The organism is Bacteroidota bacterium (assembly GCA_016194975.1).
Lineage (GTDB): Bacteria > Bacteroidota > Bacteroidia > Palsa-965 > Palsa-965.
On the sequence record JACQAM010000012.1, the window covers coordinates 115,344 to 158,348 of the forward strand.

Annotated in this window: 38 protein-coding genes (1 of these 38 cut by a window edge); 24 read left to right on the plus strand and 14 right to left on the minus strand. The window is 42.6% G+C overall.

Annotation, left to right across the window (positions count from 1 at the left end):
- The 6 genes from HY064_09190 to HY064_09215 form a co-directional block, all read right to left on the minus strand.
- A protein-coding gene (locus HY064_09190) for a copper homeostasis protein CutC (GenBank protein MBI3510828.1) crosses the window boundary here: on the minus strand, window positions 1-114 show its 5' end (the start). It extends 588 nt beyond the left edge of the window; 114 of the gene's 702 nt are visible here — the first part of the coding sequence; it begins with the start codon at window positions 112-114; its stop codon lies beyond the left edge, outside the window.
- Window positions 111-2,459, minus strand: a complete 2,349-nt coding sequence (locus HY064_09195) for a beta-N-acetylhexosaminidase (GenBank protein MBI3510829.1) — start codon at window positions 2,457-2,459, stop codon at window positions 111-113. Before HY064_09195 ends, HY064_09190 begins: the two co-directional genes overlap by 4 nt.
- Before the next feature lie 203 nt (window positions 2,460-2,662).
- Window positions 2,663-3,130 (minus strand): hypothetical protein, encoded by a 468-nt coding sequence (locus HY064_09200; protein ID MBI3510830.1) that lies wholly within the window; start codon window positions 3,128-3,130, stop codon window positions 2,663-2,665.
- 104 nt (window positions 3,131-3,234) lie between these two features.
- On the minus strand, window positions 3,235-4,410 hold the full coding sequence (locus tag HY064_09205) for an aminopeptidase (protein MBI3510831.1): 1,176 nt from the start codon (window positions 4,408-4,410) through the stop codon (window positions 3,235-3,237).
- Between the two features lie 162 nt (window positions 4,411-4,572).
- A complete protein-coding gene (locus HY064_09210; protein MBI3510832.1) occupies window positions 4,573-7,662 on the minus strand; it encodes a WG repeat-containing protein in 3,090 nt (1,029 codons plus the stop codon).
- Between the two features lie 242 nt (window positions 7,663-7,904).
- The gene (locus HY064_09215; protein ID MBI3510833.1) at window positions 7,905-9,167 is read right to left on the minus strand and encodes an asparagine synthetase B; all 1,263 of its coding nucleotides are present in this window, start codon (window positions 9,165-9,167) and stop codon (window positions 7,905-7,907) included.
- 493 nt (window positions 9,168-9,660) lie between these two features.
- Between HY064_09215 and HY064_09220 the strand changes: the two genes are divergently transcribed.
- The 5 genes from HY064_09220 (at window position 9,661) to HY064_09240 (ending at window position 14,190) form a co-directional block, all read left to right on the plus strand.
- Complete coding sequence (locus HY064_09220; protein ID MBI3510834.1) at window positions 9,661-9,951, plus strand: hypothetical protein; 291 nt, start codon at window positions 9,661-9,663, stop codon at window positions 9,949-9,951.
- A gap of 24 nt (window positions 9,952-9,975) precedes the next feature.
- Window positions 9,976-10,272 carry a cell division protein ZapA gene (locus HY064_09225; protein ID MBI3510835.1) on the plus strand — a complete coding sequence of 99 codons (297 nt, stop codon included), beginning with the start codon at window positions 9,976-9,978 and terminating at the stop codon, window positions 10,270-10,272.
- A 163-nt stretch (window positions 10,273-10,435) separates the two neighbouring features.
- Window positions 10,436-11,965, plus strand: a complete 1,530-nt coding sequence (gene rny, locus HY064_09230; protein ID MBI3510836.1) for a ribonuclease Y — start codon at window positions 10,436-10,438, stop codon at window positions 11,963-11,965.
- Window positions 11,966-12,073: 108 nt separating this feature from the next.
- On the plus strand, window positions 12,074-13,339 hold the full coding sequence (locus tag HY064_09235) for an oligosaccharide flippase family protein (protein ID MBI3510837.1): 1,266 nt from the start codon (window positions 12,074-12,076) through the stop codon (window positions 13,337-13,339).
- Complete coding sequence (locus HY064_09240) at window positions 13,336-14,190, plus strand: hypothetical protein (protein ID MBI3510838.1); 855 nt, start codon at window positions 13,336-13,338, stop codon at window positions 14,188-14,190. Before HY064_09235 ends, HY064_09240 begins: the two co-directional genes overlap by 4 nt.
- A gap of 22 nt (window positions 14,191-14,212) precedes the next feature.
- Here the strand turns inward: HY064_09240 and HY064_09245 are convergent, their stop codons facing one another.
- A complete protein-coding gene (locus HY064_09245) occupies window positions 14,213-15,346 on the minus strand; it encodes a glycosyltransferase family 4 protein (protein ID MBI3510839.1) in 1,134 nt (377 codons plus the stop codon).
- Window positions 15,347-15,600: 254 nt separating this feature from the next.
- Here HY064_09245 and HY064_09250 point away from each other — a divergent pair, with 254 nt between their 5' ends.
- The 4 genes from HY064_09250 to HY064_09265 are packed head-to-tail and all read left to right on the plus strand — an operon-like array spanning window position 15,601 to window position 19,808.
- A complete protein-coding gene (locus HY064_09250; protein MBI3510840.1) occupies window positions 15,601-16,776 on the plus strand; it encodes an O-antigen ligase family protein in 1,176 nt (391 codons plus the stop codon).
- Complete coding sequence (locus tag HY064_09255) at window positions 16,745-17,692, plus strand: glycosyltransferase family 2 protein (protein ID MBI3510841.1); 948 nt, start codon at window positions 16,745-16,747, stop codon at window positions 17,690-17,692. The genes HY064_09250 and HY064_09255 overlap by 32 nt, the downstream gene beginning before the upstream one ends.
- Complete coding sequence (locus HY064_09260) at window positions 17,692-18,798, plus strand: glycosyltransferase (protein ID MBI3510842.1); 1,107 nt, start codon at window positions 17,692-17,694, stop codon at window positions 18,796-18,798. Before HY064_09255 ends, HY064_09260 begins: the two co-directional genes overlap by 1 nt.
- Complete coding sequence (locus HY064_09265; protein MBI3510843.1) at window positions 18,795-19,808, plus strand: glycosyltransferase family 2 protein; 1,014 nt, start codon at window positions 18,795-18,797, stop codon at window positions 19,806-19,808. The genes HY064_09260 and HY064_09265 overlap by 4 nt, the downstream gene beginning before the upstream one ends.
- On the opposite strand, the gene HY064_09270 is transcribed toward HY064_09265, so the two are convergent.
- Window positions 19,809-20,459: a class I SAM-dependent methyltransferase gene (locus HY064_09270; protein MBI3510844.1), complete on the minus strand. Its 651-nt coding sequence runs from the start codon at window positions 20,457-20,459 to the stop codon at window positions 19,809-19,811.
- A 121-nt stretch (window positions 20,460-20,580) separates the two neighbouring features.
- On the opposite strand from HY064_09270, the gene HY064_09275 reads away from it, so the two are divergent.
- The 3 genes from HY064_09275 to HY064_09285 are packed head-to-tail and all read left to right on the plus strand — an operon-like array spanning window position 20,581 to window position 23,620.
- Window positions 20,581-21,822 carry an O-antigen ligase family protein gene (locus tag HY064_09275; protein ID MBI3510845.1) on the plus strand — a complete coding sequence of 414 codons (1,242 nt, stop codon included), beginning with the start codon at window positions 20,581-20,583 and terminating at the stop codon, window positions 21,820-21,822.
- Window positions 21,819-23,033 (plus strand): DegT/DnrJ/EryC1/StrS aminotransferase family protein, encoded by a 1,215-nt coding sequence (locus HY064_09280; protein MBI3510846.1) that lies wholly within the window; start codon window positions 21,819-21,821, stop codon window positions 23,031-23,033. Before HY064_09275 ends, HY064_09280 begins: the two co-directional genes overlap by 4 nt.
- Window positions 23,034-23,035: 2 nt before the next feature.
- On the plus strand, window positions 23,036-23,620 hold the full coding sequence (locus HY064_09285) for a sugar transferase (protein MBI3510847.1): 585 nt from the start codon (window positions 23,036-23,038) through the stop codon (window positions 23,618-23,620).
- Window positions 23,621-23,705: 85 nt separating this feature from the next.
- Here HY064_09285 and HY064_09290 read toward each other — a convergent pair whose 3' ends face one another.
- Window positions 23,706-24,575: a hypothetical protein gene (locus HY064_09290; protein MBI3510848.1), complete on the minus strand. Its 870-nt coding sequence runs from the start codon at window positions 24,573-24,575 to the stop codon at window positions 23,706-23,708.
- A 74-nt stretch (window positions 24,576-24,649) separates the two neighbouring features.
- Window positions 24,650-25,525 (minus strand): nucleoside phosphorylase, encoded by an 876-nt coding sequence (locus HY064_09295; protein ID MBI3510849.1) that lies wholly within the window; start codon window positions 25,523-25,525, stop codon window positions 24,650-24,652.
- Window positions 25,526-25,731: 206 nt separating this feature from the next.
- On the opposite strand from HY064_09295, the gene HY064_09300 reads away from it, so the two are divergent.
- Entirely contained in the window at window positions 25,732-26,619 is an 888-nt protein-coding gene (locus HY064_09300) for a universal stress protein (GenBank protein ID MBI3510850.1), read from the plus strand.
- 157 nt (window positions 26,620-26,776) lie between these two features.
- Window positions 26,777-27,673: a universal stress protein gene (locus HY064_09305; GenBank protein MBI3510851.1), complete on the plus strand. Its 897-nt coding sequence runs from the start codon at window positions 26,777-26,779 to the stop codon at window positions 27,671-27,673.
- A gap of 55 nt (window positions 27,674-27,728) precedes the next feature.
- Here the strand turns inward: HY064_09305 and HY064_09310 are convergent, their stop codons facing one another.
- A complete protein-coding gene (locus HY064_09310; GenBank protein MBI3510852.1) occupies window positions 27,729-28,475 on the minus strand; it encodes a DUF4197 domain-containing protein in 747 nt (248 codons plus the stop codon).
- 18 nt (window positions 28,476-28,493) lie between these two features.
- Here HY064_09310 and HY064_09315 point away from each other — a divergent pair, with 18 nt between their 5' ends.
- The 8 genes from HY064_09315 to HY064_09350 all read left to right on the plus strand — a co-directional run bounded on the left by HY064_09315 (window position 28,494) and on the right by HY064_09350 (window position 38,254).
- On the plus strand, window positions 28,494-29,825 hold the full coding sequence (locus tag HY064_09315; GenBank protein ID MBI3510853.1) for a competence/damage-inducible protein A: 1,332 nt from the start codon (window positions 28,494-28,496) through the stop codon (window positions 29,823-29,825).
- A gap of 40 nt (window positions 29,826-29,865) precedes the next feature.
- Complete coding sequence (ligA, locus tag HY064_09320; protein MBI3510854.1) at window positions 29,866-31,878, plus strand: NAD-dependent DNA ligase LigA; 2,013 nt, start codon at window positions 29,866-29,868, stop codon at window positions 31,876-31,878.
- Complete coding sequence (locus HY064_09325; protein MBI3510855.1) at window positions 31,879-32,433, plus strand: hypothetical protein; 555 nt, start codon at window positions 31,879-31,881, stop codon at window positions 32,431-32,433.
- A gap of 85 nt (window positions 32,434-32,518) precedes the next feature.
- Window positions 32,519-33,424, plus strand: a complete 906-nt coding sequence (locus HY064_09330) for a 4-hydroxy-tetrahydrodipicolinate synthase (protein MBI3510856.1) — start codon at window positions 32,519-32,521, stop codon at window positions 33,422-33,424.
- Between the two features lie 103 nt (window positions 33,425-33,527).
- The gene (locus HY064_09335; protein MBI3510857.1) at window positions 33,528-35,960 is read left to right on the plus strand and encodes a choice-of-anchor B family protein; all 2,433 of its coding nucleotides are present in this window, start codon (window positions 33,528-33,530) and stop codon (window positions 35,958-35,960) included.
- Window positions 35,961-36,136: 176 nt separating this feature from the next.
- The gene (locus tag HY064_09340) at window positions 36,137-36,724 is read left to right on the plus strand and encodes a dephospho-CoA kinase (protein MBI3510858.1); all 588 of its coding nucleotides are present in this window, start codon (window positions 36,137-36,139) and stop codon (window positions 36,722-36,724) included.
- A 23-nt stretch (window positions 36,725-36,747) separates the two neighbouring features.
- Window positions 36,748-37,116 (plus strand): VOC family protein, encoded by a 369-nt coding sequence (locus tag HY064_09345; GenBank protein MBI3510859.1) that lies wholly within the window; start codon window positions 36,748-36,750, stop codon window positions 37,114-37,116.
- A gap of 34 nt (window positions 37,117-37,150) precedes the next feature.
- Complete coding sequence (locus HY064_09350; protein ID MBI3510860.1) at window positions 37,151-38,254, plus strand: DNA adenine methylase; 1,104 nt, start codon at window positions 37,151-37,153, stop codon at window positions 38,252-38,254.
- A gap of 123 nt (window positions 38,255-38,377) precedes the next feature.
- Here the strand turns inward: HY064_09350 and HY064_09355 are convergent, their stop codons facing one another.
- From HY064_09355 to HY064_09365, 3 genes are all read right to left on the minus strand, one after another.
- Complete coding sequence (locus HY064_09355) at window positions 38,378-38,737, minus strand: hypothetical protein (GenBank protein ID MBI3510861.1); 360 nt, start codon at window positions 38,735-38,737, stop codon at window positions 38,378-38,380.
- 19 nt (window positions 38,738-38,756) lie between these two features.
- Window positions 38,757-39,623, minus strand: coding sequence for a hypothetical protein (locus HY064_09360; GenBank protein ID MBI3510862.1), 867 nt, complete (start codon window positions 39,621-39,623; stop codon window positions 38,757-38,759).
- Between the two features lie 112 nt (window positions 39,624-39,735).
- Window positions 39,736-40,485 (minus strand): hypothetical protein, encoded by a 750-nt coding sequence (locus tag HY064_09365; protein ID MBI3510863.1) that lies wholly within the window; start codon window positions 40,483-40,485, stop codon window positions 39,736-39,738.
- A gap of 425 nt (window positions 40,486-40,910) precedes the next feature.
- On the opposite strand from HY064_09365, the gene HY064_09370 reads away from it, so the two are divergent.
- Window positions 40,911-42,230, plus strand: coding sequence for an aminotransferase class V-fold PLP-dependent enzyme (locus HY064_09370; GenBank protein ID MBI3510864.1), 1,320 nt, complete (start codon window positions 40,911-40,913; stop codon window positions 42,228-42,230).
- 387 nt (window positions 42,231-42,617) lie between these two features.
- Window positions 42,618-43,005: hypothetical protein (locus HY064_09375; GenBank protein MBI3510865.1), on the plus strand; the 388-nt coding region annotated here is incomplete at its 3' end.

A 43,005-nucleotide genomic window follows, 5' to 3' on the forward strand; every position in this document is an offset into this window, starting at 1 on the left:
AGTGAGTCCGCCTTCGAGGTAACTGCTGCAGAGTTCAACGCGGTCGGCGCCCGCATCTGCTGCGATCATTGCTCCTTCGACGCTGAAGACTGCTATTTCCAATATTTTTTTCAATGAACTTCTATTTCTGAAACGAATAACCATGCTGCCATTCCTTCGCCGGGATTTCCGGGAGGAATTTTCAGTTGAGGATAAACGATAATGTGAATGAATCTTGCCTTGGCGTAATTCATCTCGTTATTATCATTTGGGTCAACCACCGTTATTACATTACTCCATCCGTGTGTATTCTGCTTATCTCCGCCTTCTGATTCAAGATGGCCCCATAACGGAAGATTGGCTGGAGAATAATTTTTACCGTCTGTAGAAATTTCAATTTGATATTTGACCGGGGCATGGATCCAACTTCCATGATCAACAAGATAATCGAAACCGATTTCCGAAATAGAATCTTCTGTTTTTCCAAGATCAATGATGAGATCAAGTGTATCTTTTAAAAATCCCAGCCATTCATTTCCTCTCCACGGATTCGTTTGTCCTTCTATTCCATCAATGAGTGAAAATGCTCCGCCTGTATTGTAACTTTTGTTCGGCGGCTTGCGGAGTGAAATTGGTTTTCCTGTTGCAAGATTGTAATTGAAAACCCAGGTGTTTTCATTCCCCAATTGTTTTCCATCGATAAAAAGTGCAGCGTGTACGGTCAGTGGTTTGTTGATCGTTATCGGAAAATCATAAACGTAATGTCGTGCAGAATCTCCTTCATTGAACCAATACATGATCTTCGCATTTTTTTTGTTCGTGTTCAACCCGAGTGAAATTCCACTGAATGAATTGGAAGTGATCTTTGCCTGTAGATCGAAAATACTTTTTGCATAATTGATATTCAGTTTGTCGAGCAAATGAAAATGCTGAATGACCCGTTCTTCGAAATGAGAATAATTTTTTTCCTGGGGAATGGTCCACGCCACTTCCGCGAGTGCGCATATACGCGGGAACACCATGTACTGCACGTACGGCCACGTGCCTATGTATTCCGTCCAGACATTTGCCTGCACACCCATGATGTATTTTTTTTCATCTGCATTCAATGAAGCGGGAACAGGATCGTAACTGTAAACTTTGTCGAGCGGAAGATACCCGCCGATCGCAAGTGGTTCATTGTTATTCTGCGATTGATAATGATCGAAGTAACACCATCCGCCGGGCGACATCACCACATTATGTTTTGCTTTTGCTGCAGCAATTCCTCCGTCTTCACCACGCCACGACATTACTGCGGCGCCATCGGCCAATCCGCCTTCGAGAATTTCATCCCAGCCAATTGCATTCTTGTGATACTTCTGAAGAATGGCAACCACTTTTTTCGTGAACCAGCTCTGCAATTCATTTTCATCTTTCAGTTTATTATCTGCAATTAATTTCTGGCAATACGGATCGGCTTTCCATCTTGCTTTCGGGCATTCATCGCCACCAATGTGAATGTATTGCCCGGGAAATAATTCGCTCACTTCCTTCACCACTTCATCAATGAACTCAAATGTTTTTTCATTCGGGCACATCACATCATCAAACACGCCCCACGTTTTTGAAACTTCGAAGGGCCCGCCGGTGCAACTCAATTCAGGATATGCTGCAAGAGCCGCAAGCGAATGCCCGGGCATTTCAATTTCGGGAACGATGGTAATGTGAAGTGACTGCGCATATTTTACAATTTCCCGAATATCATCCTGCGTGTAAAATCCACCGTAGTGTAGGGTGTCGTACTGTGGAGGGTCGTTCGCGCCTTCGTGGCCAATGAGTGTTCCGCTTCTCCACGCGCCAACAGAAGTAAGTTCCGGATATTTTTTTATTTCAATTCTCCAGCCCTGGTCGTCGGTGAGATGCCAGTGAAAAACATTCAGCTTGTACATGGCCATCCAGCGTAAATATTCTTTTATTTTTTCTTTATCGTAAAAATGCCGCGACACATCGAGATGCATTCCTCTCCAGGGGAAACGCGGTTGATCGACGATGGAACACGATGGAATGTGATAGCCAACGGGGCCAAGATCAGTATTCGGATTCAGGATCAATTGAAACAAACTCTGCAGCGCATAAAAAATTCCTGCATGTCCGCCGTAAATATTTATTTCATTACGATTGATAAAAAGATCATAACCTTCATCGGGAATGTCGGTGCTGTCTTCGGAAATATAAATGAAACCGGAAGAAACTTTTTTATTCGAATACTTCAGATCGACGCCATAAATATTTTTTACTTCATCGCGGAAAGCATCGATCTCGTTGCGATAGAATTTATTGTCGGTAACGATAACGGTTGAATTGGACAAAGAAAATTCTCCGTTGAAAGGTAAAAGTGTATAAGGCCGTGGAATAACGGGATAACGATCGGCATCGTATTGCGCGAAAAGAGAGGTGGAGCAAAAAACGAAAATGAAAAGCGGGAATAATTTTCTCACGAACTAAAGTTAATTCTTTACCGAATTAAACAGTGATAATCTATGAAAATCAGTGGCAAATTATTCTCCTGCAAAAACCGGCCTATTTCTATGTTGACAAAAATCGCCACGGATTACATTGATTTTCACAGATTGATTTTTCCAATACAAGGAACATAACCAACATAACCAACACCAGCAACGTAACGAACCCAACAAACCAATCACACCTCTTCAAACGGCTCCACGATCAACCCTTCCATGGCAGGACTGAGTTCTATTTTCCCGGTAGAAAAATTCAGCAGCACGGCATCATTGCGATACATATTTTCTCCATCGTCCACCAATTCTATTTTAACGAGTTTTTTTCCAATGGCAGGTTTCCATAATTCATCAGGAGAAAAATCTTCGGAACGCTGATCGATCTGTCCGCCATAATCTTTTAGCAGAAGAAATTTTGTTTTCTCAGCATCGAAATCTTCCAATAAAAAAATTCCGGGATCATCATCCTGTGTTCCTGAAAAAACAAGACGCGTTCTGTCGGAAAAAATAAGTTCCAGTTTATCGAGGAATTCAAAAATATCGCCGGGTTTTGTTTTATTCTGCCAGAAATGATAATGAACGGCCGAGAGCGTTTTGCCTTCACTCTTTTTCAACGTTATTAATTCTTCAGGAGAAAAATACTCAGCCATAATGCGAAGGTAATGAGTAATGAGTTATGGGTTGGGAGTACGGAGTATGGAGTAAGGGCTACGGAGCAGTTCTTAAAACAATGAGTTTTAAAACCCGAAAGCCATTACTGAATAAATCCCATCTTCTTCGCAATGTCTTTCGGGAGCGCAGCTTTATTGATAAGGATGCTTGTCGTTTTAAATTCGAAGTAAGCTTCCGATGCATAAAAATATCCGGAGAGATCGTTATTCTCGGCGCCCCAGGAATTTTTTACGATGTAATATTTTTTCCCGGTCTGGTCTTTCACCATTCCGGAAATCTGCATTCCATGATCGTCCTGCGTGCTTAAATTATCGAACGCATCCTGGCGCATTTGCTGTGTGATCACTTTGTCTTTGCAGGGTTTCAGAAAAATAGAATCTTTTTCTTCTTTCGGGATTTTATCCCAATCTGTTTCAGGAACAATAGCGAGCCCGCTGCGATACGCGAAAAAATTCTCACTCACATCAGCGCCCCACGCCACCGTGAATCCATTCATCACAGCATTCGTTGCCACTGCATTCATTTCTTCCATCGGAATATTATAAAGCATTCCCCAACTCCAGTTATCGGGAATCTCCAATGGAAATTGCGAATAAAAAGGATGATGCGTAAAAGAAGTGATCGCCACATAATCGGATGGTTTGAATCCGAGAAAAGTGGCATAGGAATTCGGAGTGTATGTTTTTCCGTCGACCACAAAATTCGCAGGAGGTGCTCCGAGGTACGCATCGAGTGCGGCCGTGAAAGCAGCCAGCCAGTTCGGAGAAAGTTTTCCTTCGCTCAGTTTCAGTTGTGCATCGAGAATTGCCTTGAGCACATCATCCATTTCTCCGTGGCGGATCTTGTCTTCTCCATTTGGCAAACCGGAATAAACAGACTGCGGAACAATTCCATAAGTTGCAGAAAGATTGATCACATCATGTGGTTCTCCTCCCGGGCCGAAATTTGTTTTGCCCATCATGCGCATATATTTTTTTGCTTTTTCGATGTATCCTGCGCGCACGATCCACATTTCAGAAATATCGATGTTGCCTTTTCCCATTCGCATGAATTCCGATTCGAGAAATGATTCGGTGGAAAAACACCAGCAGGTGCCGGAGTGAAACTGATCTTTAACGCTTGTGCATTTTTCTTCGGCCACTTTTGTAAAGCGAAGTTTGCTTCCTTTTTTATTCGTGGCAGCACTGTCCTGTGCGAAGGAAGAAAAATAAAAGAGTGTTGCGGGAACGAGAAGAAGAGTTTTCAGAATATTTTTCATGAGTGAAGAATTGGTAAAAGCGTACCGAAGATAAGAAAGGTTTGGCAGCAGAAAATTACGCGGTTAAGAGCGGTTATTAGTATTGACCGGCGGTATTACTTTCGGTTTACAGTTTACGGTTTGAATTTTTTCTTAATGATGAATTATCAGAACCGAAAACATTTATTTCACTCCCAATTTCCTTTTCACATCTGCGCGCATGTAGGGAGCAATTTTTTCCCAGGGAATAAAGATCATCAACGCTTCCTGGTTGTGCGTAAATCCGGGCGGATACAATTCAATTCCTTTTTCACAAATGAGAAAACTGCTTTGCAGGATCTTCGGGAACATATACGGATTGGTGCATTCTCCTTTTACATCAAGATTATTCTGCAGGTAATCCATCACGGTTTGAATAATGAAATTTTTCCATTCTGTTCCCGTGAAAAGCGAATCGAGCAATAGTGGATGAGGCCCGTCGCTGAACAACATGGTGTTGAACATGAAATCGCATTCGGGAAGGTGGTCATGGAAGAAAGGTGGATAGGAATAATTACTTCGTGCTACAGAGATCACAGAATCGGTGCAGTATCGGACAAAATGTGCATGCGAGGAATATTCGTAATCAGGCATCCAGTTGTAGAAGAAATAAACTTTTTTAAAATTTTTCTCGCAGAATTCGCATTTGTAATAACTGTAATTAAGAGTGGTGTCCTGGTGAAATCTTTTCGGAAAAAGAATGGAATCATAAAGTACAGCGTGCGTCCATGCGGGAAGAGAGTCGTACGTCATTCCGCTGAAATAATCAATGGCAGGAAGGTGCTGATCCGTGATAAATTTGTTTGAATAAAGATCGGTGGTAAAATTTCCGGAAGCCCGGCGGAGCACCTCGTTGTAAGCGAGTGAATCGGGAATGATCATTCCCACTGTAGCATCGAAAGTAAAATGCGATTTTTCATTATAGAAAACAAAATAATGGAGATTGGCCGCTTTATCTCCTCCTTTACGCGCGTACGCGTGATAATCGGCCATGCCCATCGCTTTCCACATTGTATCGGTAAGGAATTTTCCGTTTTTGTCAATGAGCCCGATATTTCCTGTGCATGTTTTCACGGCAAAATAATTTCCATCGTCATCAAGTTCGTGAATCCGGTTGAATCCGCCCGTTACAAATTTTTTCTGCGTTGCATTGAAAACCCTTTCACCGTCGGGCATTATGCACAGTGCATCTTCTGACCCGATGTAGGTGATAAAATTAGGATGCTGTCCATAAGGAATGACTACATCGCCGGTTCTTATGTCGAGGAGCTGAACATTATTTGTGCGTTTATGAAAAGCAGATTCTTTCCTGTTGGGCCTGAGTTCTACTTCGAGAAGATGATCCACGTAATACCTGGTTATAATATAATTCCAGGTCGTATCGACGAGCAATTTTCCATCACTGTCAATGATTCCCTGTTTTTCATGTTTGAAAGAAGTGATCTGGAAAAGCGGTTCTTCGGAATCTTTCCTGTAAATCACTTGCGCACTTCTGATCTTCCCGATAGGGATTATTTTTTTTCCATCGCTGCGAATAATTCCTGCACCTGGACGGTAATAGTGATACACCCTGAAATAATTCATTCCGGTTTCGTGCGTAAGGAGTTCACAATTGTAGAGTGAAGTGAAACTGAATTTTCCATCGCGGAGATAATAATATTCCGAATCATTATCGAAATTCCTGTTGATGAGATCAGCCCGACGGAATCCGGCCAGCGCTGAGCCGTCGGAATTTCTTGAAACAATATTCATGGGACGAACGATCATGGCCGTTGCATGAAGCAAGCTATCCCAGGTGAATGAATTTGATTTGTAAAAACTGTTGTAGGGAATGTAGCAGAGTTTCTGGTTGCGGTTATGGATAAGAGTTGTGTCGAGAAAAAGAACGGCTCCATCGCTTGCTACTTGTTTGGAAAAATAATTTCCTGCCGGCGCTCTGCTCACTACACGGGCATCATCATTCTTTGAGTACACCATGACCAATGTGCTGTCTTTTGCATCCTGCGGATGTTCCGATCCCGATGGAAAAGTAAGCACCATGCCTTCATTCTCATTGGTGAAAATAATATCGTCGGATTCCTTATTGTAATACGTATAACGGAAAGGAACTATTTCCTGTCCCGATGAAGTTAGGACGCCGAACAGATTATTTTTTCTTGCAACGAAAACGATGAGCGGTGAACCGTTCGAAGAATCGGAAGTAACGGTATAAGAATTTACCTGATCGAGATAAGAATAAACCGGTTGAAGGATCCATTTCCTTTTATCACAATCGAAAATTCCGGTGGCACTGTCCGTTTGAAATTCCAGGATGTTACCATCAGAACCGTATCCGCTGCCCCCAAAAGCATATTTATAAATGAACGGAACGATCGTATCGCCGGTTGCAGAAATTATTCCCCAGTGTTTCTTGTTCATCCCGACGATGTAACCGGAGTTGTTCACGTCCGGGCCTTGGGGTAATCCATAATCAAATTCATCGATGTAAAAATAAGTCATGCTCCGGTCGGCCGTGAAACGATAGATGATCCGGCCGGTTGTGTCACAATACAACACGTGATGTTTTTGTTCGAGACGGGTGAAACTGTATTCCTCCTCTGAAAAACTGACGCTGCTGTATTTAGGTTTGAAAAGAACATTTCCTTTATTGTCCATCATGCCGTATTTCTGTCTCCAGATGAAATCGAAATCTTTTGTGAATGAGAAACGGTGATCCGCGATATAACGCGGTTCCGAATGCATCTTCTGGCGAATGCGAATGGAATCGCGGTGAATGTCTGTCCTGAAATTTTTTCTCCATTTGTAACGGACAATTATAGTTCCGTCTTCATAAATGGAAGCATCGCGGTATTTTACGGGAACGATCATTTTCCCTGTTGAATCCATCACTCCCCATTTCTTATCAGAATTTTTTACCATGAATTCATAACCGTCATCGGTGTGCTCCTGGTAGATCGATTCATAAATAACGGGAATGATGAGATTTCCTTTATTGTCGTAAACCCCCACTTTAGAAACGGCTTCCACGCGGAAATATTTATCAGACAAGGCGGCGATATTTTCGAAAGTTGGTTGTATCACCCAATTCCCGGAAGAATCTTTTACACCCGTTCCGCAATTCTGAAAATCGCGCTGAATGTAAAAATGTTTCGACTGGCCGAATGAAAATCCGGAGAACGAAAATAAAAACAGGAAGAGCAGGGAAGGGGAATACTTTCTTGGGGAGAATTTCATTTCTAAATTTAATTGAATTGCCGCTTACAGAAGTATAATGCGGGAAATAAAATTAGATACAGGTTATGAGTTATGAGTTATGGGTTTGGAAGAATCAATTCTAAATTACGGGCATCTCTAATAACTTCGAACTGCTGCGTTGGGCTACGTCCTCAAAATCCTCATTTACGAATAGTAAATTCCCGCCTTGCATTTCTGTGTTTTTAGAGATGCCCTTACTTACAACTAAAATCCAAAACTCATCACGTCTTCTGATGTTTCTTTTTCGCTGCCGGAAACAAAACATTATTCAGGATCAAACGGTATCCTGCTGAATTCGGATAGAGAGACAAATCAGTGGGAGGTTCTTCCACGCGATGCTGGTAATCTTCCGGATCATGCCCGCTGTAATACGTCCACATCCCTTTTCCGTAATCACCGTGAATGTAGCGTGCTTCGTTGATCGCTTTGTCTTCGCCCATAATGAGCACGCCCGGTTTGATGAGCGCTTTGTCGAATCCTGTTGTTTGTCCCCAAAAACCTTTAATAAGATTTGCATGATCCTGGCAAAGCATAGTGGGAACAGGATCCCATTTTGCAGAAAATTCGAAGAGCGAAAAATAATCGTTGCTTTCGTTCACACCTTTCGACTGGCGCGTTTCATAGGTATCGATATCTGAAAATTCATATTCATTCGAATTCATTTTCAAATGAAAATTCGTGAAGGCAAAAGTCTTTGAATAATCGAGTTTCGAATTGGCGTTCATATCCATTCCGTCGCCGTCATATTGTTTGTCGCAAATGTCAATTCCTTCTGCTGCCAGCGCAATGTCATAAGAATCAGTTGCGGAACACATCGCGAACATGAATCCACCTCCTGCCACGAAGTCGCGGATCTTTTTTGCAACGGCAAGTTTCATCTCCGAAACTTTTTTGAATCCGAGTTTTGCGGCCATCGATTCGTCGGTCGCCACTTGCTGACGGTACCACGGCGCATTGGAGAATCCAGCATAGAATCTTCCATACTGCCCGGTGAAATCTTCGTGATGCAGATGGATCCAGTCGTAATGCAACAAAGTATCCTGCATTACTTTTTCATCATAAACTACCTGGTAAGGAATTTCTGCGTACGTGAGCACAAGCGTTACCGCGTCATCCCAGGGTTGTTTGTCGGGCGGAGAATACACAGCGATCTTCGGTGGTTTTTCAAGTTTCACCGCATCCATATTCACTTCAGGAGAAGTAATTTCTTCGAGAATGGAAGTCACTTTTGCATCGGGCAGTGTTTCAAAGCTCACGCCGCGTGCGTTGCATTCATTCTCAAAACTTTTTTCATACTTGATGAGAAAACTTCCGTAGCGGTAATTCAGTAACCATTGTTCATCGCCGCCCTGTTCAAGTACCCAATAGGCAATTCCGTAAGCTTTCAAATGATCCTTCTGCGCGTCATCCATAGGTATGAGCAGGTATGCAGCGCGCACATGCACAAGCGCGAGGGAAAAAAGTAAAACAAAAATTCTTTTCATGAATTAAATATAAAGTTACGAAAAAGCATTTGCTTGCATTGTGCGATAATTATGCCATGGTGTTAAATAATTCAAATGCAAATTCGTTCAGGAATTCAGGCCGCAGTTCGTTTTGCATTTTTGATTTCGACAGCACGTTAAATTCACTTTTTTTATTTTTTTAAATCGTAAGTTCTATTTAAAAGATGAAAAGTTATTTTCTCCCCGCATTCATTTTGGTTGCGTTGAATTCATTTGCCCGGAAGAAAAATAGCATTGCCAATCAGTAATTTTTTTCGAAATAGAAATCTTTTTCTGTAAATCACTTCACCACTTCCGCTGCCCGCCCGTCCGCCCGTGCCGGTACGGACGGGGATGGCCCGGTCGGACGGGCTGCTAAACCGCTGTTGCTTCTTTTATTTCATTGGTGCGCAAACAATATTTTGCTGTTAACCATTAACAATCAACCCAAAAGATTATATTTACCTAAGTATTAATTCAAGCCCGTTTTTACGTGAAGTCGATCATCGCTTTAGCCAAAAGCGTCAAGGCAAAGACTCAAAAAATGCTACATTTGCAGGAAGCCCTGCAGAAGGAAAATTTGCGTCTTCACGAGCAGATTACCCGCTTGAAAAACAGGGCTGACGAACTGGAAAAGTTGAATAAGAAAATCGAAGACCAGAATAACGTTCTGAAAATTTCTAAAAACATTTCCGGTGATAACGAAAAGAATTCTGCTTTAAAACTCAGGATAAACGAGCTGGTGCGGGAAATAGATAAATGCATCGCTCAACTTAACAGGTGATTCACCTGGACCAAACCAAAAAAAATGGGCGAGAAGTCCGTCAAAATAACAATCGCAGGTCGTTCGTACCCGATCAAAATTGATTCGGGAGAAGAAACTGTAGTTCACGAAGCTGTAAAACGTGTGAATGAAAAAGTTTCATCTCTCCAGTCGAAATTCCAGGTACAGGATAAACAGGATCTCCTCGCGATGGCGGCTCTTCAATTCGCAACTCAATATCTCGAAGCGCAATCGAAAATCGTAGATGATCCGGATAAACTTCTCGCCGATCTGGCGGAAGTGGATTCCGCTCTCGACGCGCATCTCGCACGGTCCAAGTAATTGAGCGGAACTTCTCTCCGCACATTTCCCTGTTAATGAATTCCCGCACACAGTTCGGATAACTCCGGATGTAAGCGGGATTTTTGTTGAATTCAATTCATTAACCTTTCCGCTTAAACGGAAAATAAAACACACCAGAAAAATGTTCAAGGACCCGATCATCATGGCCATTATTGCCGGAGCCGGTTCTCTTCTTCTCGGGATCATTGTTACTGCCACCATTCTCCGTGGTGCAATAACAAAAAAATCGAAAGAGAAATTAGCCAAGGCAGAAGCCGACGGCGAAGCTCTGAAGAAAGAGAAACTCCTGCAGGCAAAAGAAAAATTCCTGCAATTGAAACAGGAACACGAAAAATCTGTCAATGAAAGAAATCACGGCGTGCAGCAGGCAGAAAATCGCGCACGACAAAAAGAGCAAACGCTGAATCAGAAAATAGAAGAGAACAAGCGCAAAGAAACTGAACTCGACAAACGGCGCAAAGATGTAGAACACCAGTTGGAACTCGTTGCGGCGAAACAGAATGACATTGACAAAATGCATCGTAAACAAGTGGAGCAACTCGAAGCGATAGCCGGAATGTCGGGCGATACTGCCAAAGCACAACTCGTGGAATCACTGAAGGCCGAAGCGAAAACGGAATCGATGGCGTATGTGAAAGAAATAATGGATGAAGCGAAGATGACTGCGAACAAAGAAGCAAAACGCATCGTCATTCAAACCATTCAGCGTGTAGCGACGGAACATGCGATTGAAAATTCTGTTTCTGTTTTTCATATCGAGAACGATGAAATGAAAGGCCGCATCATTGGCCGCGAAGGAAGAAATATCCGAACGCTCGAAGCGGCAACAGGAATTGAAATTATTGTCGATGATACTCCGGAAGCAATTATTCTTTCCGGGTTCGATCCCGTGCGACGCGAGATCGCGCGCCTTGCGCTGCACCAGCTCGTGACGGACGGGCGCATACATCCCGCGCGCATCGAAGAGATCGTTGAAAAAGTGAAGAAGCAAGTGGAAGATGAAATCATAGAAACAGGAAAACGTACCTGCATTGATATGGGAATTCATGGTTTGCATCCCGAACTCATTCGCATGGTGGGCAGAATGAAATACCGTTCTTCTTATGGACAAAATCTTCTGCAACACTCGCGCGAAGTGGCGAATCTCTGCGCGATCATGGCCGGCGAACTCGGATTGAATGTGAAAGCAGCAAAACGTGCAGGGCTTTTGCATGACATCGGAAAAGTTCCTGATAACGAACCGGAATTGCCGCACGCAATTCTCGGAATGAAACTCGCTGAGCAATTCAAAGAAAAGCCGGAGGTGTGCAACGCGATCGGCGCTCACCACGATGAGATAGAAATGAATTCGATGATCTCACCGATCATACAGGTGTGTGATGCGATCTCGGGAGCGCGCCCGGGTGCACGCAGGGAAATCGTGGAGCAATACATCAAGCGGCTGAAAGATCTGGAAGCACTCGCGCTCTCTTACCAGGGCGTTGATAAAACGTACGCGATACAGGCGGGCCGAGAGTTGCGCGTGATCGTCGCTTCGGATAAAGTCACGGATAAAGACGCAGAAAAACTTGCACTCGATATTTCGCAGAAAATTCAGAATGAAATGACCTATCCGGGACAAGTAAAAGTCACGGTCATTCGCGAGACGAGAGCAGTGGGATACGCTAAATAACAGTTTTCAGTTTTCGGTTTGCCGTTGTCAGTTTTTCCCGAACCGAAAACCGACAACAGTGAACCGAAAACTTTTTAGAATAGTTTCTCTCATCTATCTAAAGAAACAGTGTTAGGAAAAGTCCTGAAGTCTGATCTTGCAAAACAATTGGCGACGATGGTCTCTGCGACCATTATTGCGCAGGTTGTCAACTTCGGGCTAAATATTTTTCTTGCCAGAATTTATACACCCGATCAGTTCGGTGTGCTTTCACTTTTTCTTTCGCTCACAGGATTCGTTGCTGTAATTTCCTGTTTCAAATTCGATGTGGCGGTGGTCGCGGCGAAGACGGATGATGATGCAAGAAAACTTATTGCGCTTGGTTTACGCATTAACACCATCGTTTCTCTTCTTGTTATTTTACTTTCCGTTGTAAATTTTCTATTGGCGGAAAGAGGACTTTACGCGAATGAGAAAATTCACGACTGGCTCTGGTTTATCGGGCCGTCTTCTTTTTTCCTGACGTGTACCCAGCTTTTCTGGATGTGGAATGTGCGTTCGAAACGATTCAACAGAATTTCATGGGTGAGAATTGCGGAAGCGGTAGTGAATGGAGGAGTAGCGCTTGCGGCTTTTTCATTAGGTGCATGGGGATTGTTGTCGGGAGCGCTCGCATCACAAATCATTTCTGTAATTCTTCTATTACTTGTGATCCGTCATCACAAAGAGTTTCACATTTTCAAAGCGAAGAACGAAGAACACAAAGATGTATTTGGGCGCTACAGCGAATTTCCGAAGATCAATATCATCCAGGGATTCGTGGATATTCTTCAGTTAAGTCTGATCGTTATTTTTCTTCAGCATACTTATGGAGATAAAGAAGCGGGGCTTTACGGGCAATGTATGCGGGTGTTGCAAGTACCCATGCGTCTGATCGTGCTTCCGGTCGCGCATGTATATTTCGCGGAAGCTTCTGATCGCTACAGGAAGAACGGTGATCTCGCCGGGTTCACCCGCAAAACTGCATTCAATTCATTGTTACTTGGAATTCCTGTTACTGTAGTTCTTCTCGCATTCGGCCCTCAATTATTTGCGCTCGTGTTCGGCGAAAAGTGGAGAGAAGCCGGAGAATATGCGCGCATACTTTCTGTTTGGATCATGTTCGATCTTTCTCGCGCTCCTGTACAACAAGTCGCATCTATTGTTGGAAAACAAAGAAGCGTATTGATCATAACGCTCATCGGCGCATTCTTTCTGATTTTCTCATTGGTGATCAGCGCTTATCTGAAATTCTCAGCTCAACATGCGCTATTGCTCGTTGGAATTTCGCAGGCAACAGTCGCGATCGTTTTGATAATTTTATCACTGAATCTTTCCCTCATCCGAAAAGTATGATCTACGATTGTTTTACTTTTTTCAATGAACTCGATCTTCTCGAGATCCGTTTGAATATTCTCGATGGCATTGTAGATAAATTCGTGCTGGTGGAATCCACAAAAACACACCAGGGGAAAGAGAAGCCGCTTCATTTCAATGAAAATAAAAAACGTTTCGAAAAATTTTTTCCGAAGATCATTCATATAATCGTCAATACTTTTCCTGAAAACCCTTCTGGAAATTCATGGGTGCTGGAACATCATCAGCGAAATGGAATTCTCATAGGATTGAAAAATTCGAAACCGGAAGATGTAGTGATGATCTCGGATCTTGATGAGATCCCTGATCCTTTACAAGTGATGAAGCATAAAGATGAAAGTGGGGTGAAGATCATGCGAATGCGAATGTTTTATTATTTCATCAATTGCAAAAATGAAAGTGAGGGAAATTATAAATGGAATGGCACGGTTCTCATCCACAGGAAAGATATCCGGAATTCTGTGCAGGTGTTTCGAGAGAACAGTATGAAACTGATGGCATGGTTTCATGTAAAAACGCTTCACCGCCTCGCATGGAGAATCATTTTCAAATTGAAAGGCACTAAGGTTAAATTCATCAATGAAGGCGGTTGGCATTTCAGTTATCTCGGCGGCGTGGATCGCATCATCACCAAACTGGAATCCTTTGCGCATACCGAATACAACAAAGCAGAATTCAAAGACCCGGGGAAGATCGCAGAGGCAATTAGGAACGGCCGTGATATTTTCGGCCGTGATTTTCATTACTGTTTTGTGGAACTGGATAATTCGTTTCCGAAATGGCTGCTCCTGAATTTTCATAAATATCCCCATCTCGTTGGTAATAGCTGAACAGAAATTACAGCAAACAATTTTAAAGCAACTTCTTCACACGCAACGCCCACGAATCCCAATTGAGTTCTGTTTCAAATAATTTTCGTGACGAAATGCACAGATCGGTGTATTTTTTTTTGTCGCTCCATATTTCAGCAATACGCATTGCATAAATTTTTCCATCTGCATCAGGAGAAAAAAGAAAACCGTTCACCCCTTCACGCACTGCACCGGTCACTCCGCCTGTGTTCGTTGCGAGAGAAGGAATTCCATAGGCGGAAGCTTCACAAAAAACAATACCAAAACATTCTGCGCGGGTTGGAAGAATTAGAAAATCTGATTGAAGGAAAAGGTTCCTGAATTTTTCCATTTCTGCAGGATTACTTTTATCCAGAAAAGGAATGATCGTAATATTTTTTTCTTCAACAGTAGCAGGAGGAATACAGCCGCAAACGGTTAACGCAGCAGGTATTCCCATTTTATGAAGTTCACGGAGGGCTGCCACGGCAACAGGGCCTCCCTTTCTTTCCCATTGAGCACCGAGGAATAACAGGCGGCAGGTATCAGAATATTTTTTAGAAAGAACCGAATCAACAAGTGGAATTTCATCGATATTGGCTCCGAAGGGAATAACAGAGATTTTTCGGGCGGGAGCGTTGAAATCTTTTTCTGCTGAATTCGCAGCCCATTCCGAAGCATATAAAAGATGATCTGCGCGGGAAATTCCGTGTTGTTCTACTTCAAGAAGCTGTCTGCGGGAGGAAGATGTAAGTTTTGAAAAATAAGGATAGTAACCGATCATCGATGCAGCTGTTGCATCCGCCAGGTAGTACATTGGTAATCCCTCCTTTATGAAAGCAGATTCAGAAGATGCAGCAGAAGAAAAAATGAGATCGAAATTATTCTCCCTGAGTTTTTCGTTAAAATATTTTCCATACGCTTTTGCAAGCCGAATGGAATGAGAATAGTCGAAATTTTTTCCACTAAAATTTCGTATCAGTTTAGAAATAATTCTTCCGGAGTTATATAAAAATGCTGGCTGGTAGGGTCCCAATGGATGTACTTCACCGATATGTTTCTGTAATGCGCGTGTTGCATACCAGTGAATACCTGACCAGGCGCGTTTGTTTTGCGGGTCTGCTGCAGTGAGGAATGCAATTTTCGGTGTTGACATTGGCGCTCCGGTAAACCTACTTAATCTGCAAGGAATGCGTGAATCTGCGAATGGAAATTATCAACACGAAGAGTCTAAAACTTTCACATGACCGGCAAGATCAGGCTGGGAAAGAATGAAGTAATTTCGTTCTTATTAACTATAAATTGAATACACTTATCACTTCCAGAAGAACAGGGAATTTTATTTCCGGAATTTTTTGTTTCCTGTGGCTGTTTCCGTCTTTGCGTATGTTGCTCGCGGGTACGGGTGAAATGCATACAGTTTTCCAGGTTGTTGTAACAGTTTTTCCCGATGTGCTTGTTGTTTTTCTCGCGGGATTCCTTGTGCTGAAATTTATTTCCGGTGTTCGTGAAAAAAATATTTCTCTCACTCTCACGGATAATATTTTCGTTCTATTCATCTTCCTTAATACAATCTATGGATTTATACTGGCGATGTCACCGGTGTATTCTCTTATGGCTTTCCGCATTACCTACCTGCCAATGCTATTCTATTTCGGTGGAAGAATTTTTTTTTCCGGCGAAGACAACCGGAAAAACATTATTGACAAACTGATGCTCGTAAATCTTTTTTTCTCCGGCATCGGGTTAATCATTTATTTTTTGTTTCCGCTTTTAAACGGAGAAATAGCTGCACGATCCGGTTACATACAGAGCGCCTATTTTATTCCACGCATGGGATCCATTCTATGGACACCGGTATTATTCGGAACACTTGCTTCAATGACCTGCCTGTGGTACTCTTGGAAATATCTGACTGGGGGGAATTTCCTTCATCTCATTGCTTTCACAATACCATTTGCCGGATTGATGCTGAGCGTTTCCCGCGGACCCATTCTCGGTTTATTAATTGGATTCATTTTTCTTTCAGTGCTGCACCGTAAATGGAAATTTTCTCTCGTTATTTTTATTTCTATGATCATTATTTCAACAGCAGTTTCATTTTACGCCACCGGGAGTATGAAATTATTGCAATGGATTTTTTCTTCTACAGCCGATACCGTTTCGTTGGTTAATGGCGTATCGCGGGTGAACAGGTGGGAAGTTACATGGCACGATTTTTTGCAACGGCCGTGGGGATACGGGCTCGGAAAAGCAGGTGCGGTAGCTTTCAGGTATCTGGTTCATTCTACTGTTCCGGCTGCACGTTATAGTACCGACGGATGGTTGTTGAAGCTCGCTTGTGAAACAGGAATTTTCGGCGTTGCCAGTTATCTTGTTTTCTGTTGCTCGTATTTCTTTCCTGCCTTTGTGCGTGCACGAAGAAATCCATCTTCTGTAAGTTCATTTGCCATTGCCATTTTCCTGGCGACCAACGCCCAGTCCATCGTTAGTAATGTGTATGATTTTGCGCCCTATATTTTTATTTACTGGCTGATCATCGGGATTAGCGAAAATGAAAGAAAGGAGAAGACAGATGGCTCCTGAACTTTCCGTGGTCATAGTCAGTTATAATGTGCGGGATTTTCTTCGCAAATGCCTTCTTTCCATATTACCGGAGAGAACAGATTTTACTTTTGAAGTCATCGTTGCTGATAATTGTTCCTCCGACGGTACCGAAGAAATGATGCGTTCTGAATTCAAAAGTGTAAGATTCATTAAGAATGAAAAAAACCTGGGCTTCTCGGAAGGGAATAACCGGTGTTTCAAAATCGCAAATGGAAAATATTTTCTGATGTTGAATCCGGATACAGAAATAAAAGCAGGGGCGCTGCAGTTGCTAATGGATCGGTGTAAAAAGGAAGCGAACGAATGTATAGTTGGCCCGCTGTTGTTGAATACAAATGGATCTTTGCAGCGCTCAGCATGGAAAATAGAAAACCTCTTTCATTTTTTTCTCGATATTTTTTATTTGAAAAATATTTTAGCCGGACCGCTTTATTCAAAGGATATGTTTAGCCGTGAATTTTATCCGGAAGCTTTATCGGGAGCGGCGTTATTTTTTCCTCGTAAAATATATGAGATGACGAGCGGATTGGATTCCGGAATGTTCTGGATGGAGGATACCGATCTTTGCTATCGTGCGAAACGATCGGGGGCAAAATGTATATTTTTTCCCGGAGCAGAAATAATTCATCATAGTGGGAAAAGTGCTGTTCAGAATTTGCGAATTACCATTCCGAATCAGTTGGTGAGCAAGCTTAAATTCACAAAGAAACACCGAAGCCAGGGTTCTTTTTTTTTCTCAGCAGTATTTTTTTTTATCATTATCGGTGTTCGTGTGGTTATCTTCTTTTTTCTTTCGCCGTTCACTCCGCTCTTTCGCGCAAAAAGAAAGGCGTATACTTATGCGATGAAAAAATGGTTTCTTTTCGTTTTTAAAAATGATCGTGCCATTCTCTGATGAAAAAAAGAATTCTCTTTCTTGCCGATTCCGGTTCTGCTCACACGCACAAATGGGCACTCGCACTTGCTGCGCAGGGAATTCACATTGGAATTTTCAGTATGAGAAAGAACAGCAATAATTGGGCGGAAAAGACGGAGAACATTACGATCTATGACCAAAGCGCTGTTCCCGATGGAAAATTTCACGGGCGCCTGACCGGCAAACTCAGTTATTTCAGTTTGATCCCTGCATTAAAAAAGATTATCCGCGAATTCAAACCCGACATCGTCCATTCACATTATGCGAGTAGTTATGGATTACTGGGAAGGAAAAGCGGTTTTCATCCGCTCATCATATCATCCTGGGGGAGTGATGTAATGGATTTCCCAAAACGTGGAAAATTAGCGCGAAAAATTCTTCAAAAAAATTTTTTTTATGCCGATCTCCTCCTGGCCACCAGTCCTACCATCGTTCGTTCAATGGAAAAATTCACTGATAAGAAAGTTTATGTCATTCCATTCGGGGTTGATACAGCAGTTTTTTGTAAAGAAGAAAAAAAGAATACCGATGAAAAAAATAGAATGGTATTCGGCATTGTAAAATCCCTTGAGCCGGTTTATAACGTTTCGCTTGCGATCAGTGCATTTTCTTCAATACGGGAGAAATATCCGGAAAAAAATCTGCAACTCCTGATCGTCGGAACGGGAACGGAAAGAAAAATGCTGGAGGAAAAAGTGAAGGCGCTTCGTCTTTCTGGCAGCGTAACCTTCGCCGGGAAAATCGATCATGATAAAATTCCGGAATGGATGGAACAGATCAATGTCTTTATTAATATTTCAAAACAAGAAAGTTTCGGTGTGTCTGTGTTGGAAGCTATGGCGTGCAGGATTCCGGTAATAGTAAGTGAAACCGGCGGACTCGCGGAGATTGTTGATGACGGAATGGATGGGTTACGTGTTCCGGTAAACGATTTGGGAGCCACTGTTACTGCAATGGAAAAATTATTGGCAGATCCAAACTTGCGGATTCGCATGGGCAATGCCGGAAGGAAAAAAGTGAAGGAGAAGTATGAATGGAAAAACAACGTGGACGAAATGATACGCATTTATACCACTTTAATATGATTGCGGTATCAGTAATAATTCCATGCCGCAATGAAAAAAAATACATTGCAGGATGTATTGGCTCTGTGTTGCAATCTGATTTTACGTACGGAGAATTTGAAATAATTGTGTGTGACGGTCAAAGTGATGACGGAACAATTGAAGTTGTAAAAAAAATAGCATCAGCACATAAAAATTTAATCTGTCTGGAAAATAAATACCATGTTACGCCACACGCTCTGAATCTTGGAATAAGAAATGCAAAAGGCGAAGTCATCATCATCCTTGGGGCGCATGCCGAGGTGTACCACGATTATCTTGCACGATGTTATGAATTACTTTCGAAGGAAAAAGAGCTGGGTTGCACAGGCGGGGTTCTCGAAAATATTTTTGAAGATGAAGTTTCTGCCGCAATCGCAGCGGCAATGTCTTCTTCTTTCGGTGTTGGAAATGCGCACTTCCGGACAGGAATGAAAGAAGGATATGTAGATACAGTTGCTTTTGGCGCATACAAACGGGAAGTTTTTCAAAAGGCCGGATTTTTCGATGAGGAACTGGTGCGGAACCAGGATGATGAATTCAATTATCGCGTTCTGAAATCAGGTTACCGGATTAAATTATCGAAAGAAATAAAAGCAAAATACTACGTGCGGGGTTCCACAGGAAAATTATTCCGGCAATATTTTCAATACGGCTACTGGAAGGTTTATGTGAATAAAAAGCACAGAGCATTGACTACGCCCAGGCAACTTGCTCCTCCTGCTTTTGTTTTTTTTCTTTTTGCAGGAGCAATTGTTTCTTGTTTTATTTTTAAAGTAAGGTTAGTTTATTTCGCTGTTATCGCAATTTATTTACTGACCTCTTTAGCTGCAGCAATCCCGGTTTCAGAAAAATTCAGCAGATATTTCCGTATCGTATTTTCATTCTGGATATTGCACCTCGCATACGGTAGCGGGTACCTCGAAGGAGCATTCCATTTTTTTCTGATGGGCAAAAAACCATCAGCGGGACGAACCGGTTCAAGCCGTTGATCAATTGAATTCTTTCACACACATAATACCGAAAGCTTTTTCGGGACGGGCAAACATTCTCTTCTGAGTCAACAATGAAATCCTTCCCCAGAAAATCCTTGGCCACCATTTCACAACTGCAAATTCCCCACGTAACGGTTTCCATCCGTTGATACCAAATACCTTGTAACCCAGTTGCCTCATTTCTTCTACCTCCCATCCGGATAAATGAACCTGTAATTTATTGCCTTCATATTCGCGTTGCTCCAGAAAACCATTCGGAGTATAAATGACCACCTTTTTTCTCGCAAGTTTTTCCATCATCTCCATGAGTTTTATTCCGTCGGGTTTTTCAAGATGCTCAATAAGGTCAGATGCCACCACTACATCGAATGATTTTTCCCGGAATGCTTTTGTCATTTCCATCACATTCATAAGTTTGTAATCATGGTGAATTCCTGCCTGCCTGCTTTTATCGATCGACGGCTGAAACATATCAATGCCGGTTGCCTTTTTTATTTTTTTTGTAAAAAATTTTACCGGTGAATCGGAGCCGCATCCTACATCAAGAAGTGTGTCACACCCTGCGCATTCTTTTTCCAGACTTCTTGCGTAATGGTGCTGAAGAGAGCCGAAGAAAAAATTATCGATACGTTTGAGAAAATTTGCCATTTATTTTGTCCATACCTTTATAGGAATAGCAAAGATGTGGGATTTCGCTGGTTCGGCAAAGTATAAGCATCCAAAGAGTCTGGATGCGAATAAAAAGTGCTCCTGGCGATCCTTATTTTTCATGGAGACTGAACTTTTTTATCGCTTGCGATTTTTTCTGGTTGCCGCCATGGCATTGCTGATGCCTTTGTATCTTTTCGCTGTCTCACTGCTTGCTGTACTTCTTTTATTCACAATAATAACGGGAATAATATTTGTTAAGCCCGTTTGGTCAAAAGAAAATATAAAAGCAGTAGTATTGTTCGGAGCACTTTTTATTCTGCTTTGCATTTCTTTATTCTACACGTCGGACTTTTCTGAAGGATGGATTTCGTTGCAGGTAAAACTTTCGCTCATCGGATTTCCGCTTTTGTTTGCGGTCGGCAAGCCAATGAGAGAACAGGAAACCAGGAGCGTGCTTTTTTTGTTTCTTACCGGTGTATTGCTTGCTTCGCTGATCTGTTTTTGTCACTCTCTTTATCATTATCACCTTACACACGATCGCGTCAAATTATTTTACGGAGAACTTTCATTTTACATCCATCCAAGTTATATGGCCATGTATGCAACGCTTGCTGCACTCATCGCAATTCGTATGTTAGACCGGAAAATGAAAAAAATTGTCGTTGCACTTTTGGTGATCGCATTTCTTTACCTGATTTTTTTTATTACCATGCTGCAATCCAAGGCCGGGATTCTTTGTGCTGCTATACTACTTCCCGTATTTGCCTTGTTATCTCTTCCCGGATCGAAATACAGAATAACAACGTTGATGATTGTAGTGGGAGCAGGATCAATTTATTTTTTTACCAATAAAGTAATTATTACAAGAGCCAATGACCGGATATTCAATGCAAGTTATAATATCACCCATTTGAAAGAGGTACATGTTACCGGCAAAGGTTCGGAGTCATCGGAAGTGCGTGTGCAGATTTGGAAAGCGTGCCTTGAAATTCTTCGTGACGGATGGATAACCGGCGAAGGAGTAGGTGATGTAAAAAATGTCCTGAAAAAAAAATACAGGGAGAAGCAGATCGACGCTGCCTACGAACATAACCTAAATGCACACAACGAATTTCTTCAGGTCTGGCTTATGGCAGGTATAGCAGCTTTATTGCTGCTCCTCGCCGCATTTATATGGCCAGCATGGGGCGCATTGTGGAACAGGAATTATCTTTACTTAGTGTTCATTCTTCTTGTCGGAATGAATTTACTGGTGGAATCAATGTTTGAAACGCAAGCCGGAACAATTTTCTACGGATTTTTTAACGCCTTCTTTTTCTTTCTCTGCAAGAAGAACGATACTAAAGTAAACACTGAATGATCCCTTTCTCTCCACCACGTATCGATGAAAAAATAATTGACGCCGTTGCGGAAGTACTCCGGTCGGGATGGATCACAACGGGGCCGAAAACAAAACTGTTCGAAAAAAAACTTTCGGAATATTATGGTGCGCCTGCTACGTTGTGTTTGAATTCCGCAACCGCCGGACTCGAAATTATTCTGCGCTGGTTCGGTGTGAAAGAAGGCGATGAAGTGATCCTTCCCGCGTACACGTATTCCGCGACTGCGAACGTGATCGTGCACTGTGGCGCAACGCCCGTGTTCGTGGATGTGAATGCCGATGATTTTAATATTTCTGTTGCTGCAATTGAAAATGCAGTCACAGAAAAAACAAAAGTGATCATGCCGGTTGATTTCGGCGGATGGCCCTGCGATTATGCGTCGATCAATGCGCTTGCAAAAAGAAATGCGGGCAAGTTCAATGCAGCGAATGAGGTGCAGAAGAATCTCGGAAGAATTCTTGTGTTGAGTGATGCGGCACATTCTATAGGTGCCATCTATAAAGGAAAAAAAACAGGATCGCTTACCGATGTCACCGTTTTTTCTTTTCATGCTGTGAAAAATCTTACCACTGCAGAAGGCGGCGCAGTTGCATTGTGTCTTCCTCCGCCGTTCAACAATGAAGAAATTTATCGTGAGCTGTGTGTGAAAACGCTTCATGGGCAAAATAAAGATGCGCTTGCAAAAACACAGAGGGGAAACTGGAAATACGATGTTGTGGAAGCCGGTTACAAATGCAACATGACGGATATTATGGCCGCGATAGGTTTAGTGGAACTGGAGCGTTACGATTCTGATATGCTGGTGAAACGCGAAAAAATTATTGATCAGTACAACTGGTCTTTGTCGGCGTACCAATGGGCTGAGTTGCCGGTCATGAAACGAGGTGATAATTTTTCTTCCTGTCATCTTTACCCGCTTCGCATAAAAGGAATTTCTGAAACGCAGCGCGATCTCATTATTCAGAAAATTTTTGAAAAGGAGGTGAGTGTGAATGTGCATTTCATCCCGGTGCCCATGATGTCGTTCTATAAAAAACTCGGTTATGATATCAGGAATTACCCGGTGACTTACAACAATTTTTCGAGGGAAATTTCACTTCCTGTTTTTTACCATCTTTCGGATGAGCAGGTGAAAACCGTTCTCGAAGCAGTGGTTACTTCTGTTCTTGAAGTGGCCGGCGCAAAATGATCATGAAAAGGATCTTCGACATAACCTGTTCTTTTCTTGGCCTCGTTATTCTTTTTCCATTCCTGTTCATCATTTCCATTCTTATTCTTGTTACAAGCCGGGGTGCAATTTTCTATTCGCAATTGCGCGTTGGAAAAAACGGGAAAGATTTTCGTCTCTGGAAATTTCGGACCATGCGCCCCGGTTCAGATGAGAAAGGATTGCTCACGGTCGGCGGAAAAGATCCTCGTGTGACGCGTGTGGGATATTTTCTCCGCAAATACAAACTGGATGAACTTCCTCAACTGGTGAATGTTCTCATTGGAGAAATGTCGCTCGTGGGGCCGCGCCCGGAAGTGCGCAGGTACGTGGACATGTACACACGTGAGCAGAAGTGCGTACTTGAAATAAAACCCGGAATTACCGATTATGCTTCGATCGAATATTCGAATGAGAATGAATTGCTGGCGAAAGCTGCGGATCCTGAAAAAAAATATGTAGAAGAAGTGATGCCGGCAAAAATAAAACTGAATTTAAAATATATGGAAGAGAAAAGTTTCGGGACCGATCTGAAAATTATTTTTAAAACGATTGGGAAAATTTTCTGATTGTTGAGTTTTGATCGTTGAATGTTGATTTTTAAAGGTTGTGCCTGAATACAACCTCAATCCCTGAATCTAAAATCCAGAATTTTCAATCTTCCAACGCTTTCCACAACACTTTAAGTTCATCCACTTTATTCGGATAGCCGAGTTTTTCATAAGCGGCAATGAGATTATTCAGCAAACGGCGAATGATCATGAGATTCGAACACGGCGTGTAGAATTCCGGTTTCGGTTCTAGTTTCTGCTGGCGGAGAAAAGAATCGATCTCTTTTTTATTCACGGGTGCGCCGCGCGAAAAAGGATTGATGTAAAATAAAACGCGATCGGGATTTTCATCGCCGGGTTTGAAGCCATTTGCAGTATCAACGTAAGCGAGAATAAAATGTTCAGGGAGATTCACGCCATAAACAGGAATGCGGAGGTCCTGCGCGATTACGGCATAAATGATGGAAAGTGAAACAGGATTTCCTTTTTTCGATTCAAGCACATTATTGACATAGGAATTTTGCGGTGCGTGGTAGCTCGTAGTGTTTGCACTGAATCCGTGTACATCGAAAAGAATATGATTGATAACGCGGATTTTTTCGAGCGCCGTTAAATTATTATTCAGCTCAAGCCAAATATCCTGTTTGATCTGTTCAATATGTTTCCGCACATGCGATTCATCGAGATCGGGATACTGGTATTTTGCAATGAGAAGAGCGCCGGTGAGCAGATCCTGTTGCTCGGGCAAAGACCATTCGCGCAAACTGAGGCGAATGTGATCGAACTGAATTTTGTGAATGATGGTTTCGATGCGCTGCTGCAAAACAGAATCGAATGAATTTTCCCACGCGCTTTCGAGAACAGGAATTACGTCGGCTCCCATGGAAAGGAGTTTATCCTTGATCTGGTTGAAGACCTGCTCATCGGGATCGTCAAGCAGGCTGATCAATGCATTGACTTCGGTCTTATCCATGTTATAGAAACGGAAAACTGTCTATAACAAATATACGTGTTCAGAGTCCTTTTAGTTGGAAGTTTAACGGAGTTTTACACAGCCAAACGTTCAAGAACGTGACGGATAAGCAAATTAACTGTTTGTTTATAATCCTTGCTGTAGGTGCGGGCAACACGATTCGCGATAATGGCGCAAACAGTACAGCATTGATGGCCGAGTAATTTTCCGAGTCCGTACAGCGCTGATGTTTCCATTTCAAAATTCGTAACACGAAGATCGTTATACCGGAAACTTCCGAGTTTTTCATTGAGGTCGGGCAGGGCAGGAGCGAGGCGGAGCTGTCGACCCTGCGGGCCATAAAATCCGGGAGCGGTAGCTGTGATCCCTTTGATCTGATCTTTTCCGAGGAGAGCAATTAATTTTTCAGAACCTTTCACCACGTAAGGATAAGGCATTCCTTTCATCCATCCTGCGTGTTGCATAAATGCATTTGCGATCCCCGCTTCGTCGCACAGATCGAGTCCTGCATAATAATTCAGTAGTCCGTCAAGTCCCATACCGTGAGAAGAAACCACAAAACTATCGACAGGAATATCGGGTTGTAGTGCGCCGGAAGTTCCGATGCGAACGATGTTGAGCGATTTTTTCACTGGCAAAACTGTTCTTGAATGAAGATCAATATTGATGAGTGCATCGAGTTCGTTGAGTACAATGTCAATGTTGTCTGTTCCGATTCCTGTTGAAAGTGCGGTGATATTTTTTCCACGGAAAATTCCGGTATGGGTAATGAACTCGCGGTTTTTTATTTTGAATTCAATGGAATCGAAATGCGCAGAAACATCTTCCACGCGGTCCTGGTCACCTACCACAATAATATTTTCCGCGATCATTTCAGGCCGGAGGTGGAGATGATAAATACTTCCGTCGGGATTGAGAATGAGTTCTGATTCGGCTATGGTTTTACTCATGAGATTACAAATTACAGATTACAAGATTACAGATTAAGCGATGATGCCGGCAAGAACATTTTGTTCGCAAGGAAAACTATTTTTTTTCGTTACTCATTTACAAACAGTCACAGGTAATTTTACCTCTTGCCGGAGTCCCTTTTTTATGTACTTTTGCCCTACTTTTCTAAAAAAATCTGATTAAAACCCCTGAAAAAAAAGAAACTATGAGTACAGCTCCCAAGAAAATTGTTGTCCCGGTAGATTTTGGTGAACAATCCATGATCGCCTTGCACCAGGGAACACGCCTTGCAAAAATGATCGGTGCCGATCTTGCGCTATTATATGTTATAGAAAGCCAGGGAATATTCAGCCGCAAATCTGCAAGTGCGCAGGATGAAGAAATGAAAAAGGAAATCAATGGTAAACTTGATGAGCTGATGGACGGCATAGTGAAAAATGAAGGGATCAAATGCGAAAAAGTAGTTGCACACGGATCAGTTTACGATAAAGTAGCTGAAGTGGCGGAAATGCTCAATGCAAGTTTTATTGTAATGGGAACCAATGGTCGTTCATCTACCGGTCTTCGCCGCCGTTTCATAGGATCGAATGCATTGCGCGTGGTGCGCGAATCAAAAGTTCCGGTCATCACCATCAAAGGAAAACACCACCGCGATGGTTGCAGGAATATTGTTTTACCGCTAGACCTTACCAAAGAAACAAGAGAGAAAGTTGCCCGCGCTATTGAATTTGCAAAAATGTATGGAGCCGACATCCGCATTGTTTCTGTCCTTTTCACTACCGACGAGTTCATCGTGAACCGTCTTACCCGCCAGCTTTCACAGGTAAAAGCTTTCGTTGAAAAAGCAGGCATCCGTTGCACCGCTGAGATCATCAAAGGAATCAAAGGAGAAGAATCACTGGGCCAGATCATCATCGATTATTCCAATAAAGTAGAAGGCGATCTGCTGATGATCATGACGCAGCAGGAACAGGAGATCACCGAACTTTTCATCGGTTCGGCTGCACAGGAGATCATCAATCGCTCGGATATTCCCGTTCTGTCTATTGTACCAACACCTAAAAAGGATCTGGCGGAATTCCTGCCGTACTAATTTTTTTTCTCTTTCCGCTCCGGCGGTGAGAGTTTTTAAGCCCCTGCGTTTACTCACAGGGGCTTTTTGCATTTACAAATGTCAGCCGGAAAACTGAATTTGGTCAGTGTTAATTTTTTTGTTTTGCTTTTACTTTGTTATGATCAATTCAACTGTCATGAAACTACATATAAAAAAGATCCTCATTCCTACCGATTTCTCTGAAACGGCACAACTTGCTATTGAGCATGCATCTTTTGTTGCGCGACTTACAAAAGCGGAATTGCTTATCGTTCATGTTGTTCCTGCATACGAATACCAGTATGAAATCCCTGAACCGATCATGCACATCGATGATAGGGAAGAAATGAGAAAAATGGTGGAAAAAAAGTTATCGGATACGGTAACCGAGGTAAAAAACAAATATGGTATTGCAGCAAAAGCATTCAGTGCTACCGGTAAGGTTGCCGGCGAAATTGTGCAGATTGCAAAAGACGAAAACATCGATCTGATCTTTATGGGAACGCATGGTGTTTCAGGTTTTAACGAACGGATAATCGGCAGCACCGCACAGAAAGTGGTGGCGCTTGCTCCTTGCCCTGTCATTTCTGTTCAGCAACATGCAACTAAACTCGGGTACTCGAACATTGTTCTTCCCATTGAGCATTCGATTCATTCGAGAGAAAAAGTTTCTGTAGCCACTGATCTCGGTTCTCTTTTCGGATCGAAAATTCACATCCTCGGATTGATCGAGGAAAAGGAAGAACATGCAAAAGAAAAAATGCATATCATCCTGGATACCGTGGAATCAGCGATCAGAAAATCAGGATTGGCTTTTTCGAGAAAAACGGTGAGCGGCGATAATTTAGCAGTAGAAGCGCTCAGGTATGCTGATGAAGTAAACGGCGACCTGATCATGATCCTTGCTGATGAAGAATCGGAACTTGAAACCTGGATGATGAGTGCAGTGGCTAAACAGATCGTCAATCACTCGAGAATTCCTGTGCTGAGCCTGAAACCGCACTACGCCGATTTTGAAAGTGTAAATCTCGGCGGAGCATACCGGTTTTATTGAAAAAAGAAAGTCGCCCTTTTAGTGAGGACGACTTTTTTTTAAAATTATTTTTTCTTTACTGATTGTGCGGATTATCTTTTGAACCGAAAACTTTTTTCATCATATCAGTTGCACGTGCAGCAGGGTTTGTGCGGATATTTGTTTCTTCTTCACCCACTAATTTGAAAATTCCATCTACAGCGCGGTCATCCACGTATTGATCAAGATCGGTATTCACTGCGGTGTGCCCCGGAATTTTATTGTAGGCGGTGGTGATCGGTGTCCAGTATTCAGTAAGCTTCACCTGTTGAGTTGCATTGTGGATCGTCGGTTTGAATTTCACATTCAGTGAAGACGTACATTTCTCCCGGAGAAAATGTGTCGCCGCAGTATCGGCACCTTTCAGAATCGAAAGTCCGTCGGTAACCGTCATTGTTTTTACTGCGTCAATAAAAATTCCTGCGGCATCTTTTGCTGCTGCTTCTGCTGCGCGATTCAAAGTTTCTTCGAATTTATCCACTTGCGACTGCATGCCGAATTTGATCGCCCAGTCTTTTACATTCTGAACAGTGGGCGGAAAAGGAATATGGATCTTGGGATTCTTAAAAAATCCGTCAACGGCGGAACCACGCTGAGCCGCTTTGGTAGCACCCTGCGTAAGCGCATCTTTCAAACCCGAAACAATATCGTCATTGGATAATCCGGGCAGATTTCCTGTGGTAGTGGTGATCTGTTTATTGATGTCGTTGACCGTCTTGTTAAGATCAGTGCAGGCCACCAGGATGATCACAAACGCCAGGGATGGAAGAAGTATTTTTTTCATGGTTGTTCTTATGATGTAATGACAAACCTACAAATTGTTTGCCAATTTTCCGGAGCGTCGTTTTTCTTGAGAAGCTGTTTAACTTTACTTCCGTTGAAAGCAGAGATAATTTGTATCGGCGATGAATTGCTTATAGGGCAGGTCATCAATACCAACGCCGCCTGGATCGGTGAACAGCTTGGACTTGCAGGAATTTCTGTGGTGCGTTCTTCCTGTATTTCTGATTCCGAAAAAGCAATTCGTGAGGCGATGGATTATTCTCAACTCCATTCCGATCTTATCATCATCACCGGCGGACTCGGCCCCACGAACGACGATATCACAAAAAAAACGTTGTGTGAATATTTCGGAATGAAATGGAGAACGGATGAAAAGATTCTGATGGAAGTGGAAAAATTTTTTCTTCGCTACGGAAAAACGCTGAATGAAGTGAATCGCCTGCAGGCACAGGTTCCTGACGGATGCATTGCAATCGCTAATAAAAACGGAACAGCGCCGGGAATGTGGTTCGAGCAGGATGAAAAAATTTTTATTTCCATGCCGGGCGTTCCTTACGAAATGAAAGGGATGATGTCGGATGAAGTGATCCCGATGCTGAAGAAAAAATTCTCTCTGCCCTTTATTTATCACAAAACCGTTCACACACTCGGTATCGGCGAATCGATCCTGGCAGAACGAATTGCTGATTGGGAAAAAAGCCTGGCACTGTTCGATATCAAACTTGCGTACCTGCCTTCGCCTGCGATGGTGCGCCTGCGCATGAGTGCGTCGGGTGTGAATGAAAAAGAAATAACGGAATGCGTCAATAAAAAATCGAAAGAACTGATACCTCTCGTTGGCGGATATATTTTCGGTTATGAGAATGATACGATCGAAAAAGTTGCGGGCGATCTTTTGCGTTCTGCAAAAAAAACACTCGCACTTGCAGAAAGCTGTACAGGCGGAATGATCGCGCATCTCATCACGTCCGTTCCCGGCAGTTCCGATTATTTCAAAGGAGGAATTATTTCCTATGCCGATGAAGTGAAAACAAAAGAACTTGGTATTCAGGAAAAAATAATTGCTGAACATGGCGTGGTGAGCGAAGAAGTGGTCCGCATGATGGCACAACACGCGAGAAAAAAATTCAATACCGATTACGCACTTTCCACTTCCGGTATCGCAGGACCTTCCGGCGGAACAATTGCAAAACCTGTCGGAACAGTCTGGATGGCGGTTTCAGGAGCGGAAGGAACGTTCTCGAGAAAAATGCAGTTCGGCGATAACAGGGAAAGAAATATTCTCCGCGCTTCTGTAATGGCATTGGGGATGCTGCGGAAATTTATTCTTGGCGAACTCAAAGAGACATAGGGCGTGAGAAAAATAAGAATGATAAAAATATTTTTGCAACATGAATAAAGAGCAGGCAAAAAAAAGAATTGAAATTCTGAGCAAAGAACTCGAAGAGCATAATTATAAATATTATGTGCTGACCGAACCTTCCATCAGCGATTTTCAGTTTGATAAAATGATGGAAGAGCTGATAGCGCTCGAAAAAGAATTTCCTGAACTTCGGAAAAATGATTCTCCTTCGCAGCGTGTAGGCGGACAGATCACGAAAGAATTCGTCACCGTTAAACACCGTTACCCGATGTTGTCATTGGGAAATACTTACAGTGAACAGGAGCTTGCTGATTTTGATGAACGTGTGAGGAAAGGATTGGGTGGTGATGAACCCGTTTATGTTTGTGAATTGAAATATGATGGAGTAGCCATCGGCCTTCGTTATGAAAAAGGAATTTTCACGCAGGCGGTCACGCGTGGCGATGGCGTGCAGGGCGATGATGTGACCACGAATGCAAAAACCATTCGCAGCATTCCGCTCAAATTGAAAAAAAATGAATGGCCTGCCGATATCGAGATCCGCGGAGAAGTGTTCATGCCGAAAAGTGTTTTCAATTCCATCAATAAAGAAAAAGAAGACATCGGTGAATCGCCATTGGCAAATCCGCGCAACGCCGCTGCCGGCACTCTGAAAATGCAGGACTCAAAAGTGGTGGCTGGAAGGAAACTCGATTGCTTCTCTTATTTTTTATTGGGAGAAAATCTTCCGTTCAAAACACATTTCGAATCGCTGGAAGCTGCGCGCAAATGGGGATTCAAAGTTCCGGTTTATACTGAACGAGTTCGCGGGCTCGAAGGAATTTTAAAATTCATTCAGAAGTGGGATAAAAAAAGACACGAGCTGGATTTTGAAACGGACGGCGCAGTGATCAAAGTGGATAACTATGAACAACAGCGCGCACTGGGTTTCACTGCAAAATCTCCGCGCTGGGCTATTGCATTTAAATTCAAAGCAGAAACTGTTTCCACAAAATTGCTCAACATCACTTACCAGGTCGGGCGCACGGGCGCGATCACACCTGTAGCCAATCTTCATCCTGTTCAGTTGGCAGGAACGGTTGTGAAAAATGCTTCGCTGCATAATGCCGACATCATTGAGAAAATGGATATCAGGATCGGCGATACCGTGTTCGTTGAAAAAGGCGGAGAGATCATTCCGAAAATTGTTGGTGTCGATCTGAAAAAACGTGAAAAGAATTCACAACCGCTGAAATACATCACGCATTGTCCCGAATGCAATTCGAAACTTGCGCGTGGTGAAGAGGAAGCAAAACATTTTTGCCCCAATGAAAATGGTTGTCCGCCGCAGCTCAAAGGAAAGATTGAACATTTCGTGAGCCGGCGCGCCATGAACATCGACTCGCTCGGTGCGGAAACCATCGGCCAGTTATTCGACGCAAAACTCATTCACACTATTTCCGATCTCTACGATCTTCACAAAAAGAAAAAAGAATTGCTCGGCCTTGATCGCATGGCAGAGAAGTCGGTGCATAATCTCATTGAAGGAATTGAGCAATCGAAAAAAATTCCTTTTGAAAGAGTCTTGTTCGCATTGGGGATCCGGCATGTGGGAGAGACCACGGCGAAAAAGATCGCAGGCCATTTTAAAAACATCAATGCACTCGCGCATGCATCACGCGAAGAGTTGATCGAAGTTCCTGAAGTGGGAGAGATACTCGCCAACAGTGTTTACGATTGGTTCTCTGAAACAAAAAATACTGCCACATTGAAAAAACTTAAACAGGAAGGATTGCAATTCGAACTTTCTGAAGAACAACTTTCATTGCGGAGTGAGAAATTAGCAGGGAAGATATTTGTAGTGTCCGGAGTTTTTTCACGTTCTCGAGATGAAGTGAAAGCGATCATAGAACAGAATGGTGGAAAAAACGCGGGATCTGTTTCCGGCAAAACCTCGTATCTTGTTGCTGGGGAAAATATGGGGCCGGAGAAAAAAATAAAAGCAGGAAAGCTGGGAATTCCCATCATTACAGAAGATGAATTACTACGGCTTGTGAAATAAATGGCGCTCGCTGATAACATAAAAAAGAAATTCGCCGTATCGAAGATCCGATCCGATGCTAAGAATATTTCGCGTGAAAAAGTTGTTTGCAATATCGAAGATTCGAAAACGATCGGTATTATTTTCCTTTTCACTACAAATGAAGATTTTGAATTGCTGAAGAAATATGTGCTCTACCTGCGCGAGATGAAAAAGAAAGTGAAAGCGATCGGCTATTATCTCACGAAAGACGAACCCTCCGTGCAATATTCAAAAGTGGATTATGATTTCTTTGGAAAAAAATCGCACAACTGGTACGGCAAACCCACCGATCACATCATCACGAATTTCATTGAAGAACCTTACGATATTCTCATCGACCTTAATTTCAGTGAGGAGTCCGTTCTTACGTATGTGGCCGCGACTTCCGTTGCAAAATTCAAAGTGGGACGATTCACGGAGAACGATTCCATTCACGACCTGCTGCTCGAATCACCCAAAGAAAAGGGTTTGAAATTTTTCCTCCGCCAGGTGGATACTTATCTTGCTATGATCAATAAACCGGCGGGTGAGTAGCGAGTAGTGATCCTGTAAACAATTTCTCCACACGCACTACTCAGTACTCAATACTCATTACATTTGCCATTCCAAAATCCATCGCATGTCTTCCCAGGTTTCTCCCCGCACAAAAAATCTTTTCAAAGGTACCGGCGTTGCTGTTGTCACTCCATTCCGCAAAGACAGTTCCATCGATTTCAAATCACTCACACGTGTCATTGAACATATCATCAACGGAAAATGCGAATACCTCGTGGTGATGGGAACAACCGGAGAATCGCCTGCACTTTCCAATGATGAAAAACGTTCGGTGCTCGAGCAGGCAATTTGGGCGGTAAAAAAAAGAGTTCCCATTGTTTACGGCATAGGCGGAAATAATACTGCGGAAGTTATTCATCAGGTCACTTCTTCCGACCTGCGCGGCGTTTCTGCAATTCTTTCAGTCGGCCCGTACTACAACAAACCGAATCAGCGGGGCATCTATGAACATTACAAAGAAATTGCAAATGCATCGCCGCTTCCGCTTATCCTCTATAATGTTCCCGGAAGAACTGCAATGAATATTTCTGCAGAAACAACTTTGAAACTCGCGCACGATTTTCCGAATATCATTGCGGTGAAAGAAGCATCAGGAAATCTGGAACAGATCATGACCATCATTAAAGATCGTCCGAAAGATTTTCTCGTTATATCCGGCGACGATCTGCTTACACTTCCCATCATTGCTTCCGGAGGAGACGGCGTGATCTCCGTTGTTGCCAATGCGTACCCGCAATTTTATTCCGAGATGACACGGCTTTGCCTGAAAGGAAAATATGCGCAGGCAGCAGAATTACATTACCGGCTTTTGCCGGTGACAAAATTATTTTTTGCCGATGGAAATCCCGGTGGAGTGAAAGTGGCAATGGAATCAATGAAACTCTGCAGCGCAAAAGTGAGATTGCCATTGTTTGCCGTGAACGATGCTGTAAGAAAAGGCATACTCGCCGAAGTGAAGAAGCTGAAATAGCAGGGATTTTTCTCTTTCCACTTATAAAAAACCACTTGATAAGTAGGTTTTTTTTGCGTTAATTTGAACGACTCCCCTCATTTATTAATCAATATTCCCACCAATGAAAAACCAGTACAGAATTCTTTTTGCTGCTTTGTTTTCACTTGCGGCAACAAATACCTTCGCCCAATCGACACTCAACGTCACTTACCAGGCGAATTATACTTATCCAACGCATACAACTGCGAACATCTGCGGTTACACCACTTCTTCAGGAGAGGAATATGCATTGGTGGGCGTTTCCACAGGCATGGACATTGTGGATGTTACCGTTCCTAATAGTCCCGTTCACATTGTGCAGATCCCGAATACCGACAATGAGTGGAAAGAAATAAAAATTTACCGGCATTACGCTTATGTCACAACAGAAGCGAATGTAGGATTGCAGATTGTGGATCTCAATGCGCTGCCTGCTACTTCAGCGGCAAGTTATAATTATCATTTCTATACCGGAGATGGTGCAATTGCCGGGCAGATCCAGAATATTCACTCACTTCATATTGATACCACGAAAGGTTTTATTTATCTCAATGGTTCCAATCTTTTTGGTGGTGGATGCATTGTGTGTGATCTGAATGCAGATCCATACAATCCTGTTTACGTTGGAAAATATCAGAACCCGATGAGCAATTATGTGCACGACTGTTATGTGGATAATGATACGATGTACTCCTGTCATATTTACGCAGGATTTTTTGCGGTGGTCGACATGACGAATAAAGCGGCTCCTGTTACACTTGCTACGCAAACTACCACCACGGCATTCACGCACAATGCATGGCCGAGCAACGGAAAAAAATATTTATTCACGACCGATGAAAATTCAAATTCTTATCTCACTGCTTATGATATTTCCAATCTCGGAAATATTCAGGCGGTAGATAAAATACAATCGGAATATCCTGCATCCGGTTCCATTGTGCACAACACGCATATAAAAAATAACTGGGCGATCACTTCGTGGTATCGCGATGGATTTGTGATCACCGACATTACCCGTCCGCATAATCTTGTGAATGTAGGATGGTACGATATGTACACGCCTGCAACAGGGGGAAGCGGAAATGGTTTCAACGGAACCTGGGGCGTTTATCCTTTCTTTCCTTCAGGAACTATTGTCACTTCAAATATTGAAGACGGACTTTATGTTTTTACTCCGAATTATGTGCGCGCATGTTATCTCGAAGGTACGGTGATGGACAGTGTGTGCAATACGCCACTCTCCGGAGTTACAGTTACGATAGGAACGGTGAATGTGGTTGATCAAACTGATGCAACAGGAACTTTCGCAACCGGAACTGCAATCCCGGGAACATACACGGTTACATTCAGCAAACCCGGTTACAATAATTATGTGATCAACAATGTGAATTTTGCAGCGGCGCAACTCGACACGTTCAATATCAAAATGTATTCGCCGAATGCAACTGCACTTTCGGGAACGCTCACCAATTCTCTTACGTCAGGAACTATTGCCGGTGCGCAGGTTTATTTTGTGAGTGCAAACAACACTTACAATTATCAATCGAACGGCGCAGGAAATTATAGTGCATGCAATGTGGTTACCGATCAATACAACATTGGTGTTGGTGATTGGGGATATCTCATGCAATGCTTAACTGATTCTGTAAGCCCGAATAACCCGGTTCACAATTATACAATGACGCCCGGCTATCAGGACGATTTCACTTTCGATCTCGGATGGACTGTAACCAATTCTGCAACCATCACAACAGGAATGTGGGTGAGAGGAGAACCGCTCGGAACTACTTACAATACTCCCGGTGATGCGAACCCGGAATACGATGTGAACACGGATTGTTTTGATAAATGTTATGTGACCGGAAATATCGGCAGTAGTTCTTCCGATGATGATGTGGATAATGGTTCTACTACTTTGAAATCGCCGGCGATGAATCTTTCTACTTACAACGATGCGTGGATATCTTATGATCGCTGGTTCTTCAATGCAGGTGGTTTCGGAAATCCGAATGATTCATTGATCATCCGCCTTTCGAATGGAATAACGACGGTGAATCTTGAAACGGTGACGGCAACTTCTGCCGCGCAATCAATGTGGATCCATAAAATCTGGAGAGTAGGACAATACATCACACCAACAGCGAATATGCAATTGCAGGTTTATACTGCAGATGCTTCTCCGGGCCATATCGTAGAATCGGCTTTCGATAATTTTCTCGTTACTGATTCTGTCACCGGAATTTCTCCGATCATTACTGATAACGGAATTTCTGTTTATCCGAATCCGTTCGACGGAACTACTACGGTTCATTACCTGCTTGCATCTGCTCCTGTTTCCGGCGCATATATAGAAGTGCGGGATGTAGCAGGAAGAATAGTTTCTGCACAGTCCATCAATTCTGCAGAAGGATACGTTACACTCGGAAACGATCTTACGAATGGAGTTTATTTTGTTCGTTTGATGAACGGAACGGAACAATCAGGAACTACGCGCATTGTGAAAATGCATTAAAGAAAAATTCTTTATGATAAAAAGGCGCTGAATTTTACGGCGCCTTTTCTTTTTAGAAGCTATCTCAAAATTACCTGATAGGATTCGCGTCCTTAGCGTCTTTGCGGTGAAAAGGAATGAAACGCAATTTTGAGATGGCTTCTACTTTCAATCAATAAAAAATTCTAAATTCGGTTATGCTTAAAATCGGTCTCACGGGCGGAATAGGTACAGGGAAATCTGTCATCGCAGAAATTTTTCGTGTGCTGGGTATTCCTGTTTTCAAAGCAGACGATGTTGCGCGTGATCTTCAGAATGAAAATGAGGAACTGAAGAATTCCATCAAAAGTATTTTCGGGAATGATATTTATATTAATGGTAAACTGGATCGCGCAAAAGTTTCGGCCATCGTTTTTGACGATAAAGAAAAATTAAAAAAACTGAATGCGGCAGTTCACCCGGCAGTAGCAAAAATTTACGACGAATTCTGCCGAAAAAATTCAGATGCAAAATATATTATCAAAGAGGCCGCCATTCTCATTGAGATCGGTGACAAGAGCGTAGATAAGATGATCCTGGTGACTGCCCCGGAAGAAATCCGTATCCGAAGGGTCATGAAGCGCGATAATATTTCGGAAGGAGATTTTCTCCGTAGAATGAAAAATCAGTGGACCAATGATGAGAAACTGAAATATGCTGATGTGGTTATTCTCAATGATGGTAAAGAACCCATCATGGAAAAAATATTACAGATTCACGAAGATCTGATGAGTTTATCCATTTAAAAAATAAATCAAAAACAACTTTCATGAACAACAGAGTAGTGCATTTCGAAATTCCATGCACCGATCCGGAAAAGAATATGAAATTTTTTTCTAAAGTTTTCGGTTGGAAATTCCGGCAGTTCGGTACGGTGGAATATTGGTCAGTCATTACCGGCGATGAAAAAGCTCCCGGTATCAATGGCGGATTAATGAAACGGAAAGATCCGGCGCAACCTATTGCGAATTCCATCAACGTTGAAAATATTGACGAGCACATAAAAAAAATTGAAAAAGCCGGCGGACAGATTGTAGTTCCTAAAATGGCTATACCAGCAGTTGGGTGGCTTGCCTATTTCAAAGATCCCGATGGAAATATTCACGGCCTCTACCAGGAGGATCCGAAAGCGATGTAAAAGATTCCGCGTAATCATAGTTTTAGAAAATAATATGAACTCAGGAATTATTCCTTCCTCGCTTGCCACCCCATCCACCCAGGGCATAAAATACGCTGGCTCCAAACTTAAAATACTTCCTCATATCCTGGACTGTGTTTCAGAACTTGAAATAAAAAATGTCCTGGATGGTTTTAGCGGATCTACGCGAGTGAGCCAGGCTTTTGCAAGGTTGCGTTTTAATACAACCTCCAGTGATATTTCCGAATGGTCCGGAACTTTTGGAAAATGTTTTTTGTTGAATAAAAAACCACCAGAGCATTATCGCCCTATTATCGAACATTTGAATTCACTAAAAGGGCGCGACGGATGGTTTACTGAGTTTTACGGTGGTAATTTGAAGAATAAAGAAAAACGCCCATTCCAAAAGAAAAATACCAGGAAGCTGGACGCTATTCGCGAAGAGATCGATAAAATGGATCTCGATGAAATTGAAAAAGCAGTTGCACTTACCAGCTTGATTCTTGCACTTGATTCCGTTGACAGCACGCTTGGACATTATGTGGCTTATCTCGCTGAATGGTCGCCACGTTCTTACAAGGACCTGCTTCTTAAATTGCCGGATTTATTCATCAGCGAAGGAAAAAATGAAGTGATCAAAGGAGATATTTTTGAAACGATAAAAGGGCGTGAATTCGACCTCGCTTACTTCGATCCGCCTTATGGTTCCAACAATGATAAAATGCCGCCGAGCCGCGTTCGTTACTCATCGTACTACCACATCTGGACAACAGTAATAAAAAATGATAAGCCGGATCTTTTCGGAAAAGTAAATCGCCGCGAAGATTCCCGTGATGATTTTGCTCCTTCTGTTTTCGAAGAATTCCGTAAAGATGAACAGGGGAAATTTATTGCCATGAACGCGATCCGCAAACTCATTGAAGAAACAAATTCAAAATATATTCTGCTTTCGTATAGTTCAGGCGGACGTGCAACGAAAGAAGAACTGAATGATATTCTCAACTCCAACGGAAAAATTCTGAAAGTGATCGATATCGATTACAAAAAAAATGTAATGGGAAATATGCGATGGACAAACGAGTGGGTGAACAGTGATGGAAAATGCCATGAGTATTTATTTCTGATGAAAAAAAAATAAGGGAGGATTACAGATTTTTACGGAATACTGATTACGGATGTAAACTGATTTTTGATATAAGAATTGTATCCGGAACATCCGTTAATCTGTAATCAGTATTCCGTAAAAATCTGTAATCCTCCCTTAGAATTTTCCGAAGAACGCTGAAATATCAAAATAGATCGTCTTCTTTTCCCCATCTGCAGTGCGGATATCCATTTTGTCGTAGGGTTTGTTGTTATTGTAAACGAGCGTTTGTTTGATCAACGCATAACCGGGATAGTGAACTTTCAGCCAATCATATTCCGCAGTAGTGCCATCCGATTCTTTTGTTGCATCAATGACCACCGCATCATCGTAAGTAAGTCCGCTGCCTTCCGAAGCAGTTCCCACACCCGGACCACCGGGAGATTCTTTCTGCTCCTTAGCACTGCTTTTCAAAAGATGACAGGAAGTAGAAGTAAATAGAATAAAAATAAAAAGAACTGATAAAAAATATTTCATTGACAAAAATTCAGAATTTTCAGTTTTGAGGCGTAACAAATTCTTCAGAAAATATTTCATCGCCCGGAATTATTTCCCAGAAAAGAATTTCACGTGCCGGAAAATATTCTTGCGGAACAATCTCATAATCTCCGGCTGGAAGTAAACCAAGATCTTTTGAATTCAATAATCTTCCCTCCGCATCGTAGAGATTGGAAGTACACTGCACATTTTTGTCGAGGTGAATTTTTGCAGAAATATTTTCGTTGTTATTGATCCATGTTACTGACGAAGGAGCTGCAGTAGCGGAATGAATTCCAGTGGTTGTAGAGTAATAAACTGTCATTTGAATATGATCCACTCCCGCATTCGTTGTCATCGGGGAAATATTCATCACCTTAAGCATCGTTCCGAAATTGACTGCATTGATGGTTGCCGGAGTGAATGCGTAACTCCAGAGCGGATCGCTATGGCCGTAAGTTGCAGTGGTTGCAGTGGTCGCCCACAAAGTTGTAGAATGAAGATCGGCGCCGAGCATAGAAACTCCATCAGTAAGTTGAACGATAGAATCGCGCGCAGACGCAGGCGAATTGGTAACGCGGAGAATGTCGACAATGATAGAATCGATCGTAGCAGCAGCCGGAATAGAAAATCCGAAAGCAGAAGCATAGAGAAAACGCGAAGCATAACATGTGCTCTGAAAACAATTTCCATTCGCAGTGAGGTTAACTGATGCAAACATGTTGTTTGCCGAAAAAACATTCGTTTCATTGTTCCATATCTCTCCGGGGCAGGCCAAACACGCGGAGGACGGTGAAGTGACGGCCGCAGATGGGGAGTTGGTAACCGATGTTTGCGAATGAAGACTGAATGGAAGGATGAAGAGGGTGAGATAAAAATATTTCATGGGATTTATTTTTATGCAAGTTACTCAATAAAAATAAATGCCGCTTCTTACAGAATGAAGCGGCATTAAAAACAAAACTGAAGATCCGAATGAAAAAGGCCAGGTAAGAATTTCAATAAGCAAATCCAATTGATAATCCTGTTTCAATAAGTGGCCAGGGAGCTCTTGCTACCATGGATACGCTCGTTGTGTCGATCGTTTTGTTGAATGGAATTATTTTTTCAATTCCGAAAGTGGCCTTGTTGATGTCGTCCGTGTAATTTCTGAAATCGAAATTGTTGGAAGTATTCGTTGCATCTATGTTTGTTTTTAATTTGAATACTCCCAGTCCGACTCCAAGTATGGTCCAGTCGAATGCGACTTTGTTTTTAATAAATCCCTGTACTCCTATTTCAAGTCCTACGCCGGTAATTCCTATGCTCACGGTTTGCGTTACATCGGCATCATACTCCACGCCGTTCGAATCATGGAACTTGCCGGGTACCGGATCTGATTTTAATTTGAAATAAGTGTAGGAAAAATACGGGCCGAAATAAAATCCGTGCAGCGCTCCTTTGTCTTTTCCATAAATGCGGAATTCTGTTACGTTGCCGAGTGCAAACATTCTCATGCTTGAAAACGGATCGTAAGGAACACTATCGGTATTGATCACGCCGAGTCCGCCGCTATGAAAACTGTGTGGCGGCCTCGCTTTCACGGTGGTCTCAACCGAAATGCGATCGCCGAGTTTCATTTCCTGACTCACGTGATACATTTTGAAAAAGGGCCCGAAGAGTACATTCACTTTCGAAATGTTGCGTTGCGAAAAAAGGGAAACGCCACTCATCATGAATAGCAGTAGAAATAGGAATTTGTGTTTCATAAATTATTTTTTGGATGCCGCTAAAAATAATTCAAATCATTCTGGAAATTCATTTCATCGCACATTGTCCGAATGAAGAAAAGGATAACAGCATTGATTTTCCAGCGCCGATTATCGATGGCATTCAGTGCGGCTATGCATTATTTCTGCAGAAGGGCAGGTAATTTCGATAACCGGCCGGAGTGAAAAATTTATTCATATTCATGCTTTTTTTTCAACAATCCCGAATGAGCGTCAATAAAAGCCTGCATTAATGCACCAAATACAATTGAGACAAAGGGAATATCCTTCGTTTTCCTTGTCAATTTTCATTGTATAATCGTCACAAAATGCTTCGAAAAATGCCGTTGCCCAAGTCAAGCTTCTATTTATTTATGCCGTAAATAACTTTTAGTACATTTATTCCTCTTCAAACAATTCCCCTCATGTCTGACCGCAGAAAATTTTTACAACAGATCGGCCTCACCGCCGGCGCACTCACTGTTTCTCCTTTATTGACACCGCTCTTCGCCGATAACAAAAAAGGAAAAAACGCAAAAGAACTTTTCGCAAGGATCAATGCTATGGATCCGGGCGCGATCACTACCGACGAGGATTTCTGGAGTTGGGTGCGCGAACAATATGATATTACTCCTGCCATTACGAATTTCAACAATGGCGGAGTGAGTCCGCAACCGAAACCGGTGCAGGATGCGCACATCAATTATTATAAATATTGCAATGAAGCGCCTTCGTATTACATGTGGCGCGAACTCGATAAAGGAAGAGAACCATTGAGAAAAAAACTTGCGGAACTCGCCGGCGTTTCTCCCGATGAAGTGGCCATCAACAGGAATTCTACGGAAGGACTGAACACGATTATTTTCGGAATGAATTTAAAACCGGGCGATGAGATCATTGTTTCGAAACAGGATTATCCGAATATGCTCAACGCATGGAAGCAGAGGGAAAAACGCGACGGCGTAAAATTAGTCTGGGTTGATCATGAACTTCCTTCTTCCGATGATGTGGCGCTCACAAAAAAATACACCTCGCTCTTTACGGATAAAACAAAAGTGGTTCACGTTACGCACATGATCAATTGGGTGGGACAGATTCTTCCCGTGCGCATGATCGCGGATGAGGCGCACAAGCGTAACATAGATGTAGTATGCGACAGCGCGCATTGTTTTGCGCATTTCGATTTTAAAATTCCTGATCTCGGTTGCGATTACTGGGCAACGAGTTTGCACAAATGGCTGGGCGCTCCGTTCGGAAGCGGGATGATGTGGATACGCAAAGAAAAAATAAAAGATATATGGGCATTGCTTTCGAACAATGAACCCGATGGAACCGACATCCGGAAATTCGAATCATTAGGGACACGTTCTTTCGCTTCGGAAATGGCGATCAGCGCGGCAGTAGATTTTCATAATCTCATTGGTTCTGCGCGGAAAGAAGCACGGTTGCGTTATTTAAAAGAGTACTGGACAAAAAAAGTTATTTCACTTACGGGCGTGAAAATAAATACACCGGCCGATGCAAAACATTCCTGCGCCATTGCCAACATTTCCATCGATGGAGTGAAGCCGGAAGAAATAGAACTGAAGCTGATGGAGAAATACCGTATTCACTGCGTAGCCATCAACTGGGAAAATATTCACGGCGCACGCATTTGCCCGAATGTGTACACGAATATGGATGATCTCGATAATCTTGTAAAAGGAATTACGGAGATCGTGCAGGGGATTACGCCGCAGAAATAGGATGGGAGTACGAATCCCGATAGCTATCGGGATCGGGTTATGATCCAGATTATAAAATCATTCTATAGTGGGTCAGTTTGTTCTATTGCGATTCAACTTTGCGTCCCCGCCTCGGTGTGTAGGCAAAGTGCGGCGGGCAGGTTGGCGCCTTCGTGGTTCCTAAACCATTCTATTATTTAACCGCAAAGGCGCAAAGAATTTTTCAAACTGATACGCTACCCAATTTCATCTTGTCAATTTCCTTTTTGGTCGAATTAAAGCACCTAAAATTGACATTAATATATTTCCGCATTAACTTGCATTTACAAAACTCCAACTCATGTCACATACCCCCCCCTATTTCTGAAAATTTCATTGGTAATTACGCTTGCAATTAGCAGCATTCCTATGTTCTCGCAGAATCTTCCCTTCTGGAGCAACAACGGAAATAATGTTTCCACCACAGATTTTTTTGGTTCCACCAACGCAGCAGATTTGCGTTTCCGCACGAACAACATCGCGCGCATGACGCTCACGAGCGCGGGCACATTGCGCGTGAACAATCTCGCAGGCGCAGGAAACGGTTTTGTTTCGCTCGACGTGAATGGAAATTTAGCGCGCACAAATTTTTCCGGTGATACCAATCAAGTGTTGAGCGGCGACGGAACATTTAAAAATATTTCTTCCATTAGCGGATGGAAATTTTCCGGAAATAATATTTACAATTCAAATTCAGGAACAGTGGGAATAGGAACTTCATCTCCTTCTTCAGGATATTTGCTTGATGTAAATGGCG

Excerpts from the sequence above, each read along its gene's own strand:
- HY064_09200 (MBI3510830.1), bottom strand. The coding sequence starts at position 3,130 with ATGGCTGAGTATTTTTCTCCTGAAGAATTAATAACGTTGAAAAAGAGT.
- HY064_09205 (MBI3510831.1), bottom strand. The coding sequence starts at position 4,410 with ATGAAAAATATTCTGAAAACTCTTCTTCTCGTTCCCGCAACACTCTTT.
- HY064_09210 (MBI3510832.1), bottom strand. The coding sequence starts at position 7,662 with ATGAAATTCTCCCCAAGAAAGTATTCCCCTTCCCTGCTCTTCCTGTTT.
- HY064_09215 (MBI3510833.1), bottom strand. The coding sequence starts at position 9,167 with ATGAAAAGAATTTTTGTTTTACTTTTTTCCCTCGCGCTTGTGCATGTG.
- HY064_09225 (MBI3510835.1), top strand. The coding sequence starts at position 9,976 with ATGGGCGAGAAGTCCGTCAAAATAACAATCGCAGGTCGTTCGTACCCG.
- rny (MBI3510836.1), top strand. The coding sequence starts at position 10,436 with ATGGCCATTATTGCCGGAGCCGGTTCTCTTCTTCTCGGGATCATTGTT.
- HY064_09240 (MBI3510838.1), top strand. The coding sequence starts at position 13,336 with ATGATCTACGATTGTTTTACTTTTTTCAATGAACTCGATCTTCTCGAG.
- HY064_09245 (MBI3510839.1), bottom strand. The coding sequence starts at position 15,346 with ATGTCAACACCGAAAATTGCATTCCTCACTGCAGCAGACCCGCAAAAC.
- HY064_09250 (MBI3510840.1), top strand. The coding sequence starts at position 15,601 with ATGCATACAGTTTTCCAGGTTGTTGTAACAGTTTTTCCCGATGTGCTT.
- HY064_09255 (MBI3510841.1), top strand. The coding sequence starts at position 16,745 with ATGAAAGAAAGGAGAAGACAGATGGCTCCTGAACTTTCCGTGGTCATA.
- HY064_09260 (MBI3510842.1), top strand. The coding sequence starts at position 17,692 with ATGAAAAAAAGAATTCTCTTTCTTGCCGATTCCGGTTCTGCTCACACG.
- HY064_09265 (MBI3510843.1), top strand. The coding sequence starts at position 18,795 with ATGATTGCGGTATCAGTAATAATTCCATGCCGCAATGAAAAAAAATAC.
- HY064_09270 (MBI3510844.1), bottom strand. The coding sequence starts at position 20,459 with ATGGCAAATTTTCTCAAACGTATCGATAATTTTTTCTTCGGCTCTCTT.
- HY064_09275 (MBI3510845.1), top strand. The coding sequence starts at position 20,581 with ATGGAGACTGAACTTTTTTATCGCTTGCGATTTTTTCTGGTTGCCGCC.
- HY064_09280 (MBI3510846.1), top strand. The coding sequence starts at position 21,819 with ATGATCCCTTTCTCTCCACCACGTATCGATGAAAAAATAATTGACGCC.
- HY064_09285 (MBI3510847.1), top strand. The coding sequence starts at position 23,036 with ATGAAAAGGATCTTCGACATAACCTGTTCTTTTCTTGGCCTCGTTATT.
- HY064_09290 (MBI3510848.1), bottom strand. The coding sequence starts at position 24,575 with ATGGATAAGACCGAAGTCAATGCATTGATCAGCCTGCTTGACGATCCC.
- HY064_09295 (MBI3510849.1), bottom strand. The coding sequence starts at position 25,525 with ATGAGTAAAACCATAGCCGAATCAGAACTCATTCTCAATCCCGACGGA.
- HY064_09300 (MBI3510850.1), top strand. The coding sequence starts at position 25,732 with ATGAGTACAGCTCCCAAGAAAATTGTTGTCCCGGTAGATTTTGGTGAA.
- HY064_09305 (MBI3510851.1), top strand. The coding sequence starts at position 26,777 with ATGAAACTACATATAAAAAAGATCCTCATTCCTACCGATTTCTCTGAA.
- HY064_09310 (MBI3510852.1), bottom strand. The coding sequence starts at position 28,475 with ATGAAAAAAATACTTCTTCCATCCCTGGCGTTTGTGATCATCCTGGTG.
- HY064_09315 (MBI3510853.1), top strand. The coding sequence starts at position 28,494 with ATGACAAACCTACAAATTGTTTGCCAATTTTCCGGAGCGTCGTTTTTC.
- ligA (MBI3510854.1), top strand. The coding sequence starts at position 29,866 with ATGAATAAAGAGCAGGCAAAAAAAAGAATTGAAATTCTGAGCAAAGAA.
- HY064_09325 (MBI3510855.1), top strand. The coding sequence starts at position 31,879 with ATGGCGCTCGCTGATAACATAAAAAAGAAATTCGCCGTATCGAAGATC.
- HY064_09330 (MBI3510856.1), top strand. The coding sequence starts at position 32,519 with ATGTCTTCCCAGGTTTCTCCCCGCACAAAAAATCTTTTCAAAGGTACC.
- HY064_09335 (MBI3510857.1), top strand. The coding sequence starts at position 33,528 with ATGAAAAACCAGTACAGAATTCTTTTTGCTGCTTTGTTTTCACTTGCG.
- HY064_09340 (MBI3510858.1), top strand. The coding sequence starts at position 36,137 with ATGCTTAAAATCGGTCTCACGGGCGGAATAGGTACAGGGAAATCTGTC.
- HY064_09345 (MBI3510859.1), top strand. The coding sequence starts at position 36,748 with ATGAACAACAGAGTAGTGCATTTCGAAATTCCATGCACCGATCCGGAA.
- HY064_09350 (MBI3510860.1), top strand. The coding sequence starts at position 37,151 with ATGAACTCAGGAATTATTCCTTCCTCGCTTGCCACCCCATCCACCCAG.
- HY064_09355 (MBI3510861.1), bottom strand. The coding sequence starts at position 38,737 with ATGAAATATTTTTTATCAGTTCTTTTTATTTTTATTCTATTTACTTCT.
- HY064_09360 (MBI3510862.1), bottom strand. The coding sequence starts at position 39,623 with ATGAAATATTTTTATCTCACCCTCTTCATCCTTCCATTCAGTCTTCAT.
- HY064_09365 (MBI3510863.1), bottom strand. The coding sequence starts at position 40,485 with ATGAAACACAAATTCCTATTTCTACTGCTATTCATGATGAGTGGCGTT.
- HY064_09370 (MBI3510864.1), top strand. The coding sequence starts at position 40,911 with ATGTCTGACCGCAGAAAATTTTTACAACAGATCGGCCTCACCGCCGGC.